The organism is Cobetia sp. 1AS1, from assembly GCF_029846435.1.
Taxonomy (GTDB): domain Bacteria; phylum Pseudomonadota; class Gammaproteobacteria; order Pseudomonadales; family Halomonadaceae; genus Cobetia; species Cobetia amphilecti.
The window spans coordinates 228,893-286,563 of record NZ_JARWKU010000003.1 but is presented as its reverse complement, the minus strand read 5'-3'; the positions used below and the strand labels follow the sequence as shown (position 1 = coordinate 286,563).

The 57,671-nt window shown below is 64.1% G+C and carries 48 protein-coding genes and 1 tRNA gene (2 of these 49 running past the window's edge); 20 read left to right on the top strand and 29 right to left on the bottom strand.

Annotation, left to right across the window (positions count from 1 at the left end):
* Both QD280_RS08450 and QD280_RS08445 read right to left on the bottom strand, forming a co-directional pair.
* Positions 1-1,416, bottom strand: the 5' portion of a protein-coding gene (locus QD280_RS08450; RefSeq protein ID WP_347881958.1) for a coniferyl aldehyde dehydrogenase. 207 nt of this gene lie to the left of the window's left edge; 1,416 of the gene's 1,623 nt are visible here — the first part of the coding sequence; the start codon lies at positions 1,414-1,416; its stop codon lies beyond the left edge, outside the window.
* Positions 1,417-1,669: 253 nt separating this feature from the next.
* Positions 1,670-1,746 (bottom strand) — tRNA-Arg (locus tag QD280_RS08445).
* Between the two features lie 144 nt (positions 1,747-1,890).
* Here QD280_RS08445 and QD280_RS08440 point away from each other — a divergent pair.
* Positions 1,891-2,385 carry a c-type cytochrome gene (locus QD280_RS08440; protein ID WP_082388674.1) on the top strand — a complete coding sequence of 165 codons (495 nt, stop codon included), beginning with the start codon at positions 1,891-1,893 and terminating at the stop codon, positions 2,383-2,385.
* A gap of 30 nt (positions 2,386-2,415) precedes the next feature.
* Here the strand turns inward: QD280_RS08440 and rep are convergent, their stop codons facing one another.
* The 4 genes from rep to pyrE all read right to left on the bottom strand — a co-directional run bounded on the left by rep (position 2,416) and on the right by pyrE (position 6,461).
* A complete protein-coding gene (rep, locus tag QD280_RS08435) occupies positions 2,416-4,497 on the bottom strand; it encodes a DNA helicase Rep (RefSeq protein ID WP_054556336.1) in 2,082 nt (693 codons plus the stop codon).
* Between the two features lie 55 nt (positions 4,498-4,552).
* Positions 4,553-5,026, bottom strand: coding sequence for a tRNA (uridine(34)/cytosine(34)/5-carboxymethylaminomethyluridine(34)-2'-O)-methyltransferase TrmL (trmL, locus tag QD280_RS08430; protein ID WP_279838911.1), 474 nt, complete (start codon positions 5,024-5,026; stop codon positions 4,553-4,555).
* A gap of 144 nt (positions 5,027-5,170) precedes the next feature.
* Complete coding sequence (locus tag QD280_RS08425) at positions 5,171-5,731, bottom strand: YfaZ family outer membrane protein (protein ID WP_153636709.1); 561 nt, start codon at positions 5,729-5,731, stop codon at positions 5,171-5,173.
* 55 nt (positions 5,732-5,786) lie between these two features.
* Positions 5,787-6,461, bottom strand: coding sequence for an orotate phosphoribosyltransferase (gene pyrE / locus QD280_RS08420; RefSeq protein ID WP_107335804.1), 675 nt, complete (start codon positions 6,459-6,461; stop codon positions 5,787-5,789).
* A gap of 86 nt (positions 6,462-6,547) precedes the next feature.
* On the opposite strand from pyrE, the gene QD280_RS08415 reads away from it, so the two are divergent.
* Complete coding sequence (locus QD280_RS08415) at positions 6,548-7,315, top strand: exodeoxyribonuclease III (protein WP_043331765.1); 768 nt, start codon at positions 6,548-6,550, stop codon at positions 7,313-7,315.
* Between the two features lie 212 nt (positions 7,316-7,527).
* Here QD280_RS08415 and rph read toward each other — a convergent pair whose 3' ends face one another.
* The gene (rph, locus tag QD280_RS08410; protein ID WP_043331764.1) at positions 7,528-8,274 is read right to left on the bottom strand and encodes a ribonuclease PH; all 747 of its coding nucleotides are present in this window, start codon (positions 8,272-8,274) and stop codon (positions 7,528-7,530) included.
* 195 nt (positions 8,275-8,469) lie between these two features.
* Here rph and QD280_RS08405 point away from each other — a divergent pair, with 195 nt between their 5' ends.
* The 3 genes from QD280_RS08405 (at position 8,470) to QD280_RS08395 (ending at position 10,742) form a co-directional block, all read left to right on the top strand.
* Positions 8,470-9,333 carry a YicC/YloC family endoribonuclease gene (locus QD280_RS08405; RefSeq protein ID WP_279838909.1) on the top strand — a complete coding sequence of 288 codons (864 nt, stop codon included), beginning with the start codon at positions 8,470-8,472 and terminating at the stop codon, positions 9,331-9,333.
* 24 nt (positions 9,334-9,357) lie between these two features.
* A complete protein-coding gene (locus QD280_RS08400; RefSeq protein ID WP_279838907.1) occupies positions 9,358-10,215 on the top strand; it encodes a DUF3883 domain-containing protein in 858 nt (285 codons plus the stop codon).
* Positions 10,216-10,313: 98 nt separating this feature from the next.
* Positions 10,314-10,742: an organic hydroperoxide resistance protein gene (locus QD280_RS08395; protein ID WP_054556341.1), complete on the top strand. Its 429-nt coding sequence runs from the start codon at positions 10,314-10,316 to the stop codon at positions 10,740-10,742.
* Between the two features lie 96 nt (positions 10,743-10,838).
* Here the strand turns inward: QD280_RS08395 and QD280_RS08390 are convergent, their stop codons facing one another.
* Both QD280_RS08390 and QD280_RS08385 read right to left on the bottom strand, forming a co-directional pair.
* Complete coding sequence (locus QD280_RS08390) at positions 10,839-12,419, bottom strand: BCCT family transporter (RefSeq protein ID WP_279833925.1); 1,581 nt, start codon at positions 12,417-12,419, stop codon at positions 10,839-10,841.
* Between the two features lie 254 nt (positions 12,420-12,673).
* Positions 12,674-14,329, bottom strand: coding sequence for a BCCT family transporter (locus QD280_RS08385; protein ID WP_279838906.1), 1,656 nt, complete (start codon positions 14,327-14,329; stop codon positions 12,674-12,676).
* 265 nt (positions 14,330-14,594) lie between these two features.
* Here QD280_RS08385 and QD280_RS08380 point away from each other — a divergent pair, with 265 nt between their 5' ends.
* Positions 14,595-15,632: a GlxA family transcriptional regulator gene (locus QD280_RS08380; protein WP_279833929.1), complete on the top strand. Its 1,038-nt coding sequence runs from the start codon at positions 14,595-14,597 to the stop codon at positions 15,630-15,632.
* A 137-nt stretch (positions 15,633-15,769) separates the two neighbouring features.
* Here QD280_RS08380 and QD280_RS08375 read toward each other — a convergent pair whose 3' ends face one another.
* On the bottom strand, positions 15,770-16,957 hold the full coding sequence (locus QD280_RS08375) for an MFS transporter (RefSeq protein ID WP_043331757.1): 1,188 nt from the start codon (positions 16,955-16,957) through the stop codon (positions 15,770-15,772).
* A gap of 582 nt (positions 16,958-17,539) precedes the next feature.
* Between QD280_RS08375 and gmk the strand changes: the two genes are divergently transcribed.
* From gmk to QD280_RS08355, 4 genes are all read left to right on the top strand, one after another.
* Positions 17,540-18,196, top strand: coding sequence for a guanylate kinase (gmk, locus tag QD280_RS08370; RefSeq protein WP_279838905.1), 657 nt, complete (start codon positions 17,540-17,542; stop codon positions 18,194-18,196).
* A 409-nt stretch (positions 18,197-18,605) separates the two neighbouring features.
* On the top strand, positions 18,606-18,857 hold the full coding sequence (rpoZ, locus tag QD280_RS08365; protein ID WP_043331755.1) for a DNA-directed RNA polymerase subunit omega: 252 nt from the start codon (positions 18,606-18,608) through the stop codon (positions 18,855-18,857).
* A gap of 112 nt (positions 18,858-18,969) precedes the next feature.
* On the top strand, positions 18,970-21,135 hold the full coding sequence (locus QD280_RS08360; RefSeq protein ID WP_043331753.1) for a bifunctional (p)ppGpp synthetase/guanosine-3',5'-bis(diphosphate) 3'-pyrophosphohydrolase: 2,166 nt from the start codon (positions 18,970-18,972) through the stop codon (positions 21,133-21,135).
* 291 nt (positions 21,136-21,426) lie between these two features.
* Entirely contained in the window at positions 21,427-21,816 is a 390-nt protein-coding gene (locus tag QD280_RS08355) for a RidA family protein (protein ID WP_043331752.1), read from the top strand.
* Positions 21,817-22,063: 247 nt separating this feature from the next.
* On the opposite strand, the gene QD280_RS08350 is transcribed toward QD280_RS08355, so the two are convergent.
* Positions 22,064-22,951 (bottom strand): SDR family oxidoreductase, encoded by an 888-nt coding sequence (locus QD280_RS08350; RefSeq protein ID WP_107335797.1) that lies wholly within the window; start codon positions 22,949-22,951, stop codon positions 22,064-22,066.
* Between the two features lie 71 nt (positions 22,952-23,022).
* On the opposite strand from QD280_RS08350, the gene QD280_RS08345 reads away from it, so the two are divergent.
* Both QD280_RS08345 and recG read left to right on the top strand, forming a co-directional pair.
* Positions 23,023-23,988 (top strand): hydrogen peroxide-inducible genes activator, encoded by a 966-nt coding sequence (locus QD280_RS08345; RefSeq protein ID WP_279838903.1) that lies wholly within the window; start codon positions 23,023-23,025, stop codon positions 23,986-23,988.
* The gene (recG, locus tag QD280_RS08340) at positions 23,985-26,126 is read left to right on the top strand and encodes an ATP-dependent DNA helicase RecG (protein ID WP_279838902.1); all 2,142 of its coding nucleotides are present in this window, start codon (positions 23,985-23,987) and stop codon (positions 26,124-26,126) included. Before QD280_RS08345 ends, recG begins: the two co-directional genes overlap by 4 nt.
* A 149-nt stretch (positions 26,127-26,275) precedes the next feature.
* Here recG and yccS read toward each other — a convergent pair whose 3' ends face one another.
* Positions 26,276-28,528 carry a YccS family putative transporter gene (yccS, locus tag QD280_RS08335; RefSeq protein ID WP_279838901.1) on the bottom strand — a complete coding sequence of 751 codons (2,253 nt, stop codon included), beginning with the start codon at positions 28,526-28,528 and terminating at the stop codon, positions 26,276-26,278.
* Positions 28,529-28,718: 190 nt separating this feature from the next.
* Here yccS and QD280_RS08330 point away from each other — a divergent pair, with 190 nt between their 5' ends.
* Positions 28,719-29,135: a DUF2780 domain-containing protein gene (locus QD280_RS08330; protein ID WP_054556347.1), complete on the top strand. Its 417-nt coding sequence runs from the start codon at positions 28,719-28,721 to the stop codon at positions 29,133-29,135.
* Positions 29,136-29,301: 166 nt separating this feature from the next.
* Here QD280_RS08330 and QD280_RS08325 read toward each other — a convergent pair whose 3' ends face one another.
* The 3 genes from QD280_RS08325 to QD280_RS08315 all read right to left on the bottom strand — a co-directional run bounded on the left by QD280_RS08325 (position 29,302) and on the right by QD280_RS08315 (position 31,557).
* Complete coding sequence (locus QD280_RS08325) at positions 29,302-29,658, bottom strand: hypothetical protein (RefSeq protein WP_054556348.1); 357 nt, start codon at positions 29,656-29,658, stop codon at positions 29,302-29,304.
* A 173-nt stretch (positions 29,659-29,831) separates the two neighbouring features.
* On the bottom strand, positions 29,832-30,107 hold the full coding sequence (locus tag QD280_RS08320; RefSeq protein WP_024952843.1) for an HU family DNA-binding protein: 276 nt from the start codon (positions 30,105-30,107) through the stop codon (positions 29,832-29,834).
* A gap of 250 nt (positions 30,108-30,357) precedes the next feature.
* A complete protein-coding gene (locus QD280_RS08315) occupies positions 30,358-31,557 on the bottom strand; it encodes an FAD-dependent oxidoreductase (RefSeq protein ID WP_279838900.1) in 1,200 nt (399 codons plus the stop codon).
* Positions 31,558-31,875: 318 nt separating this feature from the next.
* Here QD280_RS08315 and QD280_RS08310 point away from each other — a divergent pair, with 318 nt between their 5' ends.
* The 4 genes from QD280_RS08310 to phoR all read left to right on the top strand — a co-directional run bounded on the left by QD280_RS08310 (position 31,876) and on the right by phoR (position 35,654).
* Positions 31,876-32,454, top strand: coding sequence for a chorismate lyase (locus tag QD280_RS08310; protein WP_279838899.1), 579 nt, complete (start codon positions 31,876-31,878; stop codon positions 32,452-32,454).
* A gap of 66 nt (positions 32,455-32,520) precedes the next feature.
* Positions 32,521-33,411, top strand: a complete 891-nt coding sequence (gene ubiA, locus QD280_RS08305) for a 4-hydroxybenzoate octaprenyltransferase (protein ID WP_043331742.1) — start codon at positions 32,521-32,523, stop codon at positions 33,409-33,411.
* Positions 33,412-33,634: 223 nt separating this feature from the next.
* Positions 33,635-34,324 (top strand): phosphate regulon transcriptional regulator PhoB, encoded by a 690-nt coding sequence (gene phoB / locus QD280_RS08300; protein WP_043331741.1) that lies wholly within the window; start codon positions 33,635-33,637, stop codon positions 34,322-34,324.
* 7 nt (positions 34,325-34,331) lie between these two features.
* On the top strand, positions 34,332-35,654 hold the full coding sequence (gene phoR / locus QD280_RS08295; protein WP_043331740.1) for a phosphate regulon sensor histidine kinase PhoR: 1,323 nt from the start codon (positions 34,332-34,334) through the stop codon (positions 35,652-35,654).
* Positions 35,655-35,936: 282 nt separating this feature from the next.
* Here phoR and cysZ read toward each other — a convergent pair whose 3' ends face one another.
* The 6 genes from cysZ to QD280_RS08265 form a co-directional block, all read right to left on the bottom strand.
* A complete protein-coding gene (gene cysZ, locus QD280_RS08290) occupies positions 35,937-36,665 on the bottom strand; it encodes a sulfate transporter CysZ (protein WP_107335789.1) in 729 nt (242 codons plus the stop codon).
* Positions 36,666-36,861: 196 nt separating this feature from the next.
* Positions 36,862-37,587, bottom strand: coding sequence for a phosphate signaling complex protein PhoU (gene phoU, locus QD280_RS08285; protein WP_043331737.1), 726 nt, complete (start codon positions 37,585-37,587; stop codon positions 36,862-36,864).
* Between the two features lie 219 nt (positions 37,588-37,806).
* Positions 37,807-38,652 (bottom strand): phosphate ABC transporter ATP-binding protein PstB, encoded by an 846-nt coding sequence (gene pstB / locus QD280_RS08280; protein ID WP_279838898.1) that lies wholly within the window; start codon positions 38,650-38,652, stop codon positions 37,807-37,809.
* Positions 38,649-40,472: a phosphate ABC transporter permease PstA gene (pstA, locus tag QD280_RS08275; protein ID WP_279838897.1), complete on the bottom strand. Its 1,824-nt coding sequence runs from the start codon at positions 40,470-40,472 to the stop codon at positions 38,649-38,651. Before pstA ends, pstB begins: the two co-directional genes overlap by 4 nt.
* Positions 40,469-42,745, bottom strand: coding sequence for an ABC transporter permease subunit (locus QD280_RS08270; protein ID WP_279838895.1), 2,277 nt, complete (start codon positions 42,743-42,745; stop codon positions 40,469-40,471). Before QD280_RS08270 ends, pstA begins: the two co-directional genes overlap by 4 nt.
* Positions 42,746-42,858: 113 nt before the next feature.
* Positions 42,859-43,959, bottom strand: a complete 1,101-nt coding sequence (locus QD280_RS08265; RefSeq protein ID WP_279838893.1) for a phosphate ABC transporter substrate-binding protein — start codon at positions 43,957-43,959, stop codon at positions 42,859-42,861.
* Positions 43,960-44,447: 488 nt separating this feature from the next.
* On the opposite strand from QD280_RS08265, the gene QD280_RS08260 reads away from it, so the two are divergent.
* Positions 44,448-44,882 carry an acyl-CoA thioesterase gene (locus tag QD280_RS08260; protein ID WP_054556356.1) on the top strand — a complete coding sequence of 145 codons (435 nt, stop codon included), beginning with the start codon at positions 44,448-44,450 and terminating at the stop codon, positions 44,880-44,882.
* A 178-nt stretch (positions 44,883-45,060) separates the two neighbouring features.
* Here the strand turns inward: QD280_RS08260 and QD280_RS08255 are convergent, their stop codons facing one another.
* The 3 genes from QD280_RS08255 to hexR form a co-directional block, all read right to left on the bottom strand.
* Complete coding sequence (locus tag QD280_RS08255) at positions 45,061-46,161, bottom strand: TRAP transporter substrate-binding protein (protein WP_043331733.1); 1,101 nt, start codon at positions 46,159-46,161, stop codon at positions 45,061-45,063.
* A gap of 205 nt (positions 46,162-46,366) precedes the next feature.
* Positions 46,367-48,589, bottom strand: coding sequence for a DNA helicase II (gene uvrD, locus QD280_RS08250; RefSeq protein ID WP_043331731.1), 2,223 nt, complete (start codon positions 48,587-48,589; stop codon positions 46,367-46,369).
* A 173-nt stretch (positions 48,590-48,762) separates the two neighbouring features.
* A complete protein-coding gene (gene hexR, locus QD280_RS08245; RefSeq protein ID WP_043331730.1) occupies positions 48,763-49,629 on the bottom strand; it encodes a transcriptional regulator HexR in 867 nt (288 codons plus the stop codon).
* A 166-nt stretch (positions 49,630-49,795) separates the two neighbouring features.
* Between hexR and QD280_RS08240 the strand changes: the two genes are divergently transcribed.
* Entirely contained in the window at positions 49,796-50,020 is a 225-nt protein-coding gene (locus QD280_RS08240) for a hypothetical protein (RefSeq protein WP_043331728.1), read from the top strand.
* 615 nt (positions 50,021-50,635) lie between these two features.
* Here the strand turns inward: QD280_RS08240 and QD280_RS08235 are convergent.
* Together QD280_RS08235 and QD280_RS08230 are read right to left on the bottom strand one after the other, a co-directional pair.
* Positions 50,636-52,003 (bottom strand): sodium-dependent transporter, encoded by a 1,368-nt coding sequence (locus QD280_RS08235; protein ID WP_043331727.1) that lies wholly within the window; start codon positions 52,001-52,003, stop codon positions 50,636-50,638.
* Positions 52,004-52,353: 350 nt separating this feature from the next.
* Positions 52,354-53,256, bottom strand: coding sequence for a DUF72 domain-containing protein (locus tag QD280_RS08230; protein ID WP_279838892.1), 903 nt, complete (start codon positions 53,254-53,256; stop codon positions 52,354-52,356).
* A gap of 230 nt (positions 53,257-53,486) precedes the next feature.
* Between QD280_RS08230 and QD280_RS08225 the strand changes: the two genes are divergently transcribed.
* Positions 53,487-54,173, top strand: a complete 687-nt coding sequence (locus tag QD280_RS08225) for a YitT family protein (protein WP_084589236.1) — start codon at positions 53,487-53,489, stop codon at positions 54,171-54,173.
* Here QD280_RS08225 and rluF read toward each other — a convergent pair.
* The 3 genes from rluF to QD280_RS08210 form a co-directional block, all read right to left on the bottom strand.
* A complete protein-coding gene (gene rluF, locus QD280_RS08220) occupies positions 54,170-55,468 on the bottom strand; it encodes a 23S rRNA pseudouridine(2604) synthase RluF (protein WP_279838891.1) in 1,299 nt (432 codons plus the stop codon). The two genes, QD280_RS08225 and rluF, sit on opposite strands and share 4 nt — an antisense overlap.
* 169 nt (positions 55,469-55,637) lie before the next feature.
* Positions 55,638-57,485 carry a glutamine--fructose-6-phosphate transaminase (isomerizing) gene (glmS, locus tag QD280_RS08215; protein ID WP_279838889.1) on the bottom strand — a complete coding sequence of 616 codons (1,848 nt, stop codon included), beginning with the start codon at positions 57,483-57,485 and terminating at the stop codon, positions 55,638-55,640.
* Positions 57,486-57,496: 11 nt separating this feature from the next.
* Positions 57,497-57,671 carry the 3' end of a DeoR family transcriptional regulator gene (locus tag QD280_RS08210; RefSeq protein ID WP_043331724.1) on the bottom strand. 605 nt of this gene lie beyond the right edge of the window, so 175 of the gene's 780 nt are visible here — the last part of the coding sequence; the start codon falls outside the window, past its right edge; its stop codon occupies positions 57,497-57,499.

The following is a 57,671-nucleotide window of genomic DNA, read 5'->3' as shown; positions in this document are numbered from 1 at the left end:
CACATGCAGCAGGGTGTCGTTCAGACACATTCCGCCCGCATGCGTGCCCTCGGTGACCCGCTGCTGTTCATGCTTGTCGTGGCCGAAGTAATACAGCGCCAGCGGCCGGGGCCGGGCGTTCACATAGGCCATCGCGACGGACAGCGTATCCGCCGGTGCCTCAAGCAACGTGTCCTTCACACTCGTCTCGCCCTCCGCCTCATCCACTGCCCCCGGGTCCGACAGGCCGACGATCGGCAGCAGCGGGCCGAAGATTTCTTCCTGCATCACGCGCATCTCATCCGTTACCTCGAGCAACGCCAGCGGCGGCATCAGACGCTTCTCGACCAGCTCCGGGTCATTCCAGTCGGGGCTGTCGACCAGAGGCCTGAGTGTCGCACCCTTCGCCAGGGCGTCCTCGAGCACCTCTCGCAAGCGCTGGTACTGACGCTGATTGATGATGCGCGAATAGTCCTGCGTCTCGCAGAAGCGCGGATAGAAGCGCTGGAAGGCCTCGCCCAGTGCCGTGACCAGCAGCGGGACCTGGTCCTCACTGCACAGCACATAGTCCGGCGCGACGCAGGTCTGGCCGGCGTTCATGCCCTTGCCGAAGGCCAGCCGCCCCGCCGCTTCACGACGCTGCGTCTCATCCGCCATCAGTTCACGCGACATGATCACCGGCGATTTGCCGCCCAGCTCCAGCGTCACGGGGGTCAGGTTGTCCGCCGCGGCGCGCATCACATGCTTGCCGACCGCCGTGCTGCCGGTAAACAGCAGGTGGTCGAAGGGCAAGGCCGAGAAGGCCGCCGCCACATCGGCCTCACCGATCACCACGGCCACCTGCACCTCATCGAAGGCATCGAGCAGCATCACGCGCAGCGCCTCGGCGGTCTCGGGGGTGAACTCGCTCATCTTGATCATCACCCGATTGCCGGCACTCAGGGCGCTGATCAAGGGGCCGATCGCCAGATAGAGGGGATAGTTCCAGGGCACGATGATGCCGACCACGCCCAGCGGCTGATAGACGACGCGCGCAGAGGCCGGCTGGAAGGCAGCGCTGACATGGCGCTTGGAGGGCTTCATCCAGCCCTTCAGGTGACGGCGTGCATGACGAATGCCTTCGTAGCTCGGTACCAGTTCGGCCAGACGCGTCTCATGGGCGCTGCGGTGGCCGAAATCGGCGCTGATCGCCGCGATCAGGGCCTCTTCGTGTGACTTGAGCGCATCACGCAGCGAAGTCAGCCAGGCCTGGCGCTCGTTAGCGCTGGGCATCGGCGACAGGCCGTAGGCGGCGCGCTGGTCTTCCAGCAGCGCCTGCATGCGCGTGATTTCCCGGGTAGCAGCCTCGCTGCTCTCATTAGACGAGCCAGCAGGCGAGACAGCAGGCGAAGCAGCAGATTCAGGCGAAGCAGGATCAACAGGGGCGGCAGTCGTCATGAGAACATCCAGTGAGGGCCGGCGAAGCCAGCAGCGAAGGCAGACAGCCACGAGTATGGCGTACCAGGCGACAGCGACCGGCGCGAGCAGAAGCGCCAGCGTAGCTCATCCCGTTTTAGAACACTCGTTTGATGACGTCAAAGAAAGTCGCCTGCGCCGCTGCCGCACGCCGCAATGCAAAAAGCCCCCGCACCGTGAGGTACGAGGGCTTTTCGGGTGTCGACCGGCAATGGTGCCGGTGACGGGAATTCGTTGGCGCGCCCAGCAGGATTTGAACCTGCGACCCCTGCCTTCGGAGGGCAGTACTCTATCCAGCTGAGCTATGGGCGCGCATGCCAAGGTTGCAGTGAACCGAGGCGAGCTTATGGTAACGTCTTGATTCTACGATGTCGAGATATCCCGCCAGCCACGCGGTTGCTGCGCCTCCGGCGAGCGCTATACTGGCTCGATACACAGCCCCAAAAGGTGCACGCCATGCAAGCTCGCCGGCCAGCTGCTTTTCCCCTCAAGCGCTCTTCCCTGTCACTCTCATTGAGCGCGATGCTGTTCAGCGTGCTTGTCAGCGCGTCCGCACAGGCCGCAGACAACTCCCGCGAGGCGATTGCCGAGCGACTCAAGCCGGTGGGCGAGCTATGCGTGAAGGGCGATGCCTGCGCCGGTGATGGCTCGGCAGCGAGCTCGCCGCCGGCGGACAGCGGCGCTGGCGGGCAAGCCAGTGCCGCCAGCGCGATAGACGGCGAGAAGGTCTACGGTGGCATCTGCATGGCCTGTCACACCACTGGCGCCGCCGGTGCCCCGCGCCTGGGCGAGGCCGGCGACTGGGAAGGCCGCCTCTCCAAGGGCGACGAGACGCTCTACACCCACGCCATCGAAGGCTTCAATGCCATGCCGGCCAAGGGCGGCAACCCAGCGCTTTCCGATGAGGAAGTGAAGGCCGCGGTGGATTACCTGCTCGACTCCGTGCGCTGAGTCTCAGCGCACAGTACCCGACAATCAACATCAGCCCAGCAGCGAACGCAGGCCCGCGATGGCATCCCGCCCGCGGGCCACTTTCTTCTCCTGATCCTGCGGCTTGTCGGCCCGCCCTTCCCACTCGAGGTCTTCCGGCGGCAACTCATCCAGGAAGCGGCTCGGCACGCAGTCCATCATCTCGCCGTAGGTCTTGCGCTGGCGCGCCAGCGTCAGCACCAGGGTGCGCCGCGCCCGCGTGATGCCGACGTAGGCGAGGCGGCGCTCCTCCTCCACCGTGTCCATCTCGATGGAGTTGCGGTGCGGCAGCAGGTCTTCCTCCAGCCCCAGCACGTAGACATGTGGAAACTCCAGGCCCTTGGAGGCATGCAGCGTCAGCAGCTGCACGCGGTCGGAGTCATCTTCCTCGGCCTGCTGCTCGAGAATGTCGCGCAGTACCAGGCGTGAGATGGCCGCCGCGACATCGCCGGTCTCGGTATCGCCGATCATCGCCTCGCTGCCCTCGAGCTCCTCAACCTCTTCCTGCGGATTGCCGCTGATCGACTTCTCGAGCTGATCGACCAGAATCCAGACGTTGGCCATGCGCCGCTCGGCGATCTTGGGAGCACTGGCGTTCTGATACAGCCAGCCTTCGTAATCCACCTCGCGGAACAGCTCGCGGATGGCGCTGATCGACTGGCCGGCGTCCATCTCGCGGCGCACCCGGTCCAGCGTGTGGGTGAAACGGCCGAGGCGGTCCAGCGCACGCTCGCTCAGCTGCTCGCGCAGGCCCATCTCGCTGCAGGCGGCGTAGAGCGACACGCCACGCCCGGTGGCGTAGTTGGCCAGTTTCTCCAGCGTACCCGGCCCGACTTCCCGCCGCGGCACGTTGACGATGCGCAGGAAGGCGTTGTCGTCCGCCGGATTGATCAGCAGACGCAGGTAGGCCATCGCGTCCTTGATCTCGTTGCGCCCGAAGAAGGAGGTGCCGCCGGAGAGCTTGTAGGGAATCTGGTAGTGCTGCAGCTTCAGCTCCAGCAGGCGCGCCTGGAAGTTGCCGCGATAGAGCACCGCGAAGTCACGCCATTCGGCGCCTTCCTTGATGCGCCGCGTGAGAATCTCGCCCGCCACGCGCTCGGCCTCGGCCTCTTCGTTGCGATTCATGATGATGCGGATCGGGTCGCCATCGCCCATCTGCGACCACAGCGTCTTGTCGTAGACGTGGGGATTGTTGGCGATCAGGGTGTTCGCCGCGCGCAGGATGATGCCGGTGGAGCGATAGTTCTGCTCCAGCTTGATCAGGTTCAGGCGCGGGAAGTCCTCACCGAGGGTGACGAGGTTCTCCGGGCGCGCGCCGCGCCAGGCGTAGATCGACTGGTCATCGTCGCCCACCACCGTGAAGGTCTGGCGCTCCTGCATCAGCATCTTCACCAGCAGATACTGGCTGATGTTGGTGTCCTGATACTCATCGACCAACATGTAGTGGATACGCCGCTGCCAGCGCGCCAGCACCTCGGGGTGATCACGGAACAGCACCACCGGCAGCAGGATCAGGTCATCGAAGTCGACCGCGTTGTAGGCCTTGAGATGCCGGTTGTAGGCCTCGTAGATCACCGCCGCGTACTGGGCGTCTTCGTCCTCGGCATGCGACAGCGCCGCCCCGGGCAGGATCAGGTCATTCTTCCAGGTGGAAATCTGACTCTGCACCGCGTTGATCTGCTCGGCGTCGGTGTCGGCTTCCTTGTGCATCAGCTCCTTGATCAACACCTTGGCGTCATCGGTATCGAACAGCGAGAAGCCCGGCTTGTAGCCCAGTGTCTTCAGCTCGCCGCGGATGATGGTCAAGCCGAGGGTGTGGAAGGTCGAGACGATCAGCCCGTGGCCCTCGCGACCCTTGAGCATCTTGCCGACACGCTCCTTCATCTCGCGCGCCGCCTTGTTGGTGAAGGTCACGGCGGCGATGTTGCGTGCCTTCATGCCGCATTCCTGCACCAGATAGGCGATCTTGGTCGTGATCACGCTGGTCTTGCCTGATCCGGCACCGGCCAGCACCAGACAGGGGCCATCGATGGCGCGCACGGCTTCCTGCTGGCGGGGGTTGAGCTTGGCGAGGCGATCACGGATCTCGGTCATCACGGTGTCCTGCTGGGCGAGGGGAAGTAGGTCATCTCAAACACGATGCGTTTGATCAATCGAGCTGTACGGCACCGGAAAAATCCAGCTGACGCCAGCTTTCGTAGACAACCACGGCGACGGCATTCGACAGGTTCATGCTGCGGCTGTCGGCCAGCATCGGCAGGCGCAACACCTGCTCGCGGGGCAGGCTGTCGAGCATCGCCTGTGGCAGGCCGCGGGTCTCGGGGCCGAACACCAGCGCATCACCGGCCTGGAAGCTGGCCTCATGCGGCGCGGTGCGACCACGCGTCGAGAGCGCGAAGACCCGCGAAGGTTTCACGCTCGCCACGAAGTCATCGAGGCTGGCATGGCGCTGCACACGTGCCCACTCATGATAATCGAGACCGGCGCGGCGCAGGCGCTTGTCATCCAGCTCGAACCCCAACGGCTCGATCAGATGCAGGCGGTAACCGGTGTTGGCACACAGCCGGATGATGTTGCCGGTATTGGGCGGAATCTCGGGCTGATAGAGCACGATATCGAGCATGAGCAGACTCGCGGCAGAAGGCGAAAACAGGGGGCTGGCCGGCGATGCTCACCTGGCCATGACAACGCAAAGCGGGCCCCGAAGGGCCCGCCATCTTACCGCAATGCGTGACTCACGCGGAGCACGCGTTGCCGAGAACCCGCCTCAGAACTGCAGACGCATGCCGACCAGCGGGCCGGAATCCAGCGTGCGTTCGTCACGGTTCTCGAAGTCGGCCTTCACCTTGCGGTAGCCGACATAGCCTTCGACGTTGTCGATGACCTGATACCGTGCGCGCAGGCCGTATTCGTAGCTGTGCTCGAGGTCGTTGCTGGTCGCCACGTCCGGGGTCACGTAGCCGTAGCCACCCAGCGAGACGCGCGGTGCGCCCGGCAGGTAGTAGTAGCCGTAGCCGCCGAGGCCCAGACCGCCGCCGTCACCGTGGTCGGTGTCGTACTGGCTCCAGCGTGCGCCGAGGCCCACGTCGTATTCGCTGGTGCGCTCGGTGCCCAGCAGCTGGACGTGACCGGCCGTGACGTCGTCGTGGTCATCGCTGGACAGGATACCGCCGCCGAGCTGGACGCCATTGCCGATCTCGCCATTGATTTCGCCCTGAACGGCTTCACTATTCAGGTTGAGGTCAGCGTTGCCGGCCATGGCCGGGGCGGACAGACTGGCAGCGAGGATGGCTGCCGAAAGGCCGAGAATGTTACGGTGAGCTGTCATGTATGCACCTCTGTACGTGACTGGGAAGGTAATGCTGCGCGGGTCATGAACGCTCTCAGGCGCCCTGGAGACCGTATTGCGCACGGTAGTCGCGAATCGCGACCGCATGCCCAGACAGTTCCTGCTGTGCGTATTGTTCCAGATATTCGAGCACCTGGTCGAGCGTCACGATACTGACCACGGGCATGGAGAAACGTGCCTCCACTTCCTGAATGGCGCTGTTCGCCTTCAGGCCTCCCTGACCATCGGGAGCGCGCTCCTGACGGTCCAGTGCGATCACGACGCCCGCCGCCTTGGCGCTCTCGGCGTGGATGATCTCCATCACTTCGCCGATGGCGGTGCCGGCGGTGATGACATCGTCGATGATCATCACGCGGCCTTCGAGGGGCGCGCCGACCAACGAGCCCCCTTCACCGTGGGTCTTGGCTTCCTTGCGATTGAAGGTGAACGGCATGTCACGATCATGATGATCAGCCAGCGCCACGGCCGTCACGGCACCCAGCGGGATACCCTTGTACGCCGGGCCGAACAGCACATCGGCCTCCAGGCCTGATTCGACGATGGCACGCGCATAGAAGCGTCCCAGACGCGCCAGGGCCTGTCCGGAGCGGAAGAGACCAGCATTGAAGAAGTAGGGGCTCACCCGCCCGGACTTGAGCGTAAACTCGCCAAACCGCAGCACGTCCTGCTCGATGGCAAACTCAATGAACTCCCGCTGGTAGTCCTGCATCCGATATCACCTTTGAATTCGTTAGCCATTTACCAAATCGTCTAAAGCTCGGGTATCATACAGGCGCGACGAACCAGGGACCACGTATGAAAATCGCTACAGTTAACGTCAATGGTATTCGAGAAGCGGTCAGCCGCGGCTTCCTCGACTGGCTTGCCAGTCAGGACGCCGACGTCGTCTGCATCCAGAACCTCAAGGCCAAGAGCTTCGAGCTCGACGACAGCATCCTCTACCCGGAAGGGTACGAAGGCTACTTCCTGGACGCCGAAAAAGACGGCTTCTCGGGGGTCGGCCTCTACTGCCGCCAGATTCCCAAGGCCATCATGTATGGACTGGGCTTCGAGCAGTGCGATAACGAAGGCCGCTACCTGCAGGCCGATTACGACCGCTTCAGCATCTGCTCTTTCCTGATGCCTGACGGAAGTGATCCGGCTGCTAAGGGCGCCTTCATGGAGCAGTATCAGGAATACCTCAGCAAGCTGCGCCGCAAGCGTCGTGATTACATGATCTGCGGCACCTGGCATGTGGCCCACAAGACTGTCGACCTCGCCAACTGGTCCGACAATCAGATGACGCCGGGCTTCAAGCCGGAAGAACGCGCATGGATGGATCAGGTCTTCGGCCCGATCGGCTTCATCGACGCCTTCCGCGAAGTCAATCGCGATGCCGACCAGTACTCCTGGTGGCCAGCGCTGGACAGTGACCAGCCGCGCGCCCGTCAGGAAGGCTGGCGCCTCGACTATCAGGTCATCGACCCGAACCTGCGTCGTCATATCAAGGACGCCTGGATCGACACCGATGCCACCTTCAGCGAGTTCGCACCGGTCATCGTCGAGTACGACCTCGAGCTGTGATGCACGCTGTCACCCCTTGAGCGTTCGGCCTCGGGCCACCCTGCCAGTCGCATGATGTGCCTTCGGGCACTGACGAAAACGCCCCCATCGCGCAAGCGGTGGGGGCGTTTTCTGTCTGGCATCAAGCGCTCATGACGCAGCGCTCATGACATGACACTCACGACACAGCACTCATGACATGGCACTCATGACACAGCGCCGTGTCGCAGAACTCAGGCGTCGGCCGGCATGCCGAGTGCGGCGCGCTGTGCGGCGAACAGCTGCTCACCGGTACGCTCGGCGAGATCCAGCAGCGCATTGAGCTCGGCGCGATCGAAGGCCGCGCCTTCGGCCGTGCCCTGCACCTCGATCAGCCCCTTGCCTTCGGCCATCACGACATTCATGTCGGTATCGGCCTTGCTGTCTTCCGGGTAGTCGAGATCGGTGACCGGCACGCCCTTGTAGATGCCGACCGAGACGGCGCTGACCAGACTCACCAGCGGGTCGGTCTTGATCTTGCGCTCACGCTGCAGGCCCTGCAGCGCATCGACCAGTGCCACACAGCCACCGGTGATCGCCGCGGTACGCGTGCCGCCATCGGCCTGCAGCACATCGCAATCGATGGTAATGGTGTATTCGCCCAGCTTCTTGAGATCTACCGCGGCGCGCAGCGCACGGCCGATCAGACGCTGGATCTCCACCGTGCGGCCACCCTGCTTGCCACGCGCCGCTTCACGATCATTACGGGTATGGGTCGCACGCGGCAGCATGCCATACTCGGCGGTCAGCCAGCCCTTGCCGGAACCGCGCAGCCAGCGCGGCACGCCAGCCACGACAGAGGCGGTGCACAGCACGCGGGTCTCCCCGAACTCCACCAGCACCGAACCCTCGGCGTGACGAGTGAACTCACGGGTCAGGCGGATCTCGCGCGGCTGCTCCGGGGTACGGCCACTGGGACGGGTCACGTTGGCTTCGCTCATGGGGATTCCTTGTTGCAGTATTCGGGAGGCCAGAGTCTACACGCCGCAGCCACGGGCGACGACCTTCGCGCCGCGCGGGCCAGACCTGCTCCTGATCACTGGGCGCTCAAGAGCGGCACGCGTACACTTCAGGCTATCAGCGCGGTCGCTCACGCGCCGCCCCTCTTCTGACAGCCAACCGACAAGGAGCACGTCATGGTCCACAGCATGACCGCCTTCAGCCGCCAGACCCATGAAGCCGACTACGGCACCCTGACGCTGGAGCTGCGCTCGGTGAACCAGCGCTATCTCGAACCGCACTTCCGCCTGCCCGACAGCCTGCGCGAACTCGAAAGCGCCTTCCGCGAAGGCCTGCGCAAGCGCCTCAACCGCGGCAAGGTCGAACTCTCGCTGCGCTTTGACGCCGAAGCCGGTGCCGACAGCCTCGCCGTCGATGCCAGACGCCTGGGTGAACTCAGCCGCGTGCTCGCCGAAGTCGGCCAGCACTGCCCGGACGCCCCGCAGCCCTCACGCCTCGCCCTGCTCGACTACCCCGGCGTGCTGGTACGCGAAGGCGCCGATCAAGAACGCATCAAGGCCGATGCCCTCAACCTGTTCAAGCGCGCGCTGGACGAGCACATCGAAGGCCGCGCCCGCGAAGGCGAGCGCCTCGCCGAGCTGATCAGCGCACGTCTCGATGGCGTCGACACCCACGTCGCCGAAGTCCGCCGCCTGATGCCGGACATCCTCGTCCGCCAGCGCGAGAACCTGCTCGCCCGCCTCGAAGAAGTCCGCGCCACCCTCGACCCGCAACGCCTGGAAGCCGAACTGACCCTGATGGCCCAGAAGGCCGACGTGGACGAAGAGCTCGACCGCCTCGACACCCACGTCGGCGAAGTCCGTCGCCAACTCACCCAAAAGGGCCCCATCGGCCGCCGCCTCGATTTCCTGATGCAGGAACTCAACCGCGAAGCCAACACCCTCTCCTCCAAGTCCGTCGTCGCCGACACCACCCGCTGCGCCGTCGAGCTCAAGGTGCTGATCGAACAGATGCGCGAGCAGATTCAGAATATCGAGTGATATCCCGCCAAAGGAGCTAGCCGGATGAGCAGACCCGAACCATGGAGTGGTGAAGAAGTCACAGCGATTGTCGAAACGTACAAGAAGATGCTGGTTGCAGAACTTTGCGGCCAGCATTACGTGAAAACGGACCACAATCGTGAGCTTGCCGAGAAATTAAATAATCGCTCAAAGGCTTCTATCGAATTTAAGCATCAAAATATCAGTGCCGTGCTGCGCGATGCCGACTGCCCCTATATCAACGGCTACAAGCCGATGAGTAACTATCAGGGCATGCTGGTCGATGTTGTTGAGCGCCACCTACTGCGTACTGAGCTATTCGATCAGGCAGCACGCAATGCAGCAGACCGACCGGTCATTGATGCACCGGCCCCAAAAGATACTTCCATCATTGTCACACCACCGGAATCCAAGACGCCTCAGTCCAGCGTGCAGGAAGCCAAACAGCGTTACGCGACGCCCACACCGGTTAAGCGCGATTACCTGGCGCGAGAAGCCCGCAACCATGCACTGGGGAGTGCTGGCGAACGCTTTGTGGTGGCCTTTGAGAAGATGCGCCTTAGAAAAGAAGGCCTGACATCGCTGGCCGAGAAGGTCGAGCATGTGGCGGAAACCCTGGGCGATGGCTTGGGCTATGACGTCCTGTCCTTTGATGCGGATGGACGAGAGCGTTGGATCGAGGTGAAGACGACGGCATTTGCCAAAGAGTGCGCTTTTTTCATCACGCCAAATGAACTCAAGTGCTCGCAGGCCAATCCTGAGCACTACCACCTTTTCCGTATCTTTAGCTTCTTAACCCAACCCAACATGTACTGCTTGAGGGGTGACCTCTACCCGCAATTGACGCTCAACCCGCAGAGCTATCGCGCGCACCTGCTGTGAATGTCTGGCCCCGTCCCTCAGCAATTGAAACTCTGCCCGACAAGCGCCATCTTGTCTGCATCCCTCGACTGAGGGCTTTTCCGCTCAAGGAGTCAGGCATGTCTATCGAACAAGTGCTGTACCGTGCAGAAGCCACTACCACTGGGGGTCGTGAGGGCAAGTCGCGTTCTTCCGATGGGGCGCTGGATGTCACCCTGAGCACGCCGAAGGAGTTGGGCGGTGGCGGCGGTGAAGGTACCAACCCGGAGCAGCTGTTCGCGGCGGGTTACTCTGCCTGCTTCATCGGTGCCATGAAGCACGTGGCCAGCACTGACGGCGTGACGCTGCCGGAAGGCCTGGAGATCACCGGCAAGGTGGGCATCGGCCAGATTCCGGCCGGTTTCGGTATCGAGGTGGCGCTGGATATCAGCCTGCCGGGCATGGACAAGGCCGAGGCGGATGCGCTGGTCGAGAAGGCGCACCAGGTGTGCCCGTACTCCAACGCGACGCGTGGCAACATCGATGTGACGCTGAACGTCAGCGTCTGATGGCTGACGGCTGATCGCCAGACACGAAAACGCCGCCCCTCGGGGCGGCGTTTTTGATGGTGCGCCACGCTCATGGCTTTCGAGCGTGTGAGCTGATCAGACGCCCTGCTCGCGCGCCATGCGGCGGGCAATCAGCGGAGCGTTCCACAGGCTGGGCAGCAGAATCAGCGACACCGGCACGGCAGTGACGACGATGAAGGATTGCAGTGCATTGATGCCGCCATCACCCATCGAGATCAGCAGCGCCGCGACCACGCCCATCATCAGGCTCCAGAACACGCGCACGCCGCGCGGCGGATTGTCGTGGCCGCTCATCACCATCGAGACTGCATAGGTCATCGAGTCACCGGTGGTGGCGACGAACAGCGTGGTCAGCACCAGGAACAGCACCGAGATGGTGAAGCCGAACGGCAGTTGCTGGGTGATGGCGATCAGCGCTGCCGGCAGATTGAAGCCGGTGAACGGGCCGGAGACGCTGCCCGGGTTGCTCAGCTCGAAGGCCAGACCGCTACCACCGATAATGGTGAACCACAGGCAGGTGACCAGCGGCGAAATGACCGCGATCAACAGCACCATCTGACGCAGGGTGCGGCCACGCGAGATACGCGCGACGAACATCGCCATCAGCGGACCATAGCCGATGAACCAGCCCCAGAAGAACAGCGTCCAGCCATTCAGCCAGCCGTCGTCACCCCGGAAGGAGGACATGGCGACGAAGTCACCGACGTAGCGCACCAGGCCCTGCGGGAAGGCTTCGAGCAGGAAGCCGGTCGGGCCCATGATCAGGATGAACAGCAGCAGCGCGCCGCCGAGCAGAACGTTGGTGCTGCTCAGGAACTGGATGCCACGGGTCACGCCGCTGACGGCTGACAGGGTGTAGATGACGGTCAGCACGAGCAGCAGCGTGAGCTGGGTCGCATAGGTATCGGGAATGCCGAACAGCGCATTGAGGCCATAGCTGACCTGCAGACCGAGGAAGCCGATGGGGCCGACGGTACCGGCCACCACTGCCAGCACGCAGCAGGCATCGACCAGCGCACCGATGGGGCCACGCATGACGCGGTCGCCGAACAGCGGATAGAGCAGCGTGCGCGGCTTGAGCGGCAGGCCCTTCTCGTAGTGCAGGTACATGAAGATGATGCCGGTCAGGCTGCCGAGCATCGCCCAGGCCAGAAAGCCCCAGTGCATGAAGCTCTGTGCCAGCGCGTTGTAGGCGGCATCGGCATTGCCTGTCGGGGCGTCCGCGCCGAACACCGGCGGCGGCGAGGTGAAGTGAGCGATCGGCTCTGCCGCTGCCCAGAAGACACCACCGCCCGCCAGCAACGTGCACAGGATGATGGCCATCCAGCGCAGCGTCGAGATATCCGGCGCTGCCAGCCCGCCCATGCGCACCCGTCCGGTACGGCCGATGGTCAGCACGATGGCGATGACGAAGGTCGCCAGCATCAGCGCTTGCCAGTAGGCACCGAAGTATTGGGTCGAGACACCGAAGGCACTCTGGATGAGCGCGGAGACAGCGTCGAGATCCACCAGTGCGGCGATGGCAAACATTGCCAATACGCCACCACTGATGATGAAGACGGGCCAGTCGATACCTTGCGGGGTGTGGGCGGGTTCAGCGGGGGGATTTACCGGTGTGGCGGAGCCGGACGAAACAGTCCGGGAAGAATCCGTCATTAGTCAGCCTCTGGGCATGATCTGAGTGACGGTGCAGTGTATCAGCCGTAAAACGCTGAACTATGACACAAGCCGTTGTTTTTACACCTATGTAACGCGACGTATCACCAAGCCTACAGCCGTTTTACATCCGGGCATCGGTGATAACAACTCATGACCTCCCTCGGCTGCCCTCTTGCGGCCATGCCAGACTGATCCGTGCATGACGACATGCAAAGGCCGCCCGAGTGGGCGGCCTTTTTCACATCAGCCAGTTACAGCCCTTGCTCACGCGCCATCTGCCGCGCGATACGTGGGGCATTCCACAGACTGGGCAACAGCACCAGCGAGACAGGCACCGCGGTCACCACGATGAAGGATTGCAGCGCATTGATGCCTCCATTGCCCATCGAGATCAGGATCGCCGCCACGACACCCATGATGAGGCTCCAGAACACACGCACGCTGCGTGGCGGGTTGTCGTGCCCGCTCATCACCATCGAGATGGCGTAGGTCATCGAATCCCCGGTCGTGGCCACGAACAGCGCCGACAGAATCAGGAACAGCACCGACATGATGAAGCCGAACGGCAGCTGCTGGGTGATGGCGATCAAGGCCGCCGACAGATTGAAGCCGCTGAACGGGCCCGAGACGCTGCCCGGGTTTTCCAGCTCGAAGGCCAGGCCGCTGCCGCCGAGAATGGTGAACCAGAGACAGGTCGCGAGCGGCGACAGGATGGTGATCAACAGCACCATCTGGCGCAGGGTACGCCCCCGCGAGATACGTGCGACCAGCATCGCCATCAGCGGACCGAAGCCGATGAACCAGCCCCAGAAGAACAGCGTCCAGCTATCCAGCCAGCCACTGTCGCCGCGGAAGACCGCCATCGGCACGATATTGTCCAGGTAGTCGACCATGCCTAGAGGGAAGGCCTTGAGCAGGAATTCGGTCGGCCCGAAGAGCACGATGAAGAACAGCATCGCGCCGCCGATCAGCACATTGGCACTGCTCAGGAACTGGATGCCACGCATCACGCCACTGACGGCGGACAGGGTGTAGACGAGGGTCAGGATGGCCAGCAGTACCAATTGCGTCGAGTAGGTATCGGGAATGCCGAACAGCGCATTGAGCCCATAACTGACCTGGATACCGAGGAAACCGACCGGCCCCACGGTGCCCGCGATGACGGCCAGCACGCAGCAGGCATCGACCAGCGCGCCGATCGGCCCACGCATCACGCGCTCTCCGAGCAGCGGATAGAGCAAGGTGCGCGGCTTGAGCGGCAAGCCCTTCTCATAGTGCAGGTGCATGAAGACGACACCCGTCAGGCTGCCCAGCACCGCCCAGCCGAGAAAGCCCCAGTGCATGAAGCTCTGCGCCAGCGCATTGTAGGCGGCATCGAGATTGCCGACCGGTGCCTCCGGCCCGAAGACGGGCGGCGGCGTGGCAAAGTGCGCGATGGGCTCAGCGGCGGCCCAGAACACGCCACCACCGGCGAGCAGGGTGCACAGAATGGTCGCCATCCAGCGCGGCGTGGAGATGTCAGGCGTCGACAATCCGCCCAAGACCACGCGCCCTGTGCGCCCGAAGGTCATGCCGACGGCGACGAGGAGGGTCACGATCATCAAGCCCTGCCAATAGGCACCGAAGTAGGTGGTCGAGAAATCGAAGGCGTGATTGATCAGGGCCGACACGCCGTCCAGGTCGATGAGCGCGGCGGCGACGAACAGCGCCATCACGCCTCCACTGAGGAGGAAGACCGGCCAGTCCAGACTACGGGAGCTGTTGAGCGCTGTGAGCTCGCAATCAGGAAGTGATGCGGCTTGATCGGGAGAGGATGTGGTGTGATCAGCAAGAGATGCGGCGTGATCGGAAAGGGGAGCTGCTTGGGTTGCGGAGCCGGACAAGGCAGTCCGGGTGGTATCCGTCATTAGTCAGCCTCGGGGCATGATCTGAGTGACGGGGCAGTCTAACAGGCGAGAAAGCGCCGAATATGACACAAGTGATTGTTTTTACACCTATGTAACGCGACGTATCATCAAGCCAACAGCCTCATTACATGCCTGCCACCCCGTAACCGCCAGCGAGAGGCTCGCCGCGGGAGCGCGCAGCTGCGAGGATGGAGTCACACGGTGACCGCCCTGCCGGTCGCCTTCGATCCACTGCCGCTCGCGGCCCCTGCAACGAACGCAAGCCATGACCTCGCCCCGTCGCCGCGACTTCACCCCCGCGATGAAGCGTCGCAACCAGCATCTGCTCAAGGACGTGACCTGTGCCCAGAGCGCACCGCTCAATGTCGCCTTCATTTTACTGGAGCATTTCTCGATGCCCGCCTTCACCAGCGCCCTCGATGTGCTGGTCACGGCCAATCTGCTCCGCGATGTCCCCTTCTATCGCATTCACACCTTCGGGGTGACGGCGGGCAGCGTACGCAGTGATCTGGGCATCGACATCATGGCCAGCGCCGGGCTCGAGTCGCTGGGGCAGGCGCAGATCGACATGATCATCGTGTGTGGCGGCTACCGGGTGCAGCTGGACGAAATTCCCTTGCTGAGCGAGGTCTTGCGGCGAGCCGACCACCAGGGCTGTCGCCTCGGCAGCCTGTGGAATGGCAGCTACTTTCTGGCAGCCGCCGGCGTGATGGCGGGACATCGCTGCACCATCCATCCCGAGAATGCGGCGCTGTTCAGCGAGTCATTCCCCCAGCTGGAGCTGTCACGTGCCCCGCTGGTGGTGGAAGCGGCGCGCTTCAGCTGCACCAATGCCGGCAGCGCGCTGAACATGATGCTGGAAGCCATGCGCCAGCGTCACGGCGATGACCTGGCGCGCAGTGTCGAGGAAATCCTCGCCTGCGAGCGCCCCGCGACGCCCAGCCCCTGGCATCCAGACCAGACGCTGCCCGCGCCGGACAGCCAGCACCCGGAGGCACTGCGCACCATCCTCGAGCTGATGAGCAACAACCTCGAGGAGCCTTTGAGCATGAGCGAGATCTCGCACTGCGTGACGCTGTCACGCCGCCAGATCGAGCGCCTGTTCACCCGCCATCTGGATACCACGCCCTCGCGCTACTATCTGGAGCTGCGTCTGACCCGGGCACGCCAGCTGCTGACGCAGGGCAACGCCAGCATCACCGAGGTCACCGTGGCCTGTGGCTTCGTCAGCACCACCCACTTCAGCCACTGCTTCCGCGATTACTTCGGCATGTCGCCGACGCGCGCGCGTCAGCAGCGCTGACGGTGCCCTGTTGCTGACTTGCCGGCGCCGCTCCACAGACTTTCCGCCACTGAAACGCAAGACGCCGCCCCGAAGGGCGGCGTTCTTTCGTTGCGGCTTGTACTCACGGGGCTTTCTTGTCTCGCTTCAGGCCCACATCAGGCAGAGGCCGTCTGCAGCTCGCGGCGCTCATGACGCTGACCGAGCAGGAAGACGATCAAGCCCGCGATGGCCATCGCCACCCCGACCAGGCCGATGGAGGAATGCGACGGGCCATAGGCGAAGGCCATGCCGCCACACCAGGCGCCCAGCGCATTGGCGATGTTGAAGGCCGCATGATTGAGCGTCGCCGCCATGGTCTGGGCGTCTTCCGCCACATCCATCAGGCGCATCTGCAGCGCCGGTGCCAGGCCAATGCCGGTACCGACCAGCCCGACGAACAGGATGCCGCTCCAGACACCATCGGCGGCGAAGTAGAAGCCGCCCTGCACCAGCGCGCTCCAGATCAGCACGGCAGGGATGGTGCGCATCAGGTCGATGTCCGCGGCACGGCTACCGATCAGGTTGCCGATGATGGTGCCTACCCCGAAGACAGCCAGCACCATCGGCACCAGGTTCTGGGACAGCCCGGCCTGGACGTTGAGCGTCTCCACCGCATAGCTGTAGACACTGAACATGCCGCCGAAACCGATGCAGGCGATGCCGAGGGTATAGAGCACCCGCGGCTTGATCAGCGCTGCCAGCTCGGTCAGCGGGGTCGCGTCCTGATTGCCGGCCTGATAGGGCACGAAGCCGCGCACCAGCACCGCCGTGGCCAGCGCCAGCAGGCCGACGACGAGGAAGGCGGAATGCCAACCGAACAGGCTGCCGAACCAGGTCGCCGCTGGCGCCCCGATCAGAATCGCCACCGTCAGGCCCATCATCACGCGACCGACGGCCCGCCCGCGCTCGCCGGCGGGGGCAGCATCCGCCGCCACCAGGGCCGCGACGCCCAGATAGACACCATGCGGCAGGCCGGCGATGAAGCGCAGCGCGGCAAAGCTGGTCAGCGACGGCGCCAGCAGGCTGGCCACGTTGCTGACCGCGAACAGCAGCATCAGGCCGATCAGCAGCCCGCGACGCGGCAGGCGTGCGCCCAGCGCCGAGATCAGGGGCGCACCGACCACCACGCCCATCGCATAGGCACTGATGGCGTAGCCGACCTGCTGCGAGGACACATTGAAGTCCGCCGCGATGTTGGGCATCAGGCCCATGATCACGAATTCGGTAGTGCCGATGGCAAAGGCACCGAGCGCCAGCGCCAGTTCGGCGATGCGCGGATGGCGCGCAACGGGGGAGGCAGACATGTCCGGGTCTCCTGAAACTTGAAAAGGGGGTATCACCCGTGGCCGTACTCAGCCGTGGCGCCGCTGTCAGGGCAGGCCACGGCTGACATTGCCCGCGCATGGCTGGCGCTACGCAGGGCAAAAGACCGCGCGCCATTCATCATCAGCCGGAAGGCGGGAATGAATGGCGCGCGGGACAGGTAACGGGTGATGCGCTCGTGCGCGGCCTCTCTGGCGGAGGCCTGCGGCACGTCTGGCGCTGCTCTATCGACTTATGTACGCGTCTGGCAGGGCGCGAGGGGAATCACGGGAGTGCGCAAGCTCAGGCCAGCGTGGCGAGGCGGCGGCAAACCGTGTGTCCCTTCAAGACCCCAGGCCGGCGCGAGAACTTGCTGACGCGAGAACTGGCCGACGCTTGAGTGATAACTGAAATATACGACCATTGTTGCAGATAACGCCACGCCAACCCAGCCACTTCGCGACGACAACTGTGATGCCCGAGCTGCAACATTGCATCACGGGACTGTCATGCGCGCGTGCAGCGGAAGCGGGGTGGATTATGCGATAATGCCGCGATTCAGCGACAGCAAGCGGATCACTTCCATGTCTTCGACTTCTTCAGCATCTTCCTCGGCGGCCAGCAACGCACGTGGCACGCTCTACATCATTTCCGCGCCGTCCGGCGCCGGCAAGACCACCCTGGTCAAGGCACTGCTGGAGCGCATGGACGGTATCGGCGTGTCCGTCTCGCACACCACCCGCGGCCAGCGCCCGGGCGAGCAGGATGCCGTCAACTACCACTTCGTGGATGTCGATCACTTCAAGACCATGATCGAGCAGGGCGACTTCTTCGAGCACGCCCAGGTCTTCGACAACTTCTATGGCACCTCGCGTCCGGCGGTAGAAGCTCGCCTGAGCAAGGGCGAGGACGTCATCCTCGAGATCGACTGGCAAGGCGCCCAGCAAGTGCGCGCCCAGGTGCCGGAAGCCGTCTCCATCTTCATCCTGCCGCCGTCACGTGAAGCGCTGCTCGAGCGTCTGTCCGGCCGTGGTACCGATGGCGAGGACGTGATCGCGCGTCGCATGCGCGATGCGGTCAGCGAGATGTCCCACTACGACGAATACGACCTGATCGTCATCAATGATGACTTCAAGCAGGCCCTCGACGAGCTGTGCGGACTCGTCAATGCCCAGCGTGCGCGTCTGCCGCGCGTGCAGCATCGCCACGCGGCACTGCTCGATTCCCTGCTGGCCGACTGATGACGGCGGCGGGAATCCCGCTGCTCGCTCAGACGCTCAGTCAGCCGCGCGGCCGGCCGTTCTGACAGCAGTCCGGACAGCCTGACAGTCGGGCAGGTCTTGCCGGCTTTCGTCCTGATCATGCGCGCTGTGGTCGCGTACGCCGCCGACAGACGCGCCAGGCGAAGGAGTTGATCGCGCCTGACTTGTCATGCAACAACGGCGTCGAGTAGACTCGATTCCCTTTCAGAATCATTGGCCGCTGAGCCGTCTCGCCCCTGGCGGGCCGGCTCAGCGGCATTGTGCTTGCGTCGTGTGCGAGATACTGTCAGATGATCAGGGTAAGTGACCCCTAGCGGTCGCGGCACTCTGCGCTGATTACACGCCGACAGCGAACCCCGAATATCCCGCTATTGATAGGTGCACCGCCATGGCTCGCGTAACCGTAGAAGATTGCCTCGAGAACGTCGACAACCGCTTCCAGCTGGTGATGATCTCCACTCGTCGTGCCCGTCAGCTGTCACGCGGCAGCCGCAACGCTCAACTGCCGTGGGAAAACGACAAGCCCACCGTCCTCGCCCTGCGCGAAGTGGCGGCCGGTCTGGTCGGTCGTGACATCCTGAACGAGCCGGTCGAAGCTCCGATCCAGCGCAAGCCGGTAATGCCGCAGATCGAAGACTGAGCCCACGCTCAACCTGCCGACTGCATGTGTGCTTCCGCACCTCTGCCACTCCCGCCCTCGCGGCCGGAGCACGGGGTGCGGGCCCGGAATCACTCTGAGCCAAGGCCGCTGAATGTTCACGATCGATGACCTGGCAGACCGCCTGGGCGGTTATCTTCCCGAGGAAGAGATCCGTCAGGTTAGGCGCGCCTTCTATTACGCCGAGCAGGCCCATGATGGCCAGCGCCGGCGTTCCGGTGAGCCCTATGTGACCCACCCGCTGGCGGTGGCGAACATTCTCGCCAACATGCACATGGACCATCAGAGCCTGATGGCCGCCATGCTGCACGATGTCATCGAAGACACCAGCGTGACCTTCGAGGCACTGGCAGGCCAGTTCGGCGAACCTGTCGCCCTGCTGGTGGATGGCGTCTCGAAGCTGACCCAGATCACCTTCGAGGACAAGGCCGTCGCCCAGGCCGAGAACTTCCAGAAGATGGTGCTGGCGATGTCCCAGGACATCCGCGTCATCATCGTCAAGCTGGCCGACCGTCTCCACAACATGCGTACCCTCGGTGCCCTGCGCCCCGAGAAGAAGCGTCGCATCGCCCGTGAGACGCTCGAGATCTACGCCCGCGTCGCCAACCGTCTCGGTATCAACACCATTCGCGTCGAGCTGGAAGACCTCTCCTTCCAGGCGCTGCACCCGATGCGTTCCGAACGCATCAAGCGTGCCGTCACCGCCGCGCGTGGCAATCGTCGTACCCTGATGCGCGAGATCCAGGCCAGTCTGCAGAACGCGCTGGAGCGCGATCAGCTGCCCGGCTCGGTGATCGGTCGTCAGAAGCATCTGCTGTCCATCTATCGCAAGATGCGTGACCAGCAGAAGCCCTTCAATGAATTGATGGACGTGTTCGGCTTCCGCATCATCACCGATGACGTGGACAGCTGCTATCGTATCCTCGGCGTGGTGCACAATCTCTACAAGCCGGTGCCGGGTCGCTTCAAGGATTACATCGCGATCCCCAAGGCCAACGGCTACCAGAGCCTGCACACCACGCTGTTCGGCATGAACGGCATGCCCATCGAGGTACAGATCCGTACCCGCGAGATGGAAGCGATGGCCAACAACGGCATCGCGGCGCACTGGCTGTACAAGGCCGGCCAGACCGACCGTCCCATCGGCGCCGGCAGCCATGCGCGTGCCCGCGAATGGGTACGGGGTCTGCTCGAGATGCAGCGCCATGCCGGCAACTCGCTCGAGTTCATCGAGCACGTCAAGAACGACCTCTTCCCCGACGATACCTACGTGTTCACCCCCAAGGGCGACATCATGGAATTGCCGCGCGGCGCGACGGCGGTCGATTTTGCCTATGCGGTGCACACCGATGTCGGCAACAGCTGTATCGCCTGCCGCATCGATCGTCATCTGGCACCGCTATCCTCGCCGCTGGAAAGTGGCCAGACCGTCGAAGTCATCACCGCGCCGGGCGCCAAGCCCAATCTGGCGTGGCTCAACTTCGTCACTACGGCCAAGGCGCGCTCTGCCGTGCGCCATTACCTCAAGCATCAGCAGCGCAGCGAATCCGTGACCCTGGGCCAGCGTCTGCTCAACAAGGCGCTCTCCGGGCTGGACTCTTCCCTCGAGCAACTGCCGCCCAGGCGTCTCGATACGCTGGCCGCGGAGCTGGAGCTGGAAGGCGGGCGTGATGATCTGCTCGAGTCCATCGGGCTCGGCACCCGCGCCGCCTACAGCGTGGCCCAGAGCCTTCTGAGCGACACGACCAGCGCCACGGCGCAGCAGCCCAAGTTCTCGGCCAAGGACGGCAATGTCCAGGCGGAGCAAAGCGGCAACAGCCCGATGCAGGTCAGCGGTGGCAACAGCATGGTCACCAGCTATGCGCGCTGCTGTCACCCGCTGCCCGGCGAGCCGATCATGGGTCATCTGTCGGCCGGCAAGGGGCTGGTGGTCCATCGTCAGGAATGCAGCAACATCACCGAACTGGCCAGCGACCCGGAACGCGTCTTCCCGCTGACCTGGGCCGATCAGGTCGAAGGCGACTTCACGGTGGCGCTGCGTATCGAGGCACAGACCCAGCGCGGCCTGATCGCCGAGCTGGCAGAGCTGGTCACCGATGCCGAAGCCAATATCGAGCGCATCGGCATCGAGGAACGCGACGCCCATCTGGCCATCGTCAATCTGACGCTGGCCGTGCGTGATCGCATTCATCTGGCGCGTATCATCAAGCGCATGCGCAACCTGTTGCACGTGGAGCGAATCACCCGCGTCCTCAGCTGATCTACCGTAATGGCCGCGTCGTCCGCCACTGGCGGGCGGCGCGGTTTTTGTTTTCAAGGCTGCCGCAGAGCGGCCATCGGACACGTTCTTCTGAACACCCGTGTCGCGGCCAAGGCCATGCACGTCAACTCGACGGTACGTCAGCTCGACGGCAGTGCATGACCTTGACCGCGACCGAACTCGCCGTGGACGGCGAGACCCTATAACCACAATCGTAACCCGCTGCTGAAGGCCGCCACCGCACAACACTCGCAACCGGCAAGGCTTGAGCGCAGTCACAAGGAGCATGTCATGAGCAATCGCGCGATCATCAACACCGACAAGGCCCCTGCTGCCATCGGTCCGTATTCCCAGGCGATCAAGGCGGGCAACACCGTCTATCTGTCCGGCCAGATTCCGCTGGACCCGCAGACGATGGAAGTCGTCGAAGGCGGTATCGAGGCACAGGCGCGTCAGGTCTTCACCAACCTGAATGCCGTGTGCGAAGAAGCCGCCGGCAGCCTGGGCGACATCGTCAAGCTCAACCTCTACCTGACCGATCTGGACGACTTCGCGCGCGTCAACGCGGTGATGGAAGAGTTCTTCACCGCGCCCTTCCCGGCGCGTGCCGCGGTCGGCGTCAAGGCGCTGCCCAAGGGCGTGGCCTTCGAAGCCGAAGGCGTGATGGTCATCGGTGACTGAGCACCCGCTCACTGATGATGGCAGGTCACCCGCGAGGAGTGGCTGACGCAGAGACGACAGTGCCCGCCCCGGGATTCCGGGGCGGGCACTGTCAGTTGGCGCTTCATCTGGGCACTTGACCAGCCGCTTCATCACTCGAGAACTGGCCGCTGCGCCGCTCGTCAGCCTGTCTCGACGAGCAACTTATCCACACCCGGTCAGACGGCTCGAGGCGCAACCGCATGTGGGTAAGTGAAAGCGGCGGTGATCAGCGGCCCGACAATTCGCTCTTCGGCACCGTCACGCCGTGCTCCTTGAGCACCTCGGCATAGCCTTCGCGGAAGGTCGGGTAGCGGAAGGTGTAGCCGCTCTCGAGCAACAGGGCATTGCCGCAGCGCTTGCTGGAACGCCGCCGCAGCGGCGACTGGATCACCTCGGTGGACTCGACCTTGAGCTGACGCGCCAACCAGGCCATCACTTCGTGCAGCGGCGCGCCATCGCAGTCGGTGGCCAGATAGATCGGCTCGACCGGCTTGCCCTCGAGGCTAAGCGCGATCAGGTGCGCCAGCACGCCCGCGCAGTCGTCACGGTGGATGCGGTTGGAGTAGAGTGGCGGGTTGCTGGCGGCGATGCGACCATCACGCGCCTGGCGAATCAGCATGTCGCGGCCCGGCCCGTAGATGCCGGAGAAGCGCACCACGGTGCCGTTGAGCGAGGAATCGAGCAGTGCCTGCTCGCCTTCGCGCATCAACTGGCCCGAGAAGCTGGTGGCATCGGTGGGCGACTGCTCGTCGACTTCCTCGCCATCCTTCTGGGCGTAGACGGAGGTCGAGGACACGAACAGCACGCGGGTCGGCGGTTTGGCGCGCGACTCGAGCTCCGCCACCAGCGCCCGAATGCCATCGACGTAAGCGGCGCGATAGGCCTCTTCGTCGAAACGGTCGGCGCTCAGCACATGTACCACCGTGTCGGCATCTGGCAAGCTGGCCAGTGCACCTTCGGCAGTGATGTCCAATGCCAGCGTCTCGATGCCGAGATCCGCAAGCTTGGACACATCGCGCCTGACACCAATGACGTGCTGACCGGCCTTGAGCAGTTCGCGCGCCAGCGCGCTGCCAACGTCGCCACAACCGAGGATGAGACTCGTCTTCTTCACCTTTGCCGTGCTCCTTGGTAAAACGAATCGGTACCCACCGCATCCCAGGATGCCAGTTCCGGGCAGGAATCATGACTCTAACAGAACTCCGCTACATCGTAACCTTGGCCCAGGAGCGTCATTTCGGACGCGCCGCAGAGCGCTGCTTCGTCTCGCAGCCCACCCTGTCGGTGGCCGTCAAGAAGCTTGAGGAAGAGCTGGGAGTCGCACTGTTCGAGCGTTCCAAGTCCACCGTACAGGTCACACCGCTCGGCGAGAAGATCGTTCAGCAGGCTCAGCGCGTGCTGGAGCAGTCCAGCGTGATCAAGGAACTGGCCAATTCCGGCAAGGATCAGCTCTCCAGCCCGCTGCGCATCGGCGCCATCTATACCATTGGACCGTATCTTTTCCCGCACCTGGTGCCGGAACTGACGCGGCGCGCGCCGAAGATGCCGCTCTACATCGAGGAAGGCATGACCGGCGACCTGCGTCGCAAGCTGCGCAATGGCGAGCTGGACGTGATCATCGTCGCACTGCCGTTCACCGAGACCGACGTGCTGACCAAGATCCTCTACGAAGAGCCCTTCGAAGTCCTGCTGCCGGCCGGCCACCCTCTGCTCGAGCAGGACAGCATCGCCAAGGAACAGTTGATCAACGAGCGTCTTTTGATGCTCGGCGAGGGCCACTGCTTCCGTGATCAGATTCTCGAGGCCTGCCCGGCCATCGGCAATCAGATCAACAACCCCGAGAATACGCTGATCGCCGAAGGCGGCTCGCTGGAAACCATCCGCCACATGGTCGCCTCCGGCCTCGGTATCACCGTGCTGCCCTACTCGGCGACCGGTACCGGTCATTACGAGAGCGGCGTGCTCGAGACGCGTCCCTTCAAGGACCCGGCGCCCAGCCGCAGCGTGGCGCTGGCATGGCGTGCCAGCTTCCCGCGCCCCAAGGCCATCGACGTGATCAGCCAGGCGATCGCCGAGTGCTCCAATCGTGCCCGCCAGAGCAATGAGAACGGCATGCAGGGCTCCGCTTACCAGAGCCACGAACCGGCATGAGCAGGGCGGGCACGGAAGCCTCATCTGCCGGGCCCGCCAGCGCCGGTGTCTTTGCCACCGGCGCGCTGGCCCAACCGCTGGACAGCCTGAGCGGCGTCGGCCCCGCGCTGAGCGAGAAGCTGTCGCGCCTCGGACTGGAGCGCGTCGCAGACCTGCTGTTCCATCTGCCGCTGCGCTATCAGGACCGCACCCGCGTCACACCCATCGGCACGCTCAAGAGCGGCATGGAAGCGGTGGTCGAAGGCGAGGTGACGGCCTGCGACATCGTCAAGGGCCGTCGCCGCAGCCTGCTGGTACGCCTGCGCGATGGCAGCGGCATCCTCAGCCTGCGCTTCTTCCACTTCTCTCCCGCCCAGCAGCAGCAATTCCAGCGTGGCCATAGCGTGCGCTGCTTCGGCGAGGCACGCGCCGGGGCCACCGGTCTCGAGATCTACCATCCGGAATACCGCCTGCTCAGCCAGGGGGCCGCGCCGGTGGAAGACCACCTCACGCCCATCTATCCGGCTACCGAAGGTCTCAATCAGGCGCGCCTGCGTGCCCTGATCGCCCAGGCGCTCAAGCAGCTCGAGGAAACGCCCCATGAGCTGCCGGACCTGATCCCCGAGGCGCTGCGCGCTCGCTTTCGCCTGCCCGGCGTGATCGAGTGCCTGCGCTTTCTACACGAGCCACCGCCGGATGCGCCCGTCGATCAGATGAGCGACGGCGTGCACCCGAGTCAGCGCCGCCTCGCCCAGGAAGAATTGCTCGCCCACCAGCTGAGCCTGCGTCAGGTGCGCGCACGTATCCAGCAGGATGGCGCGCCCTCGCTGAGCGCCAGTGGCGGCCTCAGCACGCGCTTTCTCGCCCAGCTGCCCTTCTCGCTGACCGGCGCCCAGCATCGCGTGCTGGAAGATGTGCGCCGTGACCTGGCGCGCGAAGTGCCGATGCTGCGTCTGGTGCAGGGCGATGTGGGCTCGGGCAAGACGGTAGTCGCCGCACTGGCGGCGCTGATCGCGATCGGCGGCGGCTGTCAGGCGGCCTTGATGGCGCCCACCGAGATTCTCGCCGAGCAGCACTATCGCAACTTCCGTGAATGGCTGGAGCCATTGGGCATCGAGGTGGCGTGGCTGGCCGGCAAGCTCAAGGGCAAAGCGCGGCTGGATGCCAAGGCCGCCATCGCCGATGGCCGGGCACGCATGGTGGTCGGCACGCATGCGCTGTTTCAGGCCGATGTGACCTTCCAGCGTCTGGGGCTGGCGATCGTCGATGAGCAGCACCGCTTCGGCGTGCATCAGCGCCTCGCATTGCGGGCGAAGGGGGAAGCCGGTGGCCTGACACCGCACCAGCTGATCATGACCGCGACGCCGATTCCGCGCACCTTGGCGATGAGCGCCTACGCCGACCTCGACCTGTCGGTGATCGACGAGCTGCCGCCGGGACGCACCCCGGTACAGACCGTCGCGGTGGCCGACCCGCGCCGCCCCGAGGTGGTCGAGCGCATCCGCGCCGCCTGCTCCGAGGGTCGTCAGGCATATTGGGTGTGTACGCTGATCGAGGAATCCGAGGTGATGACCTGCCAGGCCGCCGAGGTAACACGTGACGAGCTGACCGAGGCGCTGCCGGAGCTGTCCATCGGCCTGGTCCATGGCCGCATGAAGGCGGCCGAGAAGGCCGAAGTGATGGCGGCGTTCAAGGATGGCGAGCATGACCTGCTGGTGGCGACCACGGTGATCGAGGTCGGGGTCGATGTGCCGAATGCCAGCCTGATGGTGATCGACAATCCCGAGCGTCTCGGCCTGTCGCAGCTGCACCAGCTACGTGGCCGTGTCGGGCGTGGCAGCACCGAGAGCTTCTGTGTGCTGCTCTATCATCCGCCGCTGTCGCAGCACTCCAAGCAGCGCCTGGCGGTGATGCGCGAGACCACCGACGGCTTCAAGATCGCCGAGAAGGACCTGGAGCTACGCGGCCCCGGCGAAGTGCTGGGCACGCGTCAGACGGGGCTGGCGGGGATGAAGATCGCCGATCTCGAGCGTGACAGTGACCTGATCGCTCCGACCACCACGCTGGCCGATGCCATCCTCAGCGAGGCCCCGCAGGCCGCGGAGCCCTTGATCCGCCGCTGGCTGGGCGAGGCGGCCGGGCAATACGGCGCCGTCTGAGCGCGCTGCCCGCTGCCCACCTGGCGCCCTCACCTATTCAACCCGGACACTCGATCACTCGGCCCGCCGCGCCAGTCGCTCAGACAGCACTTGTCTTACAGCACTTGTCTTACAGCACTTGTTTTTCAGTACCGGTCAGTCAGGACAGGTCAGCTGGCGCGGCTGGCCTTGATCAGCTGGGTGCCGGCGCTTTCCAGCGGCTGCAACAGCCGCAGCACCAGAATCAGCTGTGACAGCGCCAGGCGTCCGGTAGTGGATTCGACCTGCTCGACCTCGGCTTCCAGTGCCGCGATCTCATCTTCGCTGTCCAGCGTGAGGGCGATCTCGCCGCCCGCCTCCAATTGCTCTCCCAACGCCGTCAGCTGCTGACTCAGGCGCTCGCCATGGCGCAGCAGCGTCTCGATGCCGCTGCTGGCCGAGGCGGTCGATTCCAGTTCGCCACGATGCGCTGCCAGCGCCGAGAGATAGCCGAGCACGGTGTGCGCGTGGAGCAGGAAGCCGAAACCCGGCTCGACATCGCGCCGGAAGTGGCCGGGCTCCTTGCGCGCGGTGGCCAGCAGATTGGAGAAGGCCGCGTCGGCGTTGTGGGCATTGCGGCGTGCCAGGCGGTAGGCCAGATCATCGCGCTTGCCGTGGCGGTACTGGGACAGCACCTCGCCCAGATAGCGACCGCTGGTCTTGAGGCTGACGCCGGCCTGACGATAGAGCTTGCGGCCCTGCCAGTCCGGCAGGATCAACACCACCGACAGCCCGGCCAGCAGGCCACCGACCAGCGTATCGAACAGGCGCGGCCAGATGAGATCGAAGCCATCGCCGACCTGGTTGAAGCACGCCAGCACCATCAGCGTGATGGCGGCGGTGGCCAGGGTATAGCGCGAGCCACGGGTGGCGAAGAACAGCACCCCCGCGACCACGGCGATACCGGCCTGGATCGTGGGCGCCGGGAACAGACTGATCAGCGCCCAGCCGGCGACCAGACCGATCAGCGTGCCCAGAATTCGCTGCGCCAGCGTGCGGCGCGTATCGCCGTAGCTGGGACGGCACACGAACAGCCCGGTCAGCAGAATCCAGTAGCCCTGGGTCGGGTGCACCGCCAGCAGCACGCCATAGCCGGCCACCAGCGTCGCGGTCAGGCGCAGCGCATGGCGAAAGATCGGCGAGCGCGGCGTCAGGTGGCTGCGGATACGCTCGAACATGTCGCGCGTGCCGTGGGGCGAGCGGTCCAGCAGGCTGTTGTCGCTTTCATTGCTGACGGCTTCGAGATCATTCAGGCGCGCGATCTGGCCTTCGATCAGGCGCAGGTTACTGGCCAGTGCCTCCAGCGCCTGCATCAGATGGTGCCACTCGGGCCGCTGCTGTTGCTTGAGATAGACGAGCGAGGCATTGAGGTCTTCCAGCGCCTGCTGGCTGTCACTGGCATCGAAGGGCTGGCGCATCAACAGCGCCTTGCCGAGCCCGCGACAGGCGCGCCCCTGCTGCTCCAGCAGGCGCTGACAACGGAACAGGATGTCGTGATGGAAGAAGGCGTCGGTGAGCTGGCCGTAGGGATAATGGCTGGAGCTGGCGCGCTCGTGGAGGTCCTGGGCGATGAAGTAGAGGCGCAGGTAGCGGTCGAGCTTGGTGGTATCGCGCCGCCCGGCGAGGCGCCGGAAGACCATCTCCTTGGTCTGGTTGAGCGCCACCACCACGCGACCGTTCTGCTCGGCCAGCGCCAGACGCCGAGCAGACTGGTCGACATTGCGCAGCGGCTCGAACAGCTGCGCCTTGAGAATCAGGTAGCGCCCCAGCTCACGGTAGAGCGTCGCCATGCTGTGCTTGAGCGGCTGGCGCGAGAACAGCGCACACCACACGACCGAGAGCAGGCCATACCAGGTCGCGCCCACCACCAGCAGCAACGGCTGAACCAGATTGATGCCCAGCCCCGGCTCACGCAGCCACTCGGGCAGGCTGCGCTCCAGCACCGCGATCTGACCATCTCCATGCTGCTGCTCGAGACTGATCATGGTGTAGACGGCCAGAATCAACGAGGCGCGCGCGATGGCGCCGTAGCGGGCATCGATGGCGCCCAGCATCGGCATCGCGAAGGTGGCCAGCGCCAGCCCGATCACGAAGGGCAGCGGCATGCCGAACAACAGCTCCACCGAGACGGCGGCGATGCTGAAGCAGGCCAGCGTCATGCCCAGCGCGCGCAGTCGGCCGCGCCAGTGATCATCGGTTTCCGCCAGCCCCGAGGCGATCACGCCCAGAAACAGCGGAATCACCACCGCCATCTCGTCGAGCCAGAACCCCACCGCCATCACGCCACCCAGCGCGATCAACATGCGTAGCGAATAGCTGAAGGCATCCAGCGTCCACAGACGACGCAGGGAGTGCATGAGGGAGTCCAGGAGAGAGCGTGTCATGAAGTGTTCCGTGACCAGGGCGCCGGGCAGCGCATTAGACTTTAGATTTATATCGCTAGCATAACACCCCGTTCTGCCGTGTCCGAGAGCCATGGCGCATGCAAGCGTTGGCGGGCGCGTCGAATGTCGAATCGCCGCGACGTGCCACTCTGAAGACTCCTGACCTCATTGGCTTTCATGGAGAATACCGATGCATCCTCTTATCGAACGCGTCACTGGCTCCCTCGGGCTGTCACCGGAAATCGCCGAGCAGGCGGTCGGCATGGTTCTCAAGTTCGTGCGTGAGCAGGGGCCGGATGGCCCGGCCGCCTCACTGCTGGGCGCCATCCCGGGGGCGGAAGGCCTGATCGGCAGCGCAGGCGAGGAAGCCGCCGAGTCCGGTGGCGGTGGCCTCATGGGCGGCCTGATGGGCGCCGTCAGCGCCTTCACCGGCGGCAGCGGTGGCGGTGCGCTGGAACTGGGCCAGAAGCTGATGGGGCTGGACCTGAACATGGACCAGGCGCGCGGCGTGGCCGATGAGACACTGAGCTATGCGCGCGAAGAAGCCGGCGATGGCGTGGTCGACCAGGTGCTCGAAGGCATTCCGGGCCTCAAGCAGTTGCTGTGACGCCTCGAGGAAGTTGAGAGGGTCTTCTCGAACAGCCCCTCGCAAGTAAAGGCTCGCAAGAAAGGCTCGCAAGAAAGGCTCGCGACAACTGCTCGTGACAAAACAACGCCCCGCTGATTCTCTCAGCGGGGCGTCTTTCGTTCATGCAGGCACGGCACAGGGTCGTTCAGCGAATGCGCTTGAGCAATGACTGCAAGCGGTTGAGCTGGGCCGAATCGCCGACCAGCCGCACGCGCTGGTCCATCAGACCTTGCAGGAAGGCACGCGGCGAGGGCTTGAGCAGGAAGGCCACCGCACTGTCACTATCGGCGAAGCGCAGCTCAAGCTCGGTATCCACCGGCAGGCCACTGCCGGTGGTGACGCCCGCGTGGGACATGCGGTAGTGACGCGCGATGCTCATGTCTTCGGTCGCGACGCCCCAGTCCAGCGGACGCTTTTCCAGCTCGGCACGAAATTCGGGGTCACGCTTGAAGGCCCGCTTGAGCAGCAGACCCAGCACCCACAGCAATATCTTGAGCTTCATGGTGTCATTCCTTGAATCGCGAAGCGTCGGTCACGCAGGCCATATGAAAATGCCACCGGCCCCGCAGGGCGGAACCGGTGGCATCAGCATGACAGCCGACAGGGCTTTTGATGACGACGATTGAAAGCCATGACGACAGCCACCCCGGGTCTGCGCTGAAGCACGAGCCGAGGTTACTTGGTCACTGCATCCTTCAACGACTTGCCGGGTTTGAAGGCAACGGTCTTGCTGGCCGGGATGGTCAGCGGCTTGCCTGTCTGAGGGTTCTTGCCGGTACGCGCCGCACGCTGGCGCACGGTGAATGACCCGAAACCGATCAGTGAGACGTCATTGCCTTTGGCCACGGTATGAGTGATCTCGTCGAGAATCACGTTCAGTACCTGACTGGCCTTGTCCTTGGATAGATCCGCACGCTCGGCGATGGCCGCAGCGAGTTCTGGCTTGCGCATGAAAAGCCCTCCTGGTTTGGCATTCTGCACGGGCGGCCAAGCCGCCGTTTCCATTGTTGTTCTTGCACTTGCTAGCGGTGGCGTATGGCGGCGACGCAATCCGCTCCCGGCAAGCTTTGCCGTATCAAACCTGTCGATGGCAGCAATCTGTCAGACGACGCCCGCTGAGCATCATGTCTGACGGAGCATTCACTATCGTGCCTGACCGCGCTGGCAGCAAGGGATTTACGACCATCGATCATGGCATCGCCTAGCCTAGCAACGGCGGCGCCTGCCGCGCTAGCTCGACTTTCCTGCGAACGGCGGCGCCTGTCAACGCATATCCAATCAAGCGTTCGTTCATATCCAGTGCACGCGCTTCGAGGTCATCGCCTTCACCGTTGATTTCCCAGCGCGCCACGGCCGAACGCGGCGGATAGGCCACCACCGGCAAGGCCGGTGTCTTGACCAGCACCGGCCACGCCTTCCAGTCGAGCACGCTCGGCTCGCCACACAGGTTGGCCGCCAGGGTGCGCGCAGCCATCTGCAGCGGCTGGACATACATGGCATTGACGCCCTCGACACTGGCGCAATCGCCCAGCGCCCAGATATGCGGCTGGGAGGTGGCCAGGTGGCGGTCGACACGGATGCCGTCACCACCGGCGCTTAGGCCCGCGGCCTGCGCCAGACGAATACGCGGCGCCAGCCCGGTGGCCAGCAGAACCACGGAGCCCGTCAGGCGACGACCGCTCTGCAGTCGCACCTCGACCGGCGCGGCCTGACGCTCGGCCTCCTCGCCCGAGCTTGCGGCGATGGTCTCGACCATCTCGCCCTGGCGACGCGTCACACCGAGCCCATCCAGCGCCGCGCCCAGACGCTGCCCCAGCGCTTGCGGCAGCAGCCCATCCAGCGGAGTTTCCTCCGGCGCGACCAGCGTGACGGGGTGGCCGGCCGCCGTCAGATCATTGGCGTATTCACAGCCGACCAGTCCGGCACCGACAATCACCACGTGCCCGTCTTCCCCGCGCTCGCGGGCCTTCGCCAGCGTCGCGCAGAAGGCCGCATAGTCGTCGAGGTCATTGATGCTCTGCACGCGTGAGGCCACTTCCGCGGCGACGGGGAAGGGACGACGCGGCGCGGCGCCGAGTGCCAGCACCAGCTCGTCATAGGCCAGACACTCCTCGCCCAGCCATAGCTGGCGGGCATCACCGTCGATGGCGGTGACGCGTTGATGGGTACGCAGCTCGGCATTCAGCTCGTCCACCAGCGCCACCGGCGCCTGACGCGACAGGTCGGTGGCCGACATCTTCTTGGCGAAGGCGGTGGACAGCATGGGCTTGGCGTAATCGTGGCCGCTATCCTGGCTGATGAGGATCAGCCGGCTGTCCTTGTCACGCGCACGCAGCGCGCGCGCCAGACCAATGCCCGCCATGCCGGTACCAATGATGACAAGGGTGCGAGGGTCGCGCATGGCACCATCTCCTGAGATCGATCCGAGGGAAGCGCTGATGAAAGAGCGCCAGCAGCGTCCGTCATGAACGCCGATGAATGCGCCCAGCATACCAGCCCGCCAGCAGTGCAGGCATGCCTGAGCGGGAGGCCTTGCCGCCCGGCCATGCTAGACTCGCCATTTCGTCATCCTGACAGGGAATTCACCGTGGTCCGATGCCCAGCAGGCGAGCCTCATCGCGCAGCGCTCACGCCACAGACCTCCACCTGTGAGGCGCCTCATTCGTCAGCCGAACCCCTGTGCCAGCCTGCGCCTCGCTGGCCTTCACCCACGCGCGTCATGCCCGCTGCTTCGGCGACGGTGCGCCGTCATTGGCAGCCGGCTGCCGCGCTGCAAGGTGTCATGCCGGCCGGCTGGTGGGCGTGGCTCTCCTCGACGGACTCGCTGACCCAGCGTCTTGCCAGCGCCATGCAGCAGCAGGATGAACGCGATGGCCAGCCCATCCAGGGCCTGCGCGTGCGCCTGCTGCTGCAGGACACCGGCCCCGCGCGGCTGGACGAGGCACGCCTGCTGGGCATCGGCCCACGCCGGCATGTCTGGCGACGCGAAGTGGCACTCTGTCATGGCGATACGCCATGGGTGATCGCACGCTCGCTGGCGGCGCTGGACCTGGCCCACGGCCATCGCCTCTCGACGCTGGGCGAGCGCTCGCTGGGCCATTGGCTGTTTCGCCAGCCCGACCTGACCCGCAGCGCCATCGATGTCAGCCGCGCCCCGCTGGTGCTTTCGAGCCCCAGGCCGCTGGCCCGCACCACCAGCCTGTGGATGCGCCGCTCGATGTTCTCGCATGGCCGCTTCAAGGTGCTGGTGCAGGAGGGCTTCACACCGGCCTTCCAGCACGCGCTGCAGCTGGCCTGAGCCTTGCTGGCCGACTGGCCTCGTTTCTCTCTTCCCTTGCCCACTACCACCCGCCCAGGAGCCATGATGACCGCGTCATCCACTTCCGCCGCTTCGCGTCCTTCCAGACTGGCCGACTACCTCGCCCTGACACGGCTGGACCGCCCCATCGGCACCTGGCTGCTGATGTGGCCGACCCTATGGGCACTGTGGCTGGCGGCAGATGGCATTCCCGAGCGCACGACCCTGCTGATCTTCATCGCCGGGGTCTATCTTATGCGCGCCGCCGGCTGCGTCATCAACGACTACGCCGACCGCCATTGGGACAAGCATGTCGAGCGCACGCGTGATCGGCCGCTGACCTCGGGTCGCATTTCGGAACGCGAGGCGCTGACGCTGTTCGGGGGGCTGGTCGCGGCCGCCTTCGTGCTGGTGTGCTTCACCAACCTGACCACGGTGCTGCTGTCGATCGTCGCCGTGCTGCTGGCGGCCAGCTATCCGTTCATGAAGCGCTTCCATCATCTGCCTCAGGTAGTGCTGGGCGCCGCCTTCGGCTGGGCGATTCCAATGGCCTTCGCCGCGACGCTGGAGGAGGTACCGACCTACGGCTGGTGGCTGTTCGCGGCCAACCTGATGTGGACGGTGGCCTACGACACCGCCTACGCGATGGTCGATCGCAACGACGACCTCAAGGTGGGCATCAAGTCCACCGCCGTGCTGTTCGGGCGTGCCGACAAGCTGATGATCGGCCTGTTGCAGCTGGGCATGCTGGCGGTGTTGATCGGCATCGGCCTGCAGCTGGCGCTGGGCATCTTCTACTGGCTGGGGCTGGCTGCCGCCGCCGTCACCTTCGTCTGGCAGCAACGTCTGATCCGGGAGCGTGAGCGTGCGCCCTGCTTCCAGGCCTTCCTCAACAATCATTGGACGGGTCTGCTGATCTTCGCCGGTATCGCCCTGGCGACCTGGCCGATGAGCTGACTCCTGCATAAACATTAGTATTATTTAATTTAAAGCAACCCCTGCCCTCTATTGCTCCCCAGCCCACGGTTCATGCCTGCCTGCCGCGCCTCCAAGGCGGCTGGCAGGCTTGCGTGCAAGCTGCCATGCTGGCAGTTGTCATCTCGTTGTCATATAAGCGGGTTGTAATCGTCATCGACTTGTCATTCTGGCGCGTGCGCCGACTGCTGCATGGGATCTAGCGATGAGCTCCAAGACCGTACTGATTGTCGACGATGAATCCTCGATTCGCGAGATGATCGCCGTTGCCCTCGAAATGGCGGATTACCGCGTGCTGGAGGCAGACAATGCCCAGGACGCCCACGCCATCGTCGTCGATGAAAAGCCCGATCTGCTGTTGCTGGACTGGATGATGCCGGGCACCAGTGGCCTGGAGCTCGCGCGGCGTCTCAAGCGTGACGAGACCACCTCGGAGCTGCCGATCATCCTGTTGACCGCCAAGGGCGAGGAAGACAACAAGATTCAAGGCCTGGAAGCCGGTGCCGACGACTACATCACCAAGCCCTTCTCGCCGCGCGAGCTGGTCGCCCGTCTCAAGGCCGTGCTGCGTCGCACCACTCCCAAGGGGGTCGAGGAGGCGGTGGAAGTCGAAGGCCTGATGCTCGACCCGGCCAGCCACCGCGTCACCGCCCACGGCAACTCGCTGGATGTCGGCCCGACCGAATATCGCCTGCTGCAGTTCTTCATGACGCATCAGGAGCGTGCCTACACGCGCAGCCAGCTGCTCGACCAGGTATGGGGCGGCAACGTCTATGTCGAGGAGCGCACCGTGGACGTGCACATCCGTCGCCTGCGCAAGGCGCTGGGCACAGGCCATCAGCATCTGATCCAGACCGTCCGCGGCACCGGTTACCGCTTCAGCGCTCAGGCCTGAGGGATTCATGCGCTATTGGACCAACGAGCTATGGCGCCTCGGCTACCTTGCCGGTGGCTTCGGCCTGATCGGTGGCCTGCTGGGCCATCTGGGCTGGGGCCTGGCGCTGGGTCTTTCGCTGTATCTGTTCGTCCATCTCAAGCACTTGAAGAGCCTCTACACCTGGCTGATCACCAATCCCCATGAAGAGCCGCCGCCCGGCGATGGCGTCTGGGGAGACCTGCTCGATCGTCTCTACCGCTACCAGAAGGGCCAGCGTCAGGCTCAGGAGCGACTGCGCAGCATCCTCAACCGTATCCAGGAATCCTCCGAGGCCATGCGCGACGGCCTGGTGATGCTGGACAACCACGGTGACATGGAATGGTGGAACAGCGCTGCCGAGCAGCTGGTCGGTCTCAAGGCCAGCCACGACCGCGGCCAGCACATCACCAACTATCTGCGTGACCCCGTCTTCATCGACTACTTCAATCGGCTGGCCTACCGCGAGCCGCTGACACTCCAGTCGCCGCTGTCTGACAACCTGACGCTGCAGATCTCCATCACCCTGTTCGGTGACAACGAGCGTCTGGTCATGCTGCGTGACGTCACCCGCCTCTATCGCCTGGAAGAGATGCGCCGCGACTTCGTGGCCAATGTCTCCCATGAGCTGCGCACGCCGCTGACGGTACTGGCCGGCTATCTCGAGACCTACTCCGATTACGCCGATGACCTGCCACCGCGCTGGCAGCGTGGACTGGGCCAGATGCAGAGCCAGACCGACCGCATGCAGCACCTGGTCGAAGACCTGCTGACCCTGTCACGCCTGGAAACCGACGAACTGTCCGACAACGGTCGCTGCATCGACATGAGTGCCCTGCTCGGCCATATCCGCGATGACGCCGAAGGCCTGTCCCAGGGGCGCCACACCTTCTCCATCGAGGCCGATGCCAGCCTGTCACTGCGCGGTGAGGAGCAGGAACTGCGCAGCGCGATCTCGAATCTGGTCTTCAATGCGGTGCGCTACACCCCCGAAGACTGCCATATCACCCTGCGCTGGAAGGCGGATGACCAGGGCCTGCTGGTCGAGGTGGAAGATGATGGGGATGGCATCGACCCGGTGCACCTGCCGCGCCTGACCGAGCGCTTCTACCGCATCGACAAGGGCCGCAGCACCGCCACGGGAGGCACCGGCCTCGGGCTTGCCATCGTCAAGCATGTGCTGATTCGCCATCAGGGCCATCTGGAGATCGACAGCCACCCCGGCGAGGGTGCGCGCTTCCGCTGTCACTTCCCCGACGAGCGCGCCTGTCAGGCGAGCGCTCCCCAGGCCAGCAGTGCGCTAGCCCAGTGATGGGCTGAATCAGTGATGATCTGACCCGGACGCCAGCCCAACGCAGAACGCCCCGCAGCCACCTCGACAGGAGGCGACTGCGGGGCGTTTCGTTTGGTCAATCAGACGACGCTGCGGCTATTTCAGCGACGTGCCAACCTAGCGACGAGTCAGCTCAGCGACAAGCCAACCTAGCGACGAGTCAGCTCAGCGACAAGCCAGCTCAGCGACAAGCCAGCTCAGCGACAAGCCAGCTCAGCGACAAGCCAGCTCAGCGACAAGCCAGCTCTGCGACAGGCTGTCTCAACGACGCGGTGCCGGCAACTGACGGTAGTGGCTTTGCCACATCAGTACCGCCCCGGCGACGGCGCCCGGGATGAACAGCAGATTGGCCAGCGGCACCAGCGTCATGACGAACACCGCGGCGCCGAAGGTCAGTGAGGGCCACCAGCGCGCCTTGAGGCGCTGCTTCATGTCACCGAAGCTGACCTGATGGTTGTCCATCGGGTAGTCGAGATACTGGATCGACATGCTCCAGGCCGAGAACAGTCCCCACAACAGCGGCGAGAGCAGGTTCAGGCCCGGGATGAAGCCGATGATGAACAGCGCGATCATGCGCGGGATGAAGTAGCCCAGCTTGGCCATTTCACGCCCCAGCGAGTCGACGCCGATCTTCATCAGGCCACGGTCATCGTCGATCAGGGTGCCATCCAGACGATGCTCGACCTTCTCGGCCAGAATGCCGTAGAAGGGCGCGGCGATCAGATTGGTCACCAGGCTGAAGGTGAAGAACACCACCAGCAACAGACTCACCACCAGCACCGGCCAGATCAACCAGCTGAGCCAGTCCAGCCACGCCGGTACCTTGAGCATCCAGTAATCGATCCAGCCACCGAACTGGTTGAACAATACCCACAGCGTGATGCTGTAGAGCACCAGGTTGATCGCCAGCGGTACGAATACGAAGCGGCGCAGCCCGGGGGTATAGACCATGCGGGTCCCGCGGACCAGCGCCGATACGGCATCAATCATGCGACGTCCTCGTCATCTCAAAAGAACCGGCCAGCCAGCGGGCTGACCGGAGCCACACCCTAGCACTCCCGCCTGCGCGGCGCAGCTGTCGGCCGCCTGACACCGCTCGCGCTCCCACGACGCAATCGCCCCGCGGCCTGCCGGTGGGCAGGTGCGGGGCGAAAGAGGCGACACAGGGGCAGGGAAGCGCGTCAGCTCACTTCTTGTCCAGGTCCTGCGGCTTCAGGTCATGGGTATCGGTGTGACGCACGTCCACGCCCTTGACCAGGAAGATGACGTACTCGGCCAGGTTGTCGGCGTGGTCACCGATGCGCTCCAGCGCACGCAGAATCCACATCACGTTGAGCACCGGCGTAATCTGGCGCGCGTCTTCCATCATGAAGGTCATCAGCGAGCGCATCGCGCTCTGATATTCCAGATCCACCGAGGCATCTTCACGCAGCACCTTGAGGGCAAGGTCGGTATCGAAGCGCGCGAAAGCCGTCAGGGAGTCACGCACCATGCTGCGCACGTGCTGGCTGAGGTGACGCACCTCGACCATGCCGCGCGGGCTCTGGCCGTTCTCGACCAGCGAGATGGCGTTGCGTGCGATCTTGCTCGATTCATCACCGATACGCTCGAGATCGGAGGTGGCGCGGATGACGGCCAGCACCAGGCGCAGGTCAGAGGCCGCCGGCTGACGGCGGGCCAGCACCCGGGTGCACTCGTCATCGATCTTGAGCTGCATGTCGTTGACAGCCTTGTCGTTGTCGCGCACCCGCGTGGCGGTTTCACTGTCGCCTTCCAGCAATGCCGTGACGGCATCCTGCAGCTGCTTCTCTACCAGTCCGCCCATGGCCAGCAGGTGTGTCTTCAGTGCATCCAGCTCGTGATTGAACTGCTCTGAGATATGCTTGCCGTGCGAATCGCTGGTGATATCCATTTCCCTCTCCCGGAAAGTCGCCCACCGAGTCAGGGGGCGTGACATGAATGACGTGACAAGTATGGCCCACTACTGACTGACACAGCGGGCTCCCCCTCAGCATGCCGACACTTGATTGCAGTTATGTTTCACCCATGGCGCAAAGGCGCTATCTGGCCGCCATCGTCAGCAATATCAGGGCGAAAAGGCTACCTGACTGCACGTTCGCGCCTGAGCGCGCTAACCGAAACGCCCCGTGATGTAGTCTTCCGTCTGGCGGCGCCGCGGGTTGGTGAACAGCTGATCCGTCGGGGCGAATTCCACCAGGCGGCCCTCATGCAGGAAGGCGGTATCGTCTGAGACCCGCGCGGCCTGCTGCATGTTGTGCGTGACGATGATCAGCGTCAGGCGCGAGCGCAGCGAACGGATCAGCTCCTCGATCTTGAGCGTCGAGATGGGGTCCAGCGCCGAGGCTGGCTCATCCAGCAGCAGCACCTCCGGCTCGACCGCCAGCGTCCGCGCAATCACCAGCCGCTGTTGCTGGCCACCCGAGAGCCCCAGCGCGCTGTCGTGCAGGCGGTCCTTCACTTCTTCCCAGAGCGCCGCGGAGCGCAGGCAGGATTCGACCTTGTCATCGAGGTGGCGCTTGTCATTCTCGCCGACCAGCCGCAGCCCGAAGGCCACGTTCTCGTAGACCGACATCGGAAAGGGGTTGGGCGTCTGGAAGACCATGCCGATCCGGCGGCGCAGCATCGGCACGTCCACGCCGCGCGCATGAATGTCCTCGCCCTCGAGCAGTACCTTGCCGGAAAGACGTGACTGTTCGTCGAGATCGGTCATGCGATTGAAGGTACGCAACAGACTCGACTTGCCGCAGCCGGAAGGGCCGATGAAGGCCGTCACGCGCTTGCGTGTGATCTGCAGGCTGACGTCCTCCAGGGCGCGGCGCGTCTGGCTCTCCTTGCCGACACGCGCCTGATAATCGAGGCTCAGGTGGCGGGTTTCCAGGCAGATGTCTTCTGCAGGCCGCGCAGGCGTCTCCTGAAGAAACAACTGGGGCTTGGGCTGTTCAGAGTCACGCCTCATTCGGTGGCTCCCTTGTAACGTTGTGCCAGCATGTGACGCAGGCGAATGGCACTCAGATTGAGGCATAGAATCACGACCACCAGCACCAGCGCGGTCGCGTAGACCAGCGGCCGACTGCTGAAGGCGTCGCTGCTCTGGAAGGCCAGATCATAGACCTGATGCCCCAGATGCATGAATTTGCGGTCCAGATGCAGCCACGGGAAGCTGTCATCCAGCGGCAGGTCCGGGGCCAGCTTGACCACCCCGACCAGCATCAGCGGCGCGACTTCACCCGCCGCACGCGCCACGGCCAGAATCAGCCCCGTCATCAGCGCCGGCGAGGCCGCCGGAATCACCACGCGCTTGAGCGTTTCCAGACGTGTCGCCCCCAGCGCCAGCGCGCCTTCGCGCAGACGACGCGGCACGCGCGCCAGCCCCTCTTCCGTGGCGACGATCACCACCGGCAAGGTCAGCAGGGCCAGCGTCAGCGAGGCCCACAGAATGCCGCCGGTCCCGAAGGTCGGCGTCGGCAGTCGCTCGGAATAGAACAGCTCATCGATTCCGGCGCCCAGTCCATAGACGAAGAAACCGAGACCGAACACGCCGTAGACGATGGAGGGCACCCCGGCCAGGTTGCGCAGCGCGATGCGCGTCAGGCGCGTCAGGCGCCCCTGATGGGCCACCTCGTGCAGATAGAGTGCCGCCATCACGCCGAAGGGCATCACCATGATCGACATCAGCACCACCATCAGCACGGTGCCGAAGATGGCGGGCCAGACGCCACCGAAGCCCTCGGTGGGCGCGCCGGCCACGAAGTCACGGAAACGCTTGAACGTCATCATCAGCCGGCCGCTGAAGCCCATCGCATTGGGCCGCCAGGCATTGCGGATATCATCGAGCGCGATGCGGCCTTCGTAGCCGCCATTGCCACCCAGCAGCAACTGACCGCCCGCCAGCGCATCCCGCAGGGCACTCAGTTGACCTTCACGCTCGATGAAGGCGCTACGCACCTCCTCCAACTCCTCCAACTCCTCCAACTCCTCCAACTCCTCCTGCATCTCCTGCTCGAGCTCAGCATCCTCATGAGTCTGCGCCGCGTCACCGCCAGCAGTGGCGCTGCGCCGGGATGCCAGAGACTGCTGCAGCGCCTGATAGCGACTACTCAAGGCTTCACTGTCCAGGCGTAGCGCCTGCAGCTGGCGGCGCTCGCTCTCGATCATCTTCAGGCGGGCAAACAGTGGCTCGGCGTCCTCGGACAAGGGCCGGGCAGGCCCGTCGCCGACATCGGGCGTGTGGTCCATCTCCCCCGTCATCGGGTCACTCAGCGCCCGTGGCATGCCGTAGAGAGTGCGCCCGTCGCGCATTTCCAGCATCAGCGCCTGGCTGGGGAAGGTCATCCTGTCGAGCAGCGTCTCCGGCAGCCACTGCCAGCTGGCCGCGGCCCCGTCACGCGAGGATGTCTGCAGCAACCACCATTGCTGGCGAGCATCATCCCCCTCGCCCGAGGCGACACGACGCATCTCCTCGTGCATCAGCTCGCCGAGCAGATGGCGATTGTCGGCCGCCGGCTCACCGCGCGTGGTGGTCAGGGCCGTGGGACTCTGGCCCGGCTGCGCCGTCAGCTCCACCTCGACCAGCCGTGAGGGCCAGAAATGACTGAAGGAGCCCACCACCAGCAGGCTGAGCAGGCCCAGCACCAGCACCAGCGAGACACTGACCGCCATGGCATTCAGCCAGCCCCACGGGCCGCCGTCGCGCCAATAGCGCTGCAGGCGCCCGACCAGCGGCTCGCGCGGGCGCAGCAGTGAGGAGCTGGCGCGATTGGTGTCAGGGTGACTCATCCCCAGCTCCCCTGATTGGGTGGCGTGAAGCGCTGTCGCAGCACTTCCGCCAGCGTATTGACCACGAAGGTGAAGACGAACAATGCCAGGGCAGCGAGGAACAGCAAGCGGTAGTGGCTGCTGCCGACCTCGGCCTCCGGCAGCTCGATGGCCAGGGTCGCGGCCAGTGAACGCAGGCCCTCGAACAGGCTGGCATCCACCAGCGGCGTATTGCCGGCCACCATCAGCACGATCATCGTCTCACCGACAGCGCGCCCCATGCCGATCATCATCGCCGAGAACAGCCCGACGGCGGCGGCAGGCAGGATGACGCGACGCAGGCTCTGCCATGGCGTCGCGCCAAGTGCCGCCGAGCCGGCGGCCAGACCGCGCGGCACCGACGAGAGAGCATCCTCGCTGAGCGTGAACAGGGTCGGCATCACCGCCAGCCCCAGTGCCATGCCGGTCACCAGGGTATTGCGCTGGGCGTAATCGATGCCGTAGTGGCTGAACAGCCACTGGCGGAGGTCGCCGTCGAACCACCACTGCTCGACCTGGCCGGCGATGGTCACATCCAGCCACAGCAGCACGAACAGCAGCGGCAACAACCCGAAGGCCGCCATGTTTTCCGGCAGCAGATTGCGCCATACGCGCGGCGACAGGGTCCACAGGAAGCCGGCCACCATGGTGCCCAGCGGAATCAGGACCAGCCCCAGCAACACCGCCATCAGCTCACGCTCGACGAAGGGCGCGACCACCAGGGCGGCGATGAAGCCGATCACCACGGTCGGCAGCGCCTCCATCATCTCCAGCAGCGGCTTGATACGGGAACGCTGGCGCGGCGCCATGAAGCAGGCGACATGGATGGCACAGCCCAGCCCCAACGGCACGGCAAACAGCAGCCCGACCAGCGCCGCCTTGAGCGTGCCCCACATGATGGGCACCAGCGACAGACGGGGTTCGTGGGTACCGGTGCTCTCCAGCTGCCAGATCCACTCCGGCGCTGCGCGTCCCTCATACCAGACCTTGCCGAAGATGGCGTCGAGCCCGACGGCCTGATGCGGATCGTGTATCGCAAGCCCCGCATAGGCCTTGCCGAGCGCTCCCAGCGGCGCATCCTGAGCGAGCTGGCCGGGCAGCCTCGCCTCCCGGGCCGCCGATGCCAGCAAGCGGCGGTCATCATCGTCAAATTCCAGCGCCACGCCAGCCGCGACCCGGGCGGCATCCAGCCAGTCCAGTACCTGACGGCGACGCTCGCTGGTGGCCAGATAGAGGCCAAGGCGGCCGTTGGCATCCAGCGCGGCAAAGCCGAGGCTGTGATGGGCGGCAGCCATCGTCACCACCGGCGCCGACAGGCCACTGTCAAAGACGCCAGCCTTGACCAGCGGCTGCGCGTGCGCCGGCAACAGGTAATGGCTCAGGCCACCTCCGGCGTCCCCGACGATCAGGCTTCTGCCGCCACGCAGGACGCTGATCGCGGTGATCGCCGGCGATGACGCGGAGGCAGAAGAGCTCATAGCGTGATGTGCCAGCTTGCGCGCCAGCGGCTTGGTCCCGGTGGAGGCCTCGCTCAGTTGCCACTGGGTGAAGCCATCGCGGTCAGCGGTGACCAGCAGACGCCCCTGCTGCGAAGACAGCCTGGCCGTGCCCGGCAACCACTGCTGCTGCCACTCGGAATGGGGAGTCTGGCTTGCTGCATCGTCATCCAGCGCGTCGGCGGAGGCGTGTGGAGATGACAAGGCCAGACGCGCCAGCCACAGGCCATCGCCATCCTCGAACGGAATGCGCAGCCAAAGCTGGTCACGGCTGAGCACCAGGCTTGCCTGGCGACGCTCAAGCCCTGCGGGAACCTCGATGGCACTGCCGCGCAGGCGCACGCCAGTGGCGGACTGCTGAACCACCTGCAGGCGCTCATCCGCGAGCCAGACACCCGCCAGCGGCGAGGTGCGCGAATCCGCCGTCGAATCATCACTGGCCAGCACGGGAGGCAGCCCGTCACGCGCGGCAAGCGGCATGTCAGGCAAGGCGCTCAGCCAGTCAGGATCGGCCAGCCAGTCAAGGTCGGTCTGCGCGGCCGGCTTCTGCTGGTCGCTCACTTGCTGTTCGAGCGCCTGCTGAGGAAGCGACGTGACGCTGGCGGGCTTGAGCAGTGGCCACGACACGCTGACCAGATAGGCCAGCATCACGACGACGATGACCATCACGCCCAGCCCGGCCGCTGTCAGCCACAGACTGGCAAGACGGTCATGCCGCAGGCGACGACGCTGCATTCGGGAGGCATCAACTGCCGACATGAAATATCACCACGAAAGGATTCGCGCCCTGGAGTGTCGACTCCGCAGACGCATGAAGCGGGTATGGCACCGAGATTATGTCCAAGTGATGACAGAGAGATGACAAAGGCGAATCAAAGGGCATCCACATCCTCCAGCCCCAATTGCTGACGCCAGTGCAGCAGCTGCTTTTCCGGCAGTGGCACATAGCCACCGCGCAGGATGGCCTGCTGGCCCTGGCGCGACATGATCAATGACAGGAAGGCCTGCTCCAGCGCCGGGAGCGGCTCGTCCGGCACGCGATTGACGTAGATGTACAGCGCGCGGGTCAGCGGATAACGGCCATCGCGAATGCTGGCCCGGCTCGGGAAGACGGCGTGGCCACCCGCCTCACGGCTGACTGACAACTGCTTCACCAGCGGCGAAGAGGTGCTGAAGCTGGCATAGCCGATGCCATTGGGCGAGGAGCCCACTGCACCGATGATGGAGGCCGAGCCCGGCTGTTCGCTGACATCGAGGCGGAAGTCGCCATCGCACAGCGCGATACGGCGGAAGGCGCCGTAGGTGCCCGAGGTGGCACTGCGCCCGAAGCGCGTGATCTGGCGGTCATTCCACTCATCACTCAGCCCGAGCTGGCCCCAGCGATTGGCCGCCTGGCCACCACAGTTGTGCGTGGCGGAGAAGATGGCATCCAGCTGCGCGATGCTGATCTCCTCCAGCGGATTGCTGCGATGCACGATGATGCCCATCGCATCCAGCGCCACGGGCACACCAAGCGGCGGATAGCCGAATTCACGCGTGAAGTCCTGACGCTCCTGATCGCTCATCGGACGCGACATCAGGCCGATGCGAGTGGTGCCGGCGATCAATGCCGGCGGCGCCGTCGAGGAGCCCGCGGCCTGCAGCTGCACGCGCACCCCCGGATGATAGCGGCGAAGCTGGGCAGCCCAGCGTGTCACCAGCACCGACAGGGTATCGGAGCCCACCGCCGTCAGGTTGCCCACCACCCCGGACACCGGGCGATATTCGGGCACCTTGTCGGCCAGCGCCGGAGCCGAGAGCGTCGAGAGCCCCAGCAGGCAGGCAAGCGACATCAGCCGCAGCGACGGCAGCCCTGAGCGCAGGCGGGGCGCGCAGGAGGAGGGCACATATGAGGAGGACGCGGATGACCCGCGACGCGACGCGAACACGGCGCGAAAGCCTGAACGGACAAGCGTCCCGACGGAAACTGACATGGCGACTTCCCACCAGAGAATGAACAAGATGACGATGCGACACGGAGCTGGCCACTGCTTGCCACGCCCGTGGTGACGGGCATGCGACGGTGGATCAAGGCGGCCCGTGCAGCATGGCGAAAGACAGCGAGTATCCGTCATTGCTGCGTTGAGGAACGATACTCCATGCTGCAGCGCAAAAAATCTCCTGACAGTCCCTTGTCAGTGAGGACAGTGCTTTGTCCGCCGGAGTAGGATACAGGAGATGATGAAGCCGCTGCGGCTCATCCGCCATGGTCTGCGTCGCGCTGATGCTATCGATGGCACCCGGTGACTTTCTTCGGCGATTGCCGAAGTCCCCTGTATAAGGCCCCCTGTGCAAGGCAGTGCCCTGTACAAAGAAGTGCCCTGTGCAAGGCAGCGCCCTGCGCCAAAAGACGCACCTTTTCAGACGCAAGGGTGCAGAAATGAAATGACCATTTTATAACAACAAGATAGCGAGTCATGACATGCAAGCTCTGGATGATATCCCGACGCCGAACGGCACACTGACGCTCAAATTGATCGCCCAGCGCCAGGACACCAATCTCTATGGCGACATCAGCGGCGGCTGGCTGATGCACCGCATGGACGAGGCCTGTGAGCTGGCCGCCGGGCGCGTCGCCCACGGTCGCACTGCCACCGTGGCCGTCGAAGGCCTCGATTTCCTGTCGCCGGTGCGTATCGGCTCGGTGGTCAATATCTTCACTCAGGTGGCTGAGGTCGGGCGCAGTTCGATCAGGCTCGCCGTCGAGGTCTGGATCCGCCCGCCGCAGGAGCGCAATCAACACGCGCTGACCAAGGTGACCGAAGCCTGCTACGTGATGGTGGCACTCGATGACAATGGCCGCATCCGTGCCGTACCGGAGCAGGCCAGCACCGCCATCATCGAGGAGCAGGACTGATCCTGAGCAGGACTGAGCCTGGCGCCTCGCCTCTCTTCCTGTCAGTCACACGCCAAGAAAAAGCCGCCCTCAGGGGCGGCTTTTTCGTCAACAATCAGTCACGCACTCAGACACGCACTCAGACACGCACTCAGACAGTCCGGCAGACAGTCCGGCAGGCAGTCCGAAAGAGACTCACTCAGGCTTCGCCCAGCACCCGACCACGCGCATCCAGATAGGCTTGCTCACCGATACGCGACCAGGGGGCGACCTGCTGCTGGAAGGCGCGGTAGGACTCATAGACGCGCCTGGCGTCCTCGTCCTTGGCAATGAACTCGTCCAGCACCTCATTGGAGGCATCGAACAGCGCCGCATAGACGTCCTGAGGGAATTCACGCAGCTCAACACCGTGCTCCTCGACCAGCGAGGTCAGCGCGGTGGCGTTGCGCAGCGCGAATTCATCCACCATGGCGTGATTGGCGATTCTGGCCGCCTGGATCACCACCTGCTGCAGGTCTTCCGGCAGTGCCTGCCAGGCCTCGAGATTGACGGTGCCTTCGAGGATGGCGGAAGGCTCGTTCCAGGCCGGCGAGTAGTAATACTTGGCCACCTGATGCAGGCCGAAGGCCAGATCATTGTAGGGGCCGACCCAGTCGGTGGCATCGATCACGCCGGTTTCCATCGCGGTGAAGATCTCGCTGCCCGGCAGATTGACCGCACTGGCGCCGATGCGATTCATCACTTCGCCCGCCAGCCCCGGCAGGCGGATCTTCAGACCCTTCATGTCCTCGAGACTGTTCACTTCCTTGTTGAACCAGCCGGCCATCTGGGTGCCGGTGTTGCCCACCGCCAGCGGCTTGAGGTTGTGGCGCGAGTAGATCTCGTCCCACAGCTTCATGCCATCGCCGTGATACAGCCAGGCGTTGGTCTCGGTGGTGTTCATGCCGAAGGGCACGGCGGTGAAGAACTGGGCCGCGGGCACCTTGCCCTTCCAGTAGTAGGAGGCCGAGTGGCCCATCTGGGCGGTACCGGAGGACACGGCATCGAAGACTTCCAGCGCCGGCACCATCTCGCCGGCACCATAGACCTTGACCTGCAGGCGACCACCGGAGAGCTGACCGATCAGGCTGGCGAATTCATTGGCACCGGTGCCCAGTGCCGGGAAGTTCTTCGGCCAGGAGGTGACCATCTTCCAGTGGATGGTCTCGCCCTCGGCGGCATTGGCGGTGGACACGAAAGGCGCGGCGGCGAGACCGGCAGCACCGGCCCCCAGGGCAGAGAGAAAACGGCGGCGTTGCATGGGACTTTCCTTGTTCGAGTTGTGGGCAATGCATGACGCGGCATCAAGACAGCAGATTGTCTGCCACTATGCCGCGACCCATGGATGGCCCACAACTGCACCAAGGCCGTAATGGCGAACGAATACCGCGCCCGCTGCGCCGCTTTCACTTCTTGCCAGCGCCTGCTGTCAGCGCCTCTTGGCTGCGTCTGCCATCAATGCAGGATCAGCTCAGCACTTCCAGCTTGGCAAAGCCCAACACCAGCCACTTGTCGCCTTCGCCCTCGAAGCTGATCTGCACGCGCGCTCGCTCGCCCTGGCCTTCGGCATTGATGACCACGCCTTCCCCGAACAGCGGATGCCGCACCAGGCTGCCGAGCGATAGTGCCGGCATGTCGCCATTGGCCTCGACACTCTCCTGACGCGGGCCGGACGGACGGCGATTCGGCGTGGCGCGCTGGGTCGAGACCGGACGCGAGACCTGGCCACGCAGACGCACCTCTTCCATCAGCTCTTCCGGCAGCTCACGCAGGAAGCGCGACGGCCGCTGGAAGGTCTCCTTGCCATGCATGCGACGCAGCTCGGCGTAGGTCAGGTAGAGGCGCTGCATGGCGCGGGTGACACCGACGTAGCACAGGCGACGCTCTTCCTCGAGACGCCCCGGCTCTTCCAGCGACATCTTGTGCGGGAACAGCCCCTCCTCGACCCCGGCGACGAATACCACCGGGAATTCGAGCCCCTTGGCGGAGTGCAGCGTCATCATCTGCACGCATTCCTCGCCTTCGGCGGCTTCGTGATCGCCGGCATCCAGCGCGGCTTCGGCGAGGAAGGGCTCCAGCGCCTCGGCCCCTTCGCTGGGAGCTTCCGGGTCCATGCGCTCGCCCTGACTGAAGGCGCGGCAGGCGTTGACCAGCTCCGAGAGGTTCTCGAGTCGTGCCTGGCCCTTCTCGCCCTTCTCGGCGGCGTGATGCTCACGCAGGCCGGAGACGTGGATGACGTGCTCGACCAGCTCATGCAGCGCCATGCCGGCGGTGTCGTTGTCGAGGCCATCGATGATGTCGGCGAAGGCACGCACGGCGGTGGCGGCGCGTCCCTTGAGGGCGCCATCGGAGACCGCATCGCTCATTGCCTGCCACATGGTCAGGTTGCCGTAGCGTGCGCGCTCGCGCAACTGCTCGACGGTGCGCATGCCGATGCCACGCGCCGGCACGTTGATCACGCGCTCCAGGGCGGCATCGTCCTCGCGGTTGTTCATCAGGCGCAGATAGGCGAGCGCGTTCTTGATCTCGAGACGCTCGTAGAAGCGCTGGCCGCCATAGATGCGATACGGCATGCCCTGGCGGATCAGCGTCTCCTCCAGCACGCGTGACTGGGCGTTGGAGCGATACAGGATCGCGATCTCGTCGCGGCTGTAGCCATGCTCGTTGACCAGCTCACGGATGGTATCGGCGATGTAGCGCGACTCGTCGATGTCATTGAAGCCGGCGTAGACACGAATGCGCTCGCCGCGACCACTGTCGGTCCACAGCTCCTTGCCCATGCGCCCGCCGTTGTGGCTGATCAGGGCGTTGGCGGCCTCCAGAATGGCGCTGGAGGAGCGGTAGTTCTGTTCCAGACGCACCACGCGGGTGTTGGCGAATTCCTCGGTGAAACGCTGGATGTTCTCGACCCGCGCGCCACGCCAGCCGTAGATGGACTGGTCATCATCGCCGACCACGGTCATGCACTCGCGATCACCGGCCAGCAGCTTCAGCCAGGCGTACTGCAGGGTGTTGGTATCCTGGAACTCGTCGACCAGCAGGTGGGCGAAGCGCTCGCGGTAATGCGCCAGCAGGTGCGGCGTATCGCGCAGCAGCTCCAGCGAGCGCAGCAGCAGCTCACCGAAATCGACCAGGCCGCCGCGTTCACAGGCGAGCTGATAGAGCTCATACATCTCGACCATCTTGCCCATGTAGGCATCGCCATGGGTCTGCACCTGATGGGCGCGCAGACCTTCCTCCTTGCAGCCGGCGATGAAGTACTGGACCTGCTTGGGCGGCCAGCGCTCGTCATCGACGTTGTGCTCCTTGAGCAGTCGCTTGACCATGCGCAGCTGGTCATCGCTGTCGATGATCTGGAAGTGCTCGGGCAGGCGCGCCTCCTGCCAGTGGGTGCGCAGCAGACGGTGACTGATGGAGTGGAAGGTGCCGACCCACATGTGGCGCAGGCTGCTGCCATTGAGCGCCTCGAGACGCGTGCGCATCTCCCGCGAGGCCTTGTTGGTGAAGGTCACCGACAGGATGGCGTAGGGCGAGAACTGGTATTGGTCCATCAACCAGGCGATGCGGTGAACCAGCACGCGGGTCTTGCCGGAACCGGCCCCCGCCAGTACCAGCATGTTGCCCGGCGGCGCGGACACGGCCTCACGCTGATGCGTGTTGAGGTGATCGAGGAGGGGCGATTCGGACATGCAGGGCTCACCACAGGGCAGAGGAGTCGAGGAGCGGAGCAGCGTGAGATTCGCTGCCCCTGTTCAGGCATCCACCTTATCACAGCGGCCTGCCCTGCTCTTCCCCGCGCCGGCCTTCCTTGCACATACGTACCTTGCACTTGCCTTCAAGACAGATGATGCCCGGGCGGTGCTCAGTGGGTATCGAAGTCGTGGTCGTCGATGCGCAGGGTGGCGAGGCTCTTCTTGACCGCCTCCAGCTGCTCCTTGAGCTTGGGTCCGCGCGCCTTGGCGACACCGACCGCCAGCGTATCGACGATCACCAGGTGCGCGATACGCGAGCTCATCGGGGTGTAGATCTCGGTGTCTTCATGCACATCGATATGCAGCGGCAGCGTGACTTCATCCGCCAGTGGCGAACCACTCGGGCACAGCCCGATGACGGTCGCGCCGGCGTCCCGCGCCAGACGCACGCTGGCGATCAGTGCCTTGGTGCGGCCGGTCTGGGAGATGGCCACCACCACGTCGCGCGGCCCCAGCGTCACCGCTGACATGTTCTGCATGTGCGGGTCGGTGTAGGCGGCGGTGGAAATCTGCAGGCGGAAGAACTTGTGCTGGGCATCGTGAGCCACGGCGCCCGAGGCACCATAGCCGTAGAACTCGACCCGGCTGGCGGAGGCCAACGAGTGGATGGCGCGCGCGACGGCTTCGGCGTCCAGGCGGTCACGCACCGACAGCAGGGTGCCGATGGTGGAATCGAACAGCGAGTGCGAGAACTCGGCCACGCTGTCGGAGTCATTCATGGAGAACTGGGCGAACTGGGTGCCGGTGGCGAGGCGTTGCGCCAGCTGCAGCTTGAAATCCTGGAAGCCGGCAAAGCCCATTGCCCGACAGAAACGCACGACCGTCGGCTCACTGACCGATGACTCGCTGGCCAGATCGACGATCCGCATGTGAATCACTTCCTCCGGATGGCGAAGGACATAGCGTGCGACCTTTTGTTCAGAGCGGCGGAAATTCTCCATCCGGCTCCTCAGGTCGTCGAAGATGGCATGGCTCACGGCACACTCCTTGCAGACTTCATGGGCATGCCTGAGCTTACGTCATCCCCCCAGGGGTGTCGCCTGCACAGGCAGGCGATAGTCACAATTTTGTCAAGTGAGCTATAGTAAAACGGTGTGGCGCCAGTGAAAGCCCACATCCTTTGGATGCCATGGAGGTCGAATCATGCGTAATTCAGAGCAGGTAGATACGCTCAAGAAAGAGCTTCTCGATATTTTCATGACTCTCGGTGCCGACGAACATCAGGCCCGCAAGAAACAAAGCGCAGTCCGCCATCTCCGCGCCCGTCGTGGAATAGAATTGCACAACGAAATCAAGCGCCTAAGCGAGGATTTAAGCGACATCGAAGTGCTGGAAATGGATACTGAAAGCGATATCGATACCCACTGATTCCAGGCGGGGAGGCGATACGCTCCCCGCCGATCAGTGATGTTTTCACGCTCTGATCCGCCAGGGTTCGGGCTCCATGCGACACCTTCCACCATCTCTTTCGAGCATGGTCGTACCCCCCTCTCGCGCAATTTCAGCACCACCACCCCTGACTGAAGTGCCTTCTGCGCTGTCATGCCCGGTGTCATGCTCATCAAACCCGAAATATTCGTTTTTTCTCACCTCATTTTCCGCCCCACCGCTCTTCTTCTGTTTGTCACATTTCTCCTCTATCGCGTGTCGCCATCATCCTTGATGCACCATTTCAGTGCGTATCCGCCGCCATGCGCCTCTCAATACCTGAAACCGGGCTCACGCCTGAAGGCGACTTTTCCTCTCGGAAAGGATGAATCTTCTACGTCAAACGAATGACAGACGACGGCCACGCAGCGCAGCGCTACCCAGCCATGACGCCTGCCAGGCAAGCTCGCGACCGGGTTGAGATTCTCCAGGCTCAGAAACAGGAAAGGCCCGCCGGGTGGCGGGCCTTTCGCATTGCCTGCCATGACAGGCCTGAGACAAGTCATGGCAAGTGTTTCACGAGATCTCTCTATATCTCTCGAGATCTCACTAGACCTACAGGCTGGACGCGAACACCACGACCACACCGATCGGGGCGATATAGCGCGCCACGAAGCTCCACAGCGAGAAGGCCGAGTCGCTCATGTTGAGCTGGCTGCGCACCTCGTCACGGCCCATGAACCAGCCGACGAAGACGATGGTCGCCAGACCGGTCAGCGGCAGCATCAGCTTGCTGGTCGCGTAGTCGAGCAGGTCGAAGATGGTCATGCCTTCGAACTTGGCGAACATGCCCAGCGGCGCCACGTCACTCCACAGGTTGAAGGACAGGATGGTGGCGATGCCCAGCAGCCAGGTGGCGATACCCGCGACCCAGGCCGAGCCGACGCGCGACATCGGCGTCTTCTCTTCGAGCCATTCGACGATGGGCTCCAGCAGCGAGATGCCCGAGGTCCAGGCCGCGAATACCAGCAGCACGAAGAACACCACGCCGAAGACTTCACCGCCCGGCATGTGACCGAAGGCCAGCGGCAGGGTCTGGAAGATCAGGCCCGGGCCCGCGGCGGCGTCAAGGCCGTTGGAGAACACCACCGGGAAGATGGCCAGACCGGCCAGCAGGGCGATGACGGTATCCAGCACCACCACGACCAGCGCGGTACGCCCGATATTGACGTCATCGGACAGGTAGGAGCCGTAGGCCATCATGATGCCCATGCCCAGTGACAGGGTGAAGAAGGCATGCCCCATGGCCGCCAGCACGCCATCCTTGTCGAGCTTGGAGAAGTCCGGCGTCAGCAGCCAGGCAGCGGCATCAGCGAAGCCATCGGTGGTGGCGGCGTAGCCGACCAGCACGATCAACATCACCGCCAGCAGCGGCATCAGGATCTTGGCGGCACGCTCAAGGCCACCGGCGACCCCGCCGGCCACGACCAGGATCACCATCAGCATGAAGGCACTGTGCCAGGCCAGCAGTGTGGTCGGGTCCCCCAGCAGACCGCCGAACAGGCTACCGGCCGTGTCAGAGGTCAGGGTTTCGAAACTGCCACTGGCCGCGTCGGCGATGAAGGCCAGCGCCCAGCCACCGATGACGCTGTAGAAGGACAGGATCAGGTAGGCGCCGAGCACGCCGGCCACCCCGATCAAGACCCAGGCGGGACTGCGTTTGAGCCGGGCACTGATGTGACTCATGGTCGAGATGGGGTTCTTCTGCCCCAGACGACCCAGCAGCCATTCCGACATCAGGATCGGCAGACCGATCAGCAGGATGCAGATCAGATAGACGAGGACGAAGGCACCGCCGCCGCTCTCACCTGTCATGTAGGGGAATTTCCAGATATTGCCCAGACCGACGGAAGAACCGACGGCAGCCAGGGTAAAGGCCAGGCGAGAAGACCACTGTGCGTGGGAATGCGGTTTGGATGACATGTGAATCCCTGATTCGTCGCGAGGGTGCCAGTCGCTGGTAGCGACTTCGGGCACCTTGTTGTGCTTGTTGCATCATGCTGCCAATGCGGACGGATCATCCGTGGCCAACACGATGGCGTCGCAGGATCACTGCTGTGGTGCTCCCGGCATTCACGCTGACCGGGTAGGTCGTGGGGAATGACAGGCAAGTGCCGATAGGCACGCCGGAACGGGCAGACTGCCCATCTCCGGTAAATATCGCCGCGGTAACGGCAACATGTGGCTAAAGCTACTCGATTGAGGGGCCATCTGCCAGCAAGCCACCATCAGACCATGGCCTCACAGGAGAAACCTCACGGCCAGGTGGAGCGTCAGAATAGGCTTCCCTGCCCCTCTCCCGGAAAGGCCCCGATCAAGGGGCGGTCCAGTTTCGCCAGCACCTGGTTGGCCAACAGGCGTGCCAGCGCGGGTGCTGCCTTGTTGTCCGGTGTATGCACGAAGAGGAACGGGCTTTTCCCCTGACTTATCCACAAGAAAAGTCGCTCTACCCAGGGAGCGAACAGTGTCCGGTTGGTAGCTTCATCGTAATGACCGATGAAGCGCACCACGGGATGTTGTCCGCTGGAGAACACATGCAATGGGCGGTGAGGCTTTTCCGAGCGCGCCACCGCAAGGCCCGGATGTGCGGTGGTAGGGCCACTGAAGAGTGGACGCACATCCAGCATCACGCGATCGACTGCGTGAGTTATCAACAAGCGATTCAACTGTCGTTCCGCCTCGCCCTTGGCGAAGAATACCGGGTCGCGGGGCTCCACCGACCAGGCAAACCCTGCTCCCTTCACCGACTGCAGGAATTGCTCGAGGCGTGGCAGGACTTCCGCCCCGAGGTCACGCGGCAGTTGAATCATGATCGGACCGAGGCGGTCCTTTATCGGTGCCAGGCAATCGAGAAATTCCGCCAGCTCGTGCTCGATGCCCTGCAGGCGCAATTCATGCGTCAAACGCCCCGGCAACTTGAAGCAGAAACGAAAATGGGCCGGCGCCTGACGTGCCCAGCTGGCGATGGCAGCAGGCGTGGGTTGGGCATAGAAGCTGGTATTGCCCTCGACGCTATCGAAGATCCGGGCGTAATCCGCCAGATGTTCCCGCGGGCCGCTGCCCGGCAACAGGCTGCCGCGCCAGTCATCATTGGCCCACATCGCGAGTCCGAGATGAAGATGCCCCGCCGAGTGCGAGGCATCCGACGGTGCGGAGGCTGCATGAAAATGGTGCATGAAGAGGCCAGAACTAGAGGAATATAAGGGTCAAAGAGCCAATAAGCCGAAGAATATCGTCTGGCAGAGCGACGTAAGCACAATAAAAACTGTCATCACGGCATGCTATGGTCCGCATCCTGCATGACACGTCAGCAGGCGGTCCACCCACCGCCCTGACTCCGCTTCCAGCCAGCCACAAGCCGCGCCGGAAGACACTCTTGTTGACTGCCCATACCCCGGAGCCTGTCATGACTGCTTTCCAACGACTCATTCTGCGCGCCAGCGGTAGCCGCTCTCGCGCGGCAAATGCCATCACCCTGCGCAGCCTGATCACGCTCATCGAGGGCTGCCTGCTGGTGGCGCTCGGCGTACGCCTGCTGCAGGCCGGTGGCCTGCTGGTCAGTGGCACTGCCGGCATGTCGTTGCTGGGTGCCGACCTGACAGCACTGAGCTTCGGCAGCCTGTTCTTCCTGATCAACCTGCCCTTCTACGGCCTGGCCTGGAAACAGCTGGGGCTGAATTTCACCCTGCGCACGCTGGGCTGCGTCAGCCTGCTCTCCGTGCTGTCCGATGTACTGGCGGTCAGCTTGCCGCTGGGTGCCGTCAGCCTGCCGGTCGCGGCGATAGCAGCAGGCCTGTTGATCGGCCTGGGCATCACGCTGCTGTTTCGCGAGAACGCCTCGCTGGGCGGCCTGAACATTCTGGCGCTGCATCTGGAGCGACGCTTCGGCATCCATGCCGGTCGCACCACCTTCGCCTTCGACCTGCTGCTGATCGCGATCGCCGCGCTGGTCTACCCCTGGCCACAGGTCATCTGCTCGGCGCTGGCATTCGCGACACTGTCCTTCGTGCTGGGCCGCTACCATCGCCGCACGCCTCATACCGCACAGCCTGCCTCACCGGCGCATGACAAGCAGGTACAGACGGCTCACTAGCGGCGACCGCGTCCCCCGTTGGAGGAACCGCCACCCTTGTACGAGGCGCCCTTGCCAGCCGGGCTGTTTTTCCCCGAGCTCGTGTTGCCGTAACTCTTGCTGCCGCCGCCCTTGTTGGCAGCGGTCTTGCTGTTGGCAGAGCCCTTGTTGACAGAGCCCTTGCTGTTGGCCGCGCCACGCTCATTGCGGCCATCGCTGGCATTGCCACGCGTGCGCGGCTTGAGGCCGCTGGCAAGCTTGCCGGCGCCGCCCACACTCTTGCTGGCACTTCTACCGTCGCTTCTGCCTTCCTGATTGCCACGCCCCGTGGTGCGCTCGTCAGAACGCTCGCGACGCCCTGCACCCTCCTGCTTGGCTCCTGAACGCTGCCCCGGATGGCGTTGATCAGCGCCGCGCTGACGTGTCTCGCGTTTATCAGGGTTGCGCTGGCCGGAGCCGCTCTTGCCGCCTTCCTGACGCCGAGTCCCGCTACGCCGCCCAGCGTCCGTATCCTGGGCGGCGCGCTGATGGCGCGCGGCCGTCGCATGCTGGGAAGGAGGCGGTGCCGCCGCCAGGCGCGAGGCTTCCTCAGTGCCGCTGGAGCCCTCGATCATCTGCTGGATATCCGCCATCTCGCGCTGGGTGAGATACCGCCATTCGCCGACTCCCAGCCCGTCCAGGCTGACATTCATGATGCGCACCCGCTTGAGCTTGAAAACCTCATAGCCCAGCGCCTCACACATGCGACGGATCTGACGGTTGAGGCCCTGGGTCAGGATGATGCGGAACACATAGGTCGAGATCTGCTCGATGCGACACGGCTGGGTGATGGTGTCCAGAATCGGCACACCAACGGCCATGCGCTTGAGGAAGTCGCCGTTGATCGGCTTGTCGACCCGCACCACGTATTCCTTCTCATGTGCATTGCCGGCACGCAGGATCTTGTTGACGATATCGCCGTCACTGGTCAGGAAGATCAGGCCATCGGAGGGCTTGTCGAGGCGACCGATCGGGAAGATCCGCTTGGGATGACCGATGTAATCGATGATGTTGCCGTCGACATGGCGCTCGGTGGTGCAGGTGATGCCCACCGGCTTGTTGAAGGCAAGGTAGACCGCTTCCTGCTTGGCTTTCAATGGCTTGCCATTGACCAGCACCTCATCGCCCGGCGCGACCTTGGTGCCCATTTCGGGCACGACACCATTGATGGTCACTCGTCCTTCGGCGATGTAGCGATCCGCCTCGCGCCGCGAGCAGAAGCCCGTTTCGCTGATGAACTTGTTGAGGCGGGTAAGCGATGCGTCGCGATCAGTCATGGCAGGTCACGTGCGTGCGCCGGGCGATGAACGCGCAGCGGACGGAAGGGGATAAGAAGGCAGGCGCACAGGATACCAAAAACGGCAGCCCTGAGGCTGCCGTTGGCACAATGAGACTGGGCTCATCTGCTGCTGCGCCAGATATGGCGCAGCCGTCTTGCAGCGCAGATCACTCGACCGTGACACTCTTGGCCAGGTTGCGCGGCTGATCGACATCGGTGCCCTTGAGCACGGCGACGTGATAGGACAACAGCTGCAGCGGCAGGGTGTAGAGAATCGGCGCCAGCACTTCGCTGACATGCGGCATGCGCAGCACGCGCACGCCTTCGCTCTCTTCAAGGCTGATGTTCTCGTCAGCGAACACGTAAAGCTCGCCGCCACGCGCGCGCACTTCCTGCAGGTTCGACTTGAGCTTCTCGAGCAGCTCGTCGTTCGGTGCCACCGCCACTACCGGCATGTCGGCATCGACCAGTGCCAGCGGGCCATGTTTCAGCTCACCCGCCGGATAGGCCTCGGCGTGGATGTAGGAGATTTCCTTGAGCTTGAGCGCGCCTTCCAGTGCGATGGGGAACTGGGTACCACGCCCGAGGAACAGCGCATTGTGCTTGTCGGCGAAGGCCTCGGAGAGACGCTCGATCTCGCTGTCCATGGCCAGTGCCTTGGTGACCAGCGACGGCAGCTGACGCAACTCGCGCACCACCTCGGCTTCACCCGCCTCATCACCGCCACGCACACGACGCAGCGACAGTGTCAGCAGCATCAGCCCGACCAGCTGGGTGGTGAAGGCCTTGGTGGAGGCGACGCCGATTTCCGGGCCGGCCATGGTCATCAGGCTGAGGTCTGATTCCCGCACCAGCGAGCTACCCGGGACGTTGCAGATCGCCAGACTGCCGAGGAAGCCACCCAGCGACTGGGCATAACGCAGCGCGGACAGCGTATCGGCGGTCTCGCCGGACTGGGACAGAGTGACGAACAGGGTGCCATCGGCGACCACCACCGGACGGTAGCGGAACTCGGAGGCGACCTCGACCGCCGCCGGAATGCCGGCCAGACGCTCGATCCAGTAACGCGCGACCATGCCGGCGTGGTAGCTGGTACCACAGGCGACGATCTGCACCTGCTTGACCTGACGGAAGAGGTTTTCCGCCTCGCTGCCGAAGCTGCGTACCAGCACGTGATCACCGTTCAGGCGGCCTTCCAGCGTGGCGGCCAGCACACGCGACTGCTCGTGGATTTCCTTGAGCATGAAGTGACGGTAATCGCCCTTGGAAGCGGCATCCTGCGCGTGCTCGAAGGTCTGCACCGGACGCTCGTTGGCCTCGGTGACCAGGCGCTCGCCCTGCTCGAAGATCTCGATCTGCTCGGCGGTCATGCGCACCAGATCGCCTTCCTTCAGGTAGATGAAGCGATCGGTGACCTGCAGCAGCGCCAGCTGATCGGAGGCCAGGAAGTGCTCGTCGATCCCGACACCGATCACCAGCGGGCTGCCCTGACGTGCGCCGATCAGCACGTCCGGCTGGGCACGATGCACCACGCCCAGCGCGAAGGCGCCATCGAGCAGCGCCACGGCTTTCTGCACCGCGGTCAGAAGGTCCTGACTCAGGGTGTATTCACGCGCCAGCAGGTGGGCGACGACCTCGGTGTCCGTCTCGGAGGTGAAGACGTAACCCTGGCCTTCCAGCTCGCGCTTGAGGGTCTCGTAATTCTCGATGATGCCGTTGTGGACCACGGCCAGGCTATCGCCGGACTGGTGCGGGTGAGCATTGGCTTCGCTCGGCGCGCCATGGGTGGCCCAGCGGGTGTGCGCGATGCCGACACGCCCCTTGATCGGGGCTTCCTCGAGACGGCTCTGCAGCGCCCCGACCTTGCCCAGCGCGCGCACGCGGTTCAGGCGACCCTCTTCGGAGAGGACGGCCATGCCCGCGCTGTCATAACCACGGTATTCGAGGCGGTGCAGGCCCTCGAGCAGGATGTTCTGGACGTTACGACTGGCGACGGCGCCGACGATGCCACACATGAGCGATCTCCTTATGCAGTTGCTGGCTCGATGAGCGGGGCGATCAACACCTCGACGCCATGAGCACGAATCTGGTCACGCGCAGCATCAGGCAACGCGTCATCGGTTATCAGGGTACTGACGCTGGACCAGGCCAGCTCCAGGTTGGGAATGCGGCGGCCCAGCTTGTGGGATTCCGCCATCACC

Coding starts and splice junctions, on each gene's coding strand:
- QD280_RS08440 (WP_082388674.1), top strand. CDS start 1,891: ATGCAAGCTCGCCGGCCAGCTGCTTTTCCCCTCAAGCGCTCTTCCCTG.
- rep (WP_054556336.1), bottom strand. CDS start 4,497: ATGACCGAGATCCGTGATCGCCTCGCCAAGCTCAACCCCCGCCAGCAG.
- trmL (WP_279838911.1), bottom strand. CDS start 5,026: ATGCTCGATATCGTGCTCTATCAGCCCGAGATTCCGCCCAATACCGGC.
- QD280_RS08425 (WP_153636709.1), bottom strand. CDS start 5,731: ATGACAGCTCACCGTAACATTCTCGGCCTTTCGGCAGCCATCCTCGCT.
- pyrE (WP_107335804.1), bottom strand. CDS start 6,461: ATGCAGGACTACCAGCGGGAGTTCATTGAGTTTGCCATCGAGCAGGAC.
- QD280_RS08415 (WP_043331765.1), top strand. CDS start 6,548: ATGAAAATCGCTACAGTTAACGTCAATGGTATTCGAGAAGCGGTCAGC.
- rph (WP_043331764.1), bottom strand. CDS start 8,274: ATGAGCGAAGCCAACGTGACCCGTCCCAGTGGCCGTACCCCGGAGCAG.
- QD280_RS08405 (WP_279838909.1), top strand. CDS start 8,470: ATGGTCCACAGCATGACCGCCTTCAGCCGCCAGACCCATGAAGCCGAC.
- QD280_RS08400 (WP_279838907.1), top strand. CDS start 9,358: ATGAGCAGACCCGAACCATGGAGTGGTGAAGAAGTCACAGCGATTGTC.
- QD280_RS08395 (WP_054556341.1), top strand. CDS start 10,314: ATGTCTATCGAACAAGTGCTGTACCGTGCAGAAGCCACTACCACTGGG.
- QD280_RS08390 (WP_279833925.1), bottom strand. CDS start 12,419: ATGACGGATTCTTCCCGGACTGTTTCGTCCGGCTCCGCCACACCGGTA.
- QD280_RS08385 (WP_279838906.1), bottom strand. CDS start 14,329: ATGACGGATACCACCCGGACTGCCTTGTCCGGCTCCGCAACCCAAGCA.
- QD280_RS08380 (WP_279833929.1), top strand. CDS start 14,595: ATGACCTCGCCCCGTCGCCGCGACTTCACCCCCGCGATGAAGCGTCGC.
- QD280_RS08375 (WP_043331757.1), bottom strand. CDS start 16,957: ATGTCTGCCTCCCCCGTTGCGCGCCATCCGCGCATCGCCGAACTGGCG.
- gmk (WP_279838905.1), top strand. CDS start 17,540: ATGTCTTCGACTTCTTCAGCATCTTCCTCGGCGGCCAGCAACGCACGT.
- rpoZ (WP_043331755.1), top strand. CDS start 18,606: ATGGCTCGCGTAACCGTAGAAGATTGCCTCGAGAACGTCGACAACCGC.
- QD280_RS08360 (WP_043331753.1), top strand. CDS start 18,970: ATGTTCACGATCGATGACCTGGCAGACCGCCTGGGCGGTTATCTTCCC.
- QD280_RS08355 (WP_043331752.1), top strand. CDS start 21,427: ATGAGCAATCGCGCGATCATCAACACCGACAAGGCCCCTGCTGCCATC.
- QD280_RS08345 (WP_279838903.1), top strand. CDS start 23,023: ATGACTCTAACAGAACTCCGCTACATCGTAACCTTGGCCCAGGAGCGT.
- recG (WP_279838902.1), top strand. CDS start 23,985: ATGAGCAGGGCGGGCACGGAAGCCTCATCTGCCGGGCCCGCCAGCGCC.
- yccS (WP_279838901.1), bottom strand. CDS start 28,528: ATGACACGCTCTCTCCTGGACTCCCTCATGCACTCCCTGCGTCGTCTG.
- QD280_RS08330 (WP_054556347.1), top strand. CDS start 28,719: ATGCATCCTCTTATCGAACGCGTCACTGGCTCCCTCGGGCTGTCACCG.
- QD280_RS08325 (WP_054556348.1), bottom strand. CDS start 29,658: ATGAAGCTCAAGATATTGCTGTGGGTGCTGGGTCTGCTGCTCAAGCGG.
- QD280_RS08320 (WP_024952843.1), bottom strand. CDS start 30,107: ATGCGCAAGCCAGAACTCGCTGCGGCCATCGCCGAGCGTGCGGATCTA.
- QD280_RS08315 (WP_279838900.1), bottom strand. CDS start 31,557: ATGCGCGACCCTCGCACCCTTGTCATCATTGGTACCGGCATGGCGGGC.
- QD280_RS08310 (WP_279838899.1), top strand. CDS start 31,876: ATGCCCGCTGCTTCGGCGACGGTGCGCCGTCATTGGCAGCCGGCTGCC.
- ubiA (WP_043331742.1), top strand. CDS start 32,521: ATGACCGCGTCATCCACTTCCGCCGCTTCGCGTCCTTCCAGACTGGCC.
- phoB (WP_043331741.1), top strand. CDS start 33,635: ATGAGCTCCAAGACCGTACTGATTGTCGACGATGAATCCTCGATTCGC.
- phoR (WP_043331740.1), top strand. CDS start 34,332: ATGCGCTATTGGACCAACGAGCTATGGCGCCTCGGCTACCTTGCCGGT.
- cysZ (WP_107335789.1), bottom strand. CDS start 36,665: ATGATTGATGCCGTATCGGCGCTGGTCCGCGGGACCCGCATGGTCTAT.
- phoU (WP_043331737.1), bottom strand. CDS start 37,587: ATGGATATCACCAGCGATTCGCACGGCAAGCATATCTCAGAGCAGTTC.
- pstB (WP_279838898.1), bottom strand. CDS start 38,652: ATGAGGCGTGACTCTGAACAGCCCAAGCCCCAGTTGTTTCTTCAGGAG.
- pstA (WP_279838897.1), bottom strand. CDS start 40,472: ATGAGTCACCCTGACACCAATCGCGCCAGCTCCTCACTGCTGCGCCCG.
- QD280_RS08270 (WP_279838895.1), bottom strand. CDS start 42,745: ATGTCGGCAGTTGATGCCTCCCGAATGCAGCGTCGTCGCCTGCGGCAT.
- QD280_RS08265 (WP_279838893.1), bottom strand. CDS start 43,959: ATGTCAGTTTCCGTCGGGACGCTTGTCCGTTCAGGCTTTCGCGCCGTG.
- QD280_RS08260 (WP_054556356.1), top strand. CDS start 44,448: ATGCAAGCTCTGGATGATATCCCGACGCCGAACGGCACACTGACGCTC.
- QD280_RS08255 (WP_043331733.1), bottom strand. CDS start 46,161: ATGCAACGCCGCCGTTTTCTCTCTGCCCTGGGGGCCGGTGCTGCCGGT.
- uvrD (WP_043331731.1), bottom strand. CDS start 48,589: ATGTCCGAATCGCCCCTCCTCGATCACCTCAACACGCATCAGCGTGAG.
- QD280_RS08240 (WP_043331728.1), top strand. CDS start 49,796: ATGCGTAATTCAGAGCAGGTAGATACGCTCAAGAAAGAGCTTCTCGAT.
- QD280_RS08235 (WP_043331727.1), bottom strand. CDS start 52,003: ATGTCATCCAAACCGCATTCCCACGCACAGTGGTCTTCTCGCCTGGCC.
- QD280_RS08230 (WP_279838892.1), bottom strand. CDS start 53,256: ATGCACCATTTTCATGCAGCCTCCGCACCGTCGGATGCCTCGCACTCG.
- QD280_RS08225 (WP_084589236.1), top strand. CDS start 53,487: ATGACTGCTTTCCAACGACTCATTCTGCGCGCCAGCGGTAGCCGCTCT.
- rluF (WP_279838891.1), bottom strand. CDS start 55,468: ATGACTGATCGCGACGCATCGCTTACCCGCCTCAACAAGTTCATCAGC.
- glmS (WP_279838889.1), bottom strand. CDS start 57,485: ATGTGTGGCATCGTCGGCGCCGTCGCCAGTCGTAACGTCCAGAACATC.